Here is a 57671-nt window from a genome sequence, read left to right on the forward strand (position 1 = left end):
ACCAAGAAACCATAGGAGGTTTTGGAGGATTACAACACTGTTTAATACCAAGCCCAAAACATATCTTAATAGATAAAGATGATGATGGAAACATCAAAACACAATTATTTTCAGAACAACAAAAAAGTGAAGACTTACTTAAAATTTTAGGTTATGCAAACTAAAACGTATGCAGGAATTCCAGAAGAATTCTCAAAATTAGAAAAAGCAAAAGTAGTGTTAATACCTGTGCCATATGACGGTACAAGTACTTGGCAAAAAGGAGCAGATAAAGGTCCGAAAGCCTTTTTAGATGCTTCTGAAAACATGGAATTATACGATATAGAAACTGATACAGAAGTGTATCAGCAAGGTGTGTTTTTGGCAGACGCTGTAACAGAGAACAGTAGTCCAGAAGCAATGGTAGATGCTGTGCATCAAGCAACAAAAAGATATATTAAAAAAAATAAGTTTGTAACTATTTTTGGTGGTGAGCACTCGATATCTATTGGGACAATTCGTGCGTTTAACGAGATGTACCCAAACTTAACAGTGTTACAATTAGACGCGCATGCAGATTTACGTAAAGAATACGAAGGATCTAAATGTAATCATGCTTGTGCGGTTTACGAAGCAAGCCAAACAACAAATCTAATTCAAGTAGGGATTAGATCTATGGATGCTATTGAAAAAACAGTAATGGACGAAGAAAAAACGTACTTTGCTCATGAAATGGTAGAAGATAGTACATGGATGGATAGTGCAATTGACCAAATGACAGATAACGTATTTATTACAATAGATTTAGATGTGTTTGATCCTTCAATTATGCCAAGTACAGGTACGCCAGAACCAGGTGGATTATTATGGTACGAAACCCTAGATTTTTTAAGACAAATATTTGAAGAAAAAAATGTAGTAGGATTTGATATTGTAGAGCTTTGTCCAAATAAAGATGAAAAATCTTCAGACTTTTTAGCAGCTAAACTATATTATAAAATGTTAAGCTATAAGTTTTTAGATGAAAATATAGACGACGAATACGATAATAATTACGAAAACAAACAAAAAAATAACAGCACAAAATACAGCGAAGACGATGAGTACTAAAGGACCAATTTCTCAATTTATTCAACATCATTATTTACACTTTAATTCTGCAGCTCTTGTAGATGCAGCAAAAGGATACGAAGCGCAATTAAACAACGGTGCAAAAATGTTAGTGTCTCTTGCTGGTGCAATGAGTACTGCCGAATTAGGTAAAAGCTTTGCAGAGATGATCCGTCAAGACAAGGTTCAAATAATTAGCTGTACAGGTGCAAACCTTGAAGAAGATATTATGAATCTTGTAGCACATTCTCATTACAAACGTGTACCTAATTATCGTGATTTAACACCGCAAGACGAGTGGGATTTATTAGAAAAAGGATTAAACCGAGTAACAGATACTTGTATACCAGAAGAAGAAGCATTTAGAAGACTGCAACAACATATTTATAAAATATGGAAAGATGCAGAAGCAAATGGAGAGCGTTATTTTCCGCATGAATATATGTACAAAATGTTACTTTCTGGTGTGTTAGAAGAGTATTACGAAATAGATTTAAAAGACTCTTGGATGTATGCAGCAGCAGAGAAAAATTTACCAATAGTTGTTCCTGGTTGGGAAGATAGTACTATGGGTAATATTTTTGCAAGCTACGTATTAAAAGGAGAGCTTAAAGCAAGTACAATAAAATCTGGTATAGAGTATATGACCTTTTTAGCAGATTGGTATACAGAAAATTCTCAAAACGGAATTGGCTTCTTCCAAATAGGAGGTGGTATTGCAGGAGATTTTCCTATTTGTGTTGTGCCAATGCTATATCAAGATATGGAGCGAACAGATACGCCATTTTGGAGTTATTTCTGTCAAATAAGCGATTCTACAACTAGTTATGGTTCTTATTCTGGAGCAGTACCAAACGAAAAAATTACTTGGGGAAAACTAGATATTAATACACCAAAGTTTATTGTAGAAAGTGACGCTACAATAGTAGCGCCATTAATCTTTGCATACCTTTTGGATTGGTAAAAATTTCCTATAACTTTAAAATATAAAAATACATACCCGAAAAAGTAAAATTATTCCATGAAAAAGCCTGACAACCTAAAACGTGTTATCGTAGACTTTAAAAAATTAACACCAGAAATCTTAAAGCTTTTAGTAGATAAGTATCCTGATGGATATGACGAGGATCATATTATCGAATTTAGAAATGCTAAAAATGAATTAGTAGAAGCTGTAGAAGTAACAACAGAAGACACTAAATATTTAGTAAAAGTAAGTACCAAGTTAGTACAAACTATGGAAAATTATGACGAAGATGATTACGAAGATTTTGATAGTGATGATCCAGAAGCAGTACAAGATCCAGATATAGAGCCTAGCGAAGAGCAGGACGAAGATTTTTAACAATGTATAAAGTTGTAGCTTATCAAATAGCTAGTAGTATAAACATTAAAGCTTGTAAACAGCAATTGTCTTGGCAATTGCTGTTTCAAGATAGTGACGAGCTATTTTACGAAATTGATCAACATTCATTTGTGTATGTTTTTCAATATGGTATGGTTAGTTTTTTTAATATGTCTGATAGTCAAATAACAGAAGTATTAAATACTTTAAAACCGCATACCAATAATTATTTCTTCGAAAAACTGTCTGAAGCAACAGAGGTTTTAATTAAGCCAAAAACATTAAAAGTCCAGTTTAATCACATAGAATTACCAACTCTTGATCAAGAAATGATAAGATTGGTAATGTTATACGCATCGCAAAGTGTAGCATTAGACAGATATTCTGAAATTACAGAAGAACTGCTTGAGCAAACACATCAACATACATTATATCTAGAGAAAAAAGGAAAACTAGACATTTCAGGACATAAGCTAAAACGCTTCATAGGCAAGACGTTAAATATTAAAAACAAGATTTCTGAAAACTTATATATTTTTGATTCCCCAGAAATAACGTGGGAAAACGAGCAATTAAATAAATTAAATACAGATTTAAAACAGTCTTTTGACCTGCATGCACGTTATCGATTAATACATGAAAGAATCGAAATTATAAAAGAAAACCTAGAGCTTTTTAAAGATATAATGGACCATAGAGAAAGTAGTACTTTAGAGTGGATCATAATCATATTAATCGTAATAGAAGTATTCGATCTTTTTATAGCTAAATTTTGGTAGCCTTATAAGATTTTACAAAGCGTACACAGTTCATCTTACCACACGTAATTACAAGGTATTGTAATACTAAAAGCAATCGGACTTGAGGTGGCAAACTTCCGAGCAAAATAAATAAAACTCAACTTTAATTATTTTTAAAATGAAGACAAAACTTATCGTTTCAGTTTTTGCATTATTTGCTTATTTGTCAACAGCTTTTATAACGCCTTCAACGCAAAAAGCAATAAGCGGTACCTATGAAGGGACAGAAGAATTTAATTATGTGTTTACTGTAGAAGTAAAAGGCGAAAAGCAAACAATGAAATTTCAATATGCTTCAGAAGAAGTATTAGAAAATTATGATTTAGATACAGACGAATATATAGGTGAAGACTTTAAAATTACCTATCAAACATCAATAGAAGTTGTAGAAGACGAAGAAGGTAATGAAGAAGAAATAGAGGTGCTAACTATTACGGACTTGATGTTAAATCAGTAATTGTACAATCTATTTTAAAAAAAAAAGACCGCTATTATATGCGGTCTTTTTTATTTTACTGTTCAACTTCTATAGTGTTATTTAAATGGTCAATGTAGCCAAGTAACTCGTCTTTACCTATATTTTTACTTGAAGACGTTACGAAGTAATTTGGCATGTCTTGCCAAGTTTCAAGAAGTATGTTTTTATAATCTTCTATATGTTTTTCTATAGCTTTTGGTTTAAGTTTGTCTGCTTTGGTAAACACAATAGAAAATGGTATACCGTTTAAGCCTAAGTATTCCATAAACTCTAAATCTATTGGTTGAGGTTTGTGTCTAATGTCTACTAAAACAAAAGCGGTAATTAGTTGTCTTCGCTTTTCAAAATATTCAGTTATAAACTTCTGAAATACTTTTTTTGTACTTTTAGAAACGCGTGCATAACCGTAACCAGGTAAATCAACCAAAAACCAATTATCATTAATTAAAAAATGATTAATTAGTTGAGTTTTTCCTGGTCTTCCAGAGGTTTTAGCTAAACTCTTCCTGTTGGTTAGCATATTAATTAAAGAAGACTTACCGACATTACTACGCCCAATAAAAGCGTATTCTGGAAGCTTATCTTTTGGGCATTTAGCAACGTCAGAGTTGCTCATTACAAATGTAGCAGATTTAATATGCATTAGATTTATTTTTATTTCTGCAAAAAGGATAAATTAAAACTCACGCTTTTTTAACCAAGCGTATAGAATTTCATTAAAAGTTTCTGGATGTTCCATCATTGCAGCATGACCACATTTGTCAATCCAAAATAGCTCTGAATCTGGTAAAAGACTGTTAAATTCGTCTGCAACTTCAGGTGGAGTTACAGTGTCATTTTTTCCCCAAATAATGCAAGTTGGTGTTTGCATTTTTGGTAAATCTTTTGCCATATTATGTCTTATAGCGCTTTTAGCGATAGCTAATGTTTTAATTAGTTTATTTCTGTCATTTACTGTTTCGTAAACTTCATCAACAATTTCTTTAGTTGCAACTTCAGGGTCATAAAACACATCTTGCGCTTTTTTCTTAATAACCTCATAGTCACTACGTTTTGTGTAGCCACTACCCATAGCGCTTTCATAAAGTCCTGAGCTACCAGTTATAACTAGAGCTTTAACTTTGTCAGGATATAATTTTGTATGATATAAACCAATATGTCCACCAAGAGAGTTTCCTAATAAAATAACATCTTCTAGTCCTTTAAAATCTATAAATTCATGTAGATAGTTTGCAAAAGCCTTTACGTTTGTTTTAAGTAAAGACATTGTGTAAACAGGTAATTCTGGAATTATTATTTTATAACCTTTTGTGCTAAAATAGGAGGTTACGGCGTCAAAGTTACTAAGTCCGCCCATAAGTCCATGAAGAATAATAATTGGTTGTCCTGTGCCAACTTCTATGTAATTAAACTTTCCTTCTTTTTTAAGTTTGTGCGTCATTAACAGTTAGTCATTTGCTTAGCAACAAATATAGGTATTTCATTTAAAACAAATCCTAATATAACTTTTTACTTCCAAAAATTAAAGCGCTTAAGATTTGTTTTTCTTTCCCACTTTTTGATAAGTTGTTTGTCTTACTATTTTCAATTATTTACACGCTTTTTAAATGTTAAAAAACCATAACTTATTAACAATGTGGTAAAATGTGGTAAAATGTGGTAAAATTTTCAATATATTTGATTTTTAAATATTAACCCAGTTTCAAACTGTTTTGAACTCATTTATAGGAACATACGAATGTAAAGTAGACGCCAAAGGAAGGCTAATGCTACCTGCTGCTCTAAAAAAGCAGATGGATGGTGTGTTGCAAAATGGGTTTGTGATTAAAAGAGCGGTGTTTCAAGAGTGTTTGGAATTGTATCCAATGACCGAATGGGATGCATTAATGCAGAAAATAAATAAGCTAAATCGATTCAAAAAAAAGAACAACGATTTTATTAGAAGGTTTACTGCTGGAGTGAAAATGGTAGATGTTGATGCAAACGGAAGGTTGTTAATACCAAAAGATTTAGTGGTTTTTGCTTCTATCTCTAAGGATATTGTAATGTCCTCTGCGGTTAATATTATTGAGATTTGGGATAAAACGAAGTATGAAAAAGCTATTGATGACGCAACTGTAGATTTTGCAGATTTAGCTGAAGAGGTAATGGGACAAGATGACGAAGATGGAATATCATAATCCAGTTTTATTAAAAGAAACCGTAGATGGTTTAGCGATTAAAGAAGATGGTGTTTATGTAGATGTCACTTTTGGTGGTGGCGGACACAGTAAAGAGATCTTAAGTCGTTTAGGTGAAAAAGGAAGACTTTACGCTTTTGATCAAGATAAAGACGCTCTTAAAAATAAAATAGACGATAGTCGCTTTACGCTAATCAATGAAAACTTTAGATACATAAAGCGATTTTTAAGGTTTTATGGTGTAAAAGAAGTGGACGGAATCTTAGGTGATTTTGGTGTGTCTTCTCATCAATTTGATGTGGCAGAACGTGGTTTTTCAACACGTTTTGAGGCAGATTTAGATATGAGGATGAATCAAAGTAATCAACTATCAGCCTATCATGTTGTAAATGAATATAGTCAGGAAGACTTACGTGATGTGTTATTACAGTATGGCGAGTTAAGAGCTGCGCCAGCTATGGCAAGAGTAATTGTGGAAACAAGAATGAATGGTGAAATAAAAACATCAGAGCAGTTAAAGTTTGCTTTAAAAAAGTTTTTGTCACCAAAGCATGAAAATAAAATTTTAGCTCAAATCTATCAAGCGGTTAGAATAGAAGTGAATCAAGAAATTGAAGCTTTAAAAGAGTTTTTAATGCAAACACCAGAGGTTTTAAAACCTGGTGGAAGATTAAGTCTAATTTCTTATCACTCTTTAGAAGATAGATTGGTAAAACGTTTTATGCGAAACGGGCTATTTGAAGGCGAGCCAGAACGCGATGTTTTTGGAAGATTTGAAGTGCCTTTTAAAAAAGTAGGGAAATTAATAGTGCCAACAGCACAAGAGATAAAAGCAAACAATAGAGCTAGAAGTGCTAAACTTAGAGTAGCAGAAAAACTATAAAAGTGAAAAAAAGCATCTATAGCATATTAAGAGGAACGTTTTTAGTTAGCGAAGACTCGTTTAAAAACTGGCGCATCATCTTGTTTATTTCTGTGTTGGCAATAATAATGATAGCAAGTTCGCATAGCGCAGATAAAAAAGTGTATGAGATAGCAAGACTTAATAACGAAGTAAAAGAATTGCGATCGGCACTTTACGACGGAAGAACAAGATTAATGCAGTTAAAAATGGAATCTTCTGTTGTAAAAAAAATGAAAGAAAAAGGTTTGGCGCCTTCTGTAATACCGCCAACCAAAATAATTGTAAAACCACAAAATTAAGTTCTCAATCGTGGCAGTTAACGAAAAGAACATATTAAACAGATTGTATTTTGTAGCGGGATGTATGTTCATCTTCGCTATTGCTGTTGTGGTTAAATTGTTAAGTATTCAATTTATTCAAGGCGATAAGTATAAGGCTTTAGTAGAAGAAAGCAATATAAAAGAAGTGTCCATTCCTGCTAACCGTGGTAATGTATACTCTGCAGACGGAAGTCTTTTAGCAACTTCAATTCCAAAATACGATATCAGGTTTGATGCTATTACGCCAACCGATAAGCGATTTAAAGAGAGCTTAACACCTTTAAGTGAAGCGCTTTCAAAATACTCAGGTAAGTCTGTTTCTTATTATAAAAAAGAATTACAGAAAGCACGAGCTAACAAGAATAGATATTATTTGTTAGCAAGAAATATTGGGTATTCAGAATATCTAAAATTTAGAAGCTTTCCATTGCTAGAATTAGGTCCGTATAAAGGTGGTTTAATTGTAGAGCAATATGTTAAACGCGAACATCCTTTAGGTGAAGTTGCGCAACGTACTATTGGTTACGAGCGTGTTGATGACGAAGGAAATATAACAAGAGCAGGAATAGATGGTGCTTTTGGAAGTGATTATTTAAGAGGAACAGACGGAAAGCGTATCAAGCAAAAAATAGGTAAAGGACAATGGAAGCCAATTACGGTTGATAATGAAGTTGAACCAAAAGATGGTTACGATGTCTACACAACTATAGATGTAAATATTCAAGATATTGCACATCACGCACTATTAGAGCAATTAGAAAAATACGAAGCAGAGCACGGAACTGTAGTGGTGATGGAAGTAAAAACAGGTGAAATTAGAGCCATTTCAAACCTAGGAAGAACATCTAAAAACACCTATTACGAAAAAAGAAATTACGCGGTTTACGAAGCGCATGAACCTGGTTCTACATTTAAGCTTATGACGTTAATGGCTGCTTTAGAAGATAAAAAAGTAGATACATCAGATGTAATAGATACCGGAAATGGATACAAAGTGTTTTATGGGCGTGGTATTAAAGATTCTCATGGTTATGGTAAGATTTCTGCAGCAAGAGCTTTTGAAGTGTCATCAAACATAGGTTTAGCTACTATAGTAGATAAAGCATACGCGAAAAATCCAGAGCGCTTTTTAAATATTTTAAGTCAATGGAATTTAGATAAAAAGCTAAATATTTCAATTAAAGGTGAAGGAGAACCAATGATACCAAAACCTGGACATAAAAATTGGAGTAGAAACGCATTGCCGTCATTAGCTTATGGGTATGGTTTAAAAATAACACCGTTGCAAACATTAACATTTTACAATGCTGTTGCTAATAATGGTGTAATGGTTAAGCCAAGATTTATTAGAGAGGTAAGAAATCTAGATGAAAAAATAGAAGTTTTCGAAAAAGAAATAATTAATGAGAAGATTTGCTCTGATCAGACACTTAAAAAAGCAAAAACCATGCTAGAAAATGTTGTAAAGCGTGGTACAGGTACATCTCTGTATTCAGATTATTTCTCTATGGGCGGAAAGACAGGTACGGCTCGTACAGAGTATTGGCATAAGGATTGGTCCAAAAACCCACGATATATTTCGTCTTTTGCAGGGTATTTCCCAGCAGACAACCCTAAATATTCATGTATAGTTATCATTCATAAACCAAGTGTTAAAAAAGGATTTTATGGAGCAGATGTTTCTGGTCCTGTATTTAAAAAAATAGCTCAAAAGATATTTACAGATACACCGATTATTGATGAGGTTGAAACTTTAGAAGTGAAAACTGCTAAAGTAGAAAAAGAGTATAAAACATATTATGATATAGCAAATAGGTATAAAACCATAATGCCTGATGTTAGAGGTTTGCCAATTATGGATGCTGTAGCGTTATTAGAAAATATGGGTTTGAAGGTAAAAGTTGAAGGTGTTGGAGTGGTAGAAAATCAATCCATTAGTAAAGGAACAAAAGTTAAGAAAAATCAAACAATAGTTTTAAAAGCATAGTGATTACATTAAAAGACATATTATACAAGGTAACTTTAGATGCAGTTATTGGTAGTACAAATGTTATGGTGCGTAACATTCATTTTAATTCACGTAGTGTGGCAATTAATGATGTGTTTGTAGCTATTAAAGGAACTGTTGTAGATGGGCATAACTATATAGATGCGGCTATAAGTCAAGGAGCAATTGCTGTAGTTTGTGAGGTGATTCCTGCAATAACAAAAAAAGAAGTAACCTATATTAAAGTAGATGACTCAAGTCGTGCTTTGGCAGTAATGGCATCTAACTTTTATGGTAATCCTTCAGAAAATTTAAAGTTAGTAGGTGTAACAGGTACAAACGGAAAAACAACTATAGCTTCATTATTATACCAATTATTTAAAAAAGCCGGTTTTAAAGTAGGTTTATTATCTACTGTAAAAATCATGGTAGATAATAAAGAGTTTTCTGCAACACATACAACGCCAGACTCATTAACTATCAATGCGTATTTAAAGCAAATGAATGATGAAGGTGTAGAGTTTTGTTTTATGGAAGTCAGCTCACACGGAATCGACCAAAACAGAACATTAGGCTTGAAGTTTGAAGGCGGAATTTTTACTAATCTGTCACACGATCATTTAGATTATCACAATTCTTTTGCAGAATACAGAGATGTTAAAAAACGCTTTTTTGATGAGTTGCCAAACACTGCTTTTGCGCTAACAAACATAGATGATAAAAACGGAAGCATCATGCTTCAAAATACAAAAGCAAAACAGTATAGCTATGCCTTAAAAAGCTATGCAGATTATAAAGCTCAAATTTTAGAAAATCAATTTAACGGATTGCTGCTAAAGCTGAATGATAGCGAAGTTTGGGTACGATTAATCGGCACATTTAACGCTTATAATATTTTGGCAATTTTCGCTTGCGCGGAATTATTAGGTCTTGAAAAAGATGAATTGTTAAGATTTATTAGCGAGTTAGAAAGTGTAAGCGGAAGATTTCAATTTTTAATTTCTGATGAAAAAATTACCGCAATTGTAGATTATGCTCATACACCAGATGCATTGCAAAATGTGTTAGAAACCATAAATGATATTCGTACCAAAAACGAAGAATTAATTACAGTAGTTGGTTGTGGTGGTGATAGGGATAAAACCAAGCGTCCAAAGATGGGGCATATTGCTTCGGCTTTAAGTACAAAGGTGATTTTTACTAGCGATAATCCACGAACAGAAGTGCCAGAAACGATTATTGATGACATTGAAAAAGGCGTAGAAGCTCAAAATTTTAAAAAAACAATGTCAATAGTAGATAGAAAACAAGCCATTAAAACAGCATGTCAATTAGCAAATCCTAATGATATCATTTTAATCGCTGGAAAAGGGCATGAAACTTATCAAGAGGTAAATGGCGTAAGAACAGATTTTGATGATTTCAAAATTGTAAAAGAATTTTTAAAACAGTTACAAAAATAGTGTTTGCTTAATAAAGTTTAAGCTGCAAAAAAATAAATAAAGAATGTTATACTATTTATTCGAATTTTTAGAAGAACAATATCAAATGCCAGGCGCAAGTGTGTTTCAATTTATCACATTTAGAGCCGCTTTAGCTATCATTTTGTCGTTGTTGTTTTCTACTATTTTCGGAAAAAAAATAATCCTTATGCTTCAAAAAAAGCAGGTTGGAGAGTCTGTTAGGGATTTAGGTTTACAGGGACAAATGCAAAAAGCTGGTACACCAACCATGGGAGGAATTATTATCATTTTAGCAACATTAATTCCTGTGTTATTATTAGCAAGATTGGATAATATTTATGTAATCATGTTAATAGTTACAACACTTTGGATGGGCGCAGTTGGTTTTACAGATGATTATATAAAAGTCTTTAAAAAAGATAAGGCAGGCTTAAGCGGAAAGTTTAAAGTAATGGGGCAAGTTGGCTTAGGTTTATTTGTTGGAGCTGTAATGTATTTTCATCCAGGAGTTACTATTAAGCAAGAAAAAATTAATCCACAATTTGAAACTGAAAAAATCACTCAAAATTCACCAAGAGAGTTTAATCCAGAAGAGCAATCGCTTTTAACAACTATACCATTTGTAAAAGACAATGAGTTTGATTACTCAAAATTAATAACATGGCTTGGAGATGATTATGCAAAGTACGCATGGTTAATTTTTATACCAATCGTAATTTTTATAATAACAGCAGTGTCTAACGGTGCAAATCTAACAGATGGTATAGATGGATTAGCAGCAGGAAGTAGTGCAATAATAGTTTTTGCGCTAGCCATTTTCGCTTTTATCTCTGGTAATATTGTCTTTTCAGATTACTTAAATGTCATGTACATACCACGATTGGGCGAGTTGGTAATTTTTACCTCTGCTTTTGTTGGAGCATTGATAGGTTTTTTATGGTACAACACATATCCAGCTCAAGTGTTTATGGGTGATACAGGAAGTTTAACAATTGGTGGCGTCATTGCAGTAATAGCAATCGCTGTTCGTAAAGAATTATTGATTCCTGTGTTATGCGGAATTTTCTTCGCAGAATCTTTATCAGTAATCCTGCAAGTAAGCTGGTTCAAGTATACAAAAAAGAAATATGGCGAAGGTAGACGCATATTTTTAATGTCGCCTTTACATCATCATTATCAAAAGAAAAACTATCACGAAAGTAAAATAGTAACACGATTTTGGATTGTCGGAATTTTTCTAGCAATCATTTCAATAGTTACACTGAAGTTGAGATAGAAAAATGAAACGATTAGTTGTATTAGGAGCAGGAGAAAGCGGTGTAGGAACAGCGCTTTTAGGAAAAGAAAAAGGCTATGAAGTTTTTGTTTCCGATAAGGGAAAAATTAAAGAGAAATATAAAGAAGTTCTTATACATAATGAGATTGAATGGGAAGATCAACAACATACAGAAGCTAAAATTTTAAATGCAGATGTAGTTATGAAAAGTCCAGGAATACCAGATAAAGTGCCAATGGTAAAGGCGCTTATAGAGAAAGGTATTCCCGTAATTTCTGAAATAGAATTTGCTAGCCAGTTTACAAATGCAACAATAGTTGCAATAACTGGTAGTAATGGTAAGACAACGACATCTATGCTAACACATCATGTGTTAAAACAAGAACTTAATGTTGGGTTGGCTGGAAATATTGGCGACAGTTTTGCTAAGCAAGTTTTAGAGCATAATTATCATAATTATGTGCTAGAGATAAGTAGTTTTCAGTTAGATGGTTGTTTCAATTTTAAACCAAAAATTGCAGTAATCACCAATATTGTTCCGGATCATTTAGATCGTTACGATTACAAATTCGAAAACTATATCACATCAAAATTCAGAATAGCTCAAAATCAAACTAAAGACGATTATTTGATTTATGATGCAGATGATGAAGTGATTTCAGAATACCTAAAAAAGCATCCAATTCAATCTACATTATTACCATTTTCACTAACAAAAAAAGTTGAAAATGGAGCGTATTTGGACAATGATAATATAATAATAACAATAAATAACAACAAGATAATTATGCCAGCAAAAAACATTGCCTTAGACGGTAAGCATAACACTAAAAATGCTATGGCGGCTTCAACCGTTTCGCATTTATTAAAAATTAGAAAACAAACTATTCGTGAAAGTTTAGAAAACTTTCAAGGTGTAGAGCATCGATTAGAACAAGTGCTTAAAATTAATAAAGTGCAATACATTAACGACTCTAAAGCAACAAATGTTAATGCTACATATTTTGCTTTAGAAAGTATGGATGCGCCTACAGTTTGGATTGTTGGTGGTGTTGATAAAGGAAATGATTACACTGAGTTGTTTCCGTTTGTAAATGAAAAAGTAAAGGCAATCATTTGTTTAGGTGTTGATAATCAAAAGTTATTACAAAGCTTTGGTAATATGGTTGATGTTATTGTTGAAACTCAGTTTATGAGTGAAGCTGTAAAAATAGCCTACAAAATTGCTGAATCTGGAGATAACGTGTTATTGTCACCAGCTTGTGCAAGTTTTGATTTGTTTGAAAACTATGAAGAAAGAGGTAGACAATTTAAAGAAGCAGTAAGAAACTTGTAAAACAATTAAATATAAATGCAAAAAGCAATACTAAATAATATTAAAGGAGATAAGCTAATTTGGGCTATTGTAGCACTATTGGCTATATTTTCTTTTTTACCTGTGTATAGCGCTGCTAGTAATTTGGCATATGTTGGTGGTAGTGGTAATACATTTGCATTTTTAGTTAAGCATTTTATGCACTTGTTTTTAGGTTTTGCAATAATGTATGGTGTGCATAAATTGCCGTACCGTTACTTTAGAGGTTTATCCATGGTAATGATGCCTTTAGTGTTTGTACTACTAATAGTAACCATTTTACAAGGTACGACCATAGAAGGCGCAAATGCAAGTAGATGGATACGTATTCCGTTTATAAATATGTCTTTTCAGACATCAACATTAGCTTCGGTTGTGTTAATGGTTTACATAGCGAGATATTTATCAAAAATAAAAGATAAAACAATCACCTTTAAAGAGTCTATTTTACCGTTATGGATTCCGTTGTTTATCGTTTTAGCATTGATATTACCATCAAACTTTTCTACAACAGCAATCATCTTTGTAATGTCAATGATGTTATTGTTTTTAGGAGGTTATCCATTACGTTATTTGTTAGCTATGGGCGCAGCAGGTTTAGTAGGATTAACATTTTTTGTTTTAATAGCAAAAGCCTTTCCAGAAGCAATGCCAAACCGTGTTGATACATGGATGAGTAGAATTGAAAATTTTGCAAACGGAGAAGATACAGAAGAAGATTATCAAATTGAAAAAGCTAAAATAGCAATTGCTTCTGGAGGTGTTGTTGGTTTAGGTTCTGGTAAGAGCATTCAGAAGAATTTTTTACCGCAATCTTCATCAGATTTCATCTTCGCAATAATTATAGAAGAATACGGTTTGATTGGAGGATTGTTTTTAATGGTAATGTATCTATGGTTACTTTTTAGAATTGTTATTGTATCACAAAAAGCAGATACCATATTTGGAAAATTAGTTGTGCTTGGTGTTGGATTGCCAATTATATTTCAAGCAATGATTAATATGGCGGTAGCGGTAGAGCTTTTTCCGGTAACAGGACAAACACTACCATTAATTAGTAGCGGAGGAACAAGTATTTGGATGACTTGTATGGCAATAGGAATTATATTAAGTGTTAGCGCAAAACGCGAAGAAATAAAAGAAAAACAATCACAAGATGAAGGTGATAATCCTTTAGAAATTCTTTCAGAAACGATTTAAGGACAGTGAGTAAAAAAGATAAAACATATAAAATCATTCTAAGTGGCGGCGGTACTGGTGGGCACATATACCCAGCAGTAGCAATTGCTAATGAGCTTAAACAGCGTTATCCAGATGCTCAGTTTTTGTTTGTAGGTGCAAAAGACCGTATGGAAATGGAAAAAGTACCTCAAGCAGGATACGATATAAAAGGACTTTGGATTTCAGGTATACAAAGAAAATTAACACTTAAAAACCTTTCATTTCCTTTTAAATTGATTAGTAGTTTATGGAATGCTAAAAAAATTGTAAAGCAATTTAAACCAGATGTCGTTATAGGGACAGGCGGATTTGCTAGTGGACCATTATTACAAGTTGCTGCTTCAAAAGGAATACCTTGTTTAATACAAGAGCAAAACTCTTTTCCTGGTATAACCAATAAATTATTATCTAAAAAAGTAGATAAAATTTGTGTGGCTTACGATAATTTAGAGCGTTTTTTTCCTGCCGATAAAATTATTAAAACAGGTAATCCTGTAAGACAAGACTTATTAGATATTTCTTGCAAAAGAGAAGAAGCTATTAAGTATTTTGATTTAGTTGAAGGTAAAAAGACACTTCTAGTTTTAGGAGGAAGTTTAGGAGCTAAAGCAATAAACGAACTTATAGAACGTGAGCTAGATTATCTGCAAACTTTAAACCTACAAATCATTTGGCAATGCGGTAAGCTGTATTATCAAACATACAAACTGTACGGACATACAAAGCATGTGCAAGTACATCAGTTTATTAATAATATGGACTATGCTTATGCAGCTGCAGATTTTATTATATCACGTGCTGGAGCAGGTTCTGTAAGTGAGTTATGTATCGTTGGTAAACCTGTAGTTTTTGTGCCTTCACCGTACGTGGCAGAAGACCATCAAACTAAAAATGCAGATGCAATAGTTAGTAAAAATGCAGCGATGATGATTGCTCAAGAAGATTTAAAAGTAGACTTTAAAAACAAGTTTGGACAGTTAGTAGCTAACCCAGAAAAGCAAGAACAGTTTAGCAAAAACATTAAAAAATTAGCGTTAACAAACGCAACAAAAGATATAGCAGACGAAGTAGAAAAACTTCTAAATAAATAATGAATTTAAAAAATATACATAACATCTATTTTGTTGGCATCGGTGGTATCGGTATGTCAGCAATAGCACGTTTTTTTAAATCGCAAAATAAAAATGTTGCAGGTTATGATAAGACACAAACGGAAATTACTAATAGTTTAGAAGCTCTTAATATTTCTGTTCATTTTGAAGATGAAATAGGTTGTATAGAAAATTCATTTTTAGATATAGACGAAACTTTAGTAGTTTATACACCTGCAATACCTAAAGATCATAAGCAGTTAAATTATTTTAAATCTAATGGTTTTAAGGTTTTAAAACGCTCAGAAATTTTAGGTATTATAACAGAAAATACTTTCTGTTTAGCAGTTGCAGGTACGCACGGTAAAACAACAACAACAAGTATTTTAGGTCACTTGTTAAAATCTTGTGATGTTAAATTAACAGCGTTTTTAGGAGGAATAAGTGAAAATTATAATTCTAACTTAATCTTAAACGGAGATAAGGTGTCAGTTGTTGAAGCAGATGAATTTGATCGTTCGTTTTTAACTTTAAGTCCAGATATGGCTGCTGTCACTTCAATGGATGCAGATCATTTAGATATTTATGGTGATGCATCACAATTGCAAGAAACATTTAAGGATTTTACTAAAAAAATAAAACCAAACGGAAAGCTATTTGTAAAAAATGGTTTACCAATTCAAGGAATAACTTATGGTATTGAAGATGATTCAGATTATTCCATTCAAAATATAAAAATAGAAAACGGGACGTATGTATTTGATGTGCAAACACCAAATACAACAATTAAAAATATAGAGTTTAACCTACCTGGTAGACATAATTTGTCAAACGCTTTAGTTGCTCTGGCGATGTCTGTAGAATATGGTCTCCCTACCAAACAGCTCGCCAAAGCATTAGCATCTTACAAAGGTGTAAAGCGTAGGTTTAGTTATCATATTAAAACCGATAAAATAGTGTTTATAGATGATTATGCACATCATCCAGAAGAGATAAATGCTGTACACCAAGCGGTAAGAGAGATGTATCCAGAAAAGAAAGTTTTGGCAGTATTTCAGCCACATTTGTTTTCTAGAACACAAGATTTTGCAACACAATTTGCTAAAAGCTTATCACAGTTTGATCAAATTATATTGTTAGACATATATCCCGCAAGAGAGTTGCCAATAGAAGGTGTAACCTCAAGTTGGCTGTTAAGTTTGATAGAAAATAGTAATAAAAAATTAGTTAATAAAGAAGATCTAATATCACAAATAAAGCAAAGTAACGCCGATGTAATTTTAACTATTGGCGCAGGAGATATAGGAGCTCAAGTCTTAAAAATAAAAGAAGCACTTTTGGAAAATGAAAATTAATTGGAATTACATAAAAATGATAGTTCTGCTAATTTTAGTAGTGTTTTTGTATGCGTTTTCTTCAGCAAGAAATTCAAAACGTTTAGTATCTCAACCTAATATTCAATTTATAGGCAATAAAAACCTGTTTATCACCCAAGAAGCTGTTAGTAAATTGTTAATACAAAATCAACAAGGTGTTACAAATGTGCCTAAAGAAACTTTAGATTTGAATGGTTTAGAGTCGACGCTAAATAAAAACCCAATTATCGAGTTTGCAGAAGTTTACGTAAATGTAGAAGGTAAGTTAACAGCAAAGGTTAAACAAAAAACACCTATAGCTAGAGTTTTAGGTAATAATAGTTATTATATAGATAGTAATGGTGGTGTCATGCCGCTTTCAAAAAATTATACAGAACGTGTTCCTTTTGTAACAGGTTTTGTAAAAAAAAGTAATCTAGATATTGTTTATAAAGTAGCAGATTACGTATTAAAGGATGAATTTTTAAAACAAAACGTGATAGAAATTCATCAAAATAAAAATAACAGCATAGACTTAAAATTAAGACAAACCAAATTTGTAGTGCATTTGGGGCAGATAAAACAATTAGAAAAAAAGATAAGTAATCTAAAAGCCTTTTACATAAAAGCTACAAAAGATAAAGTTTTAGATAAATACAGTAAAGTAAACTTGCAATTTGGCAACCAAGTTGTTTGTACAAAAGCATAAGTTATGGAGCAAAACATTGCAGTAGGGTTAGATATAGGAACTACTAAAATAGTAGCCATGATTGGTCGTAAAAACGAATATGGCAAAGTAGAAATTTTGGGTATAGGTAAATCCAAAAGCTTAGGTGTGCATCGTGGTGTTGTCAATAACATCACGCAAACGATACAGTCTATACAGATAGCAATACAAGAGGCAGAAGCTGCAGCAGCTACAAAAATAGAAGGAGTAACAGTAGGTATAGCGGGACAGCATATTAGAAGTTTACAACATAGCGATTATATAACACGTCCAAATAGTGAGACTGTTATAGATGAAGATGATATAGAACGATTAATAAACCAAGTACATAAGTTGGTAATGCTTCCAGGAGAAGAAATAATCCACGTATTACCTCAAGAATATAAAGTTGACGGTCAAGCCGAAATCAAAGAACCAATAGGTATGTATGGAGGTAGATTAGAAGCTAACTTTCATGTAGTAGTAGGTCAAGTATCTTCTATTAGAAACATTGGTCGTTGTGTACAAAGTGCAGATTTAAATTTAGAAGGCATCACTTTAGAACCGTTAGCAAGTGCTAATGCAGTGTTAAGTCAAGAAGAAAAAGAAGCAGGAGTAGCATTAATTGATATAGGAGGAGGAACAACAGATTTAGCAATATTTAGAGATGGAATAATCCGTCACACAGCAGTTATACCTTTTGGAGGAAACGTAATTACAGAAGATATAAAAGAAGGTTGCTCTATTATAGAAAAGCAAGCCGAATTGCTAAAAATAAAATTTGGTAGTGCTTGGCCAGGAGAAAATAAGGATAATGAAATTGTTTCAATACCAGGGTTAAGAGGACGAGAACCAAAAGAAATTACCCTTAAAAACCTATCTAAAATTATCCATGCGCGTGTCGTAGAAATTATTGAGCAAGTATATGTTGAAATAAAAAACTACGGTCACGAAGAACAAAAAAAGAAACTAATTGCAGGTATCGTTTTAACAGGAGGAGGCAGCCAATTAAAACATTTAAAACAGTTAGTAGAATATATTACAGGTATGGATACCAGAATTGGTTATCCAAATGAGCATTTGGCTGGCGATAGCGACGACGTAATAACAAGTCCATTATTTGCAACAGCAGTAGGTTTAGTTATGGATGGTTTAAAACGTCAAGACCGTAAAAAAGCAGAAGCTATTATTGAAGAAGAAATTCAAGCGGTAAAAGAAGAAAACGAAGAAAAGCCTGAAGAAGAACAAATAGAAGTGCCAAAAAAACAACGCAAGTCGTTTTTAGATAAGTTAACAGAAAAAGTAAAAGACTTTTTAGATAACGCAGAATAAGTAAAATGAATATACAGCGAAAGTACAGATTCGCTATTAAATAAGAATTGATCCAGTAAAAATAGAATTTATGAGCAACAACGAATTCGAAAGCATAGCATTTGATTTACCAAAAAATCAATCTAACGTCATTAAAGTAATTGGTGTTGGTGGCGGTGGTAGTAATGCCATTAACCACATGTTTCAGCAAGGAATAAAAGGTGTAGACTTTGTAATTTGTAATACAGATGCACAAGCACTACAAAGTAGCGGTGTACCAAACAAAATTCAGTTAGGTGTTAATTTAACAGAAGGATTAGGTGCAGGAGCAAATCCAAACGTTGGAGAGCAAGCAGCTGTAGAAAGTTTTGAAGACATCCAAATGATGTTAGATACCAATACAAAAATGGTATTTATCACAGCCGGAATGGGCGGAGGAACAGGTACAGGAGCAGCACCAATCATTGCAAAAATGGCTAAAGACTTAGACATTTTAACAGTTGGGATTGTAACAATGCCATTTCAGTTTGAAGGAAAAATGCGTAATGAACAAGCTCAAATAGGTATAGAAAAATTACGTGCAGAAGTAGACTCGTTAGTCGTTATAAATAATAATAAACTAAGAGAAGTTTATGGTAATTTAGGTTTTAAAGCAGGTTTTTCTAAAGCAGACGAGGTTTTAGCAACAGCAGCACGTGGTATAGCAGAAGTTATAACACATCACTATACACAAAACATTGACTTGCGTGATGCAAAAACTGTATTAAGTAATAGTGGTACCGCAATTATGGGATCTGCAGCAGCTTCTGGTCAAAACCGTGCGCACGAAGCCATTTCAAAAGCATTAGATTCGCCATTACTTAACGATAATAAAATCACAGGAGCCAAAAACGTATTGTTGCTTATCGTTTCTGGAGCTCAAGAAATTACTATTGATGAGATTGGAGAAATTAACGACCACATTCAAAATGAAGCAGGTCATGGCGCTAACATTATTATGGGTGTTGGTGAAGACGAAAGCTTAGAAGAGTCTATTGCAGTTACAGTAATTGCAACAGGATTTGATGTAGAACAGCAAAACGAAATTTCTAATACTGAAGCAAAAAAAGTAATTCATGCATTAGAAGACGATCAGAGTATGGAGCAAGATTTAAGCAGAGAACAACCAAATCCTGCTATAATCTTACCAAATATTGAGTTAGAAGAGAAGAAGGAAGCTCCAGTTGTTAAGCATACTTTAGAAATAGAAGAAGAGGAAGAAGAAGCCAAACAGTCATTATCTTCTTTTGAAATGGATCAAGTAAAAAAACAAACTATAGAAGAGCGTGACTTAATACCTACAAGTGAGTTTATAAAAAACTTAGATGTAACTTATTACGAAGTAGATGTTAATTTAGACGAAAATCAAGAATTTAAGATTACCTCTACAGCAAAAAAAGAAGCGCCTAAACCAATAGAAGAAGAGCAAAACAAACAGCAAATTATGCTTAGTTTTGATATGCCTATTTCTGAAAAGGAACCTACATCTGCTCCAGTTACCGAAGAAGACGAAGGTCCAATAGTTATGGATCTATCAGACAATGTAACCGATTTAGAAGTAAATGATTTTGTAGAGGTTATTCCTGTTACTGAAAATACAGAGACAGGAGAAAAACGTTACGCTTTAGATGATTACGAAATAAAAGAATCTGCTATAAATTCAAAACCAGAAGTAAAGCAAGAAGAAATTGTTTTAGAAAAGAAAACAGTTGAGACTGATGCAGAATCAAAAGAAATTCAACCAGATGTAGAAGTAGATCCAATGAATACGCCAATTTCAGAACTACTAAAAAGTAGAGCAGAAGAGCGTAGAAAAAAAATGAAGAACTTTAATTATAAATTTAATACCTCCAAAATTGATGATATAGAGAAAGTACCAGCGTACAAGCGTCAAGGATTAGAGTTAGAAGATAGACAACATTCTTCAGATACAAATATTTCTAGAACTACATTAGGTGTAGATGATAATGATGATATTCAATTAAGAAATAACAATTCATTTTTACACGATAATGTAGATTAAGATTTTTAATTAATTCATTAATTATAACTATAGCCCGAAAAGTTCCCTCAAGCTTTTCGGGTTTTGTTTTTTAATATTAATAGTCACTTTTTAGTATCTTCGTACTCTTAAAAAAACAAATTAAAATGAGCTTATCAGCAAAAGTAATGACAGCCTTAAAAGAGGCTATGAAAAGTAAAGATCAAACCGCTTTAACCGCTTTAAGAGCAGTAAAATCTGCTATTCTTTTGGCACAAACAGAAACAGGATCAAAAGAAGAGTTAACAGAAGAGCAAGAACTTAAATTATTACAAAAACAAGTTAAGCAACGTAAAGATAGCGCAGCTGTTTATATCGATCAAGGTAGAGAAGATTTGGCTGAGCCAGAGTTAGCTGAAGCTAAAGTTATCGAGCAGTTTTTGCCAGAAGCAATGAGTGAAGATGAGGTAGCAAAAATTGTAGAAGATATTATTGCAAAAACTGGTGCAGACGGTATGAAAGATATGGGTAAAGTTATGGGTATGGCAAGTAAAGAATTAGCAGGTAGAGCTGACGGTAAAACCATTTCTAATATTGTTAAAGCTAAATTAGCATAACTAAAAAAAGGCTGCGTAGCTCAATTGGATAGAGCACTGGATTTCGGCTCCAGCGGTTGTAGGTTCGACTCCTGTCGCAGTCACAAATTCATCAAAAAAGAAACCTATTTAGTTAATGTTGTTGCAATTATTACTTCAAACAAAACAACAAGAAGAGTTAGAAAGACAACTAATTTATGAATATATCATACCAATTGGTGTTGTTTTAATTGCAATTTTTATAGTGTATAAACTAGCTAGAGCATTTCAGTTTTTTTATGCTTCACGTTTTAAAAAACCACTGTTTAATCATGTATATTTTAAACTAAAAAAGCTAACACCATTACAACTTTCTATTTTAAAAAACGAATATACTTTCTATAGAAAACTCTCAACAAAACATCAAGTGTTTTTTGAGCATCGTGTAGCTACATTTTTAAAAGAAACTACTTTTATAGGAAAGCAAGAGCTGCAAGTTACAGAACAAATGAAGGTGATTATAGCTGCAACATCTTCACTGCTTAATTTTGGGTTTAGAAACTACAGGATTAAACTTCTTGATAAGGTTTTATTGTATCCTACAGCTTTTTATTCTAAACTTAATGAAAACATGCATAAAGGTGAGTTTAACCCATCTTATAAAGCAATTGTATTGTCTTGGGAAGATGTTTTACACGGTTACTCTATAGACAATGATAATTTTAATGTGGCAATACATGAATTTGTACATGCAATGCATTTGGATTGTTTAAATCAAAAAGGACTTAAAGCAGCTATTTTTATTAATGGGTTTTCTGATATTGCACATTTTATAGAGACAAATGAAGATTATAAAAATCGTCTAATAGAATCTGAATATTTTAGAGATTATGCTTATACCAATCAATTTGAGTTTTTGTCAGTCATTATAGAAACTTTTATTGAAACTCCAGGTGAGTTTAAAAGACAATTTCCTGAGTTGTATAGACTTGTAAAGCGTATGCTTAATTTCAATTTTGCTAATTATTAATTTACTGACTTTTATCATAATTTTTAAGGGTTTTAAATTTTAAATTTATTGTAGAATTTAAAGCCTTAAATGATGAAAAAAAGAACACCAATTTCAGAAATAATGACAAAAAATGTCATCTCGTTAAAAACTAATGATGACTTAGAAAAAGCAGAGAGCTTATTTAAAAAAAACAATATTAGACATATTCCAGTAGTATCAGGAAAAGAGATTGTTGGTATGTTAAGCTATACCGATTTATTACGTATTAGTTTTGCAGACGCAATAGATGATTATGCAGAAGACGTAGATACTGTAGTATATAATATGTTTACAATAGAACAGGTAATGGCTAAGAAATTGATTACAGTTTCTAGTGATACAACCATAAAAGAGGTTGCAGAAATTTTAGCAGAAAAAGAATTTCATGCCTTACCAGTAGTAGATAACGAAATTTTAGTTGGCATAGTAACCACAACTGATTTGATTAAATATCTAATTAATCAGTACTAAAATTTGTTTAAGGGTTAAAAATGATAAAGGCTACCAATTGGTAGCCTTTATCTATTATTTAAGAATTAGCTAAAGCTTTTAAGTCTTTAATTGTTTCTGTTTGGTTGTCGCTTTTAAAGACATAACTACCAGCTACCAATGCATCTGCACCTGCATCTACTAATTGCTTTGCATTTTTATTAGTTACACCACCGTCAATTTCAATCATAACGTTAGCGTTTTTATCTGCTATTAGTTGCTTTAGTTGTTTTACTTTGTTGTAAGTGTTTTCTATAAAGCTTTGTCCTCCAAAACCAGGATTAACACTCATGATTAATACTAAATCAATATCGTTAATAATATCTTCTAAAACATTTATGTTGGTATGAGGATTTAGAGCTACACCAGCTTTCATACCTTCTGCTTTAATAGCTTGAACTGTTCTGTGTAAATGCGTACAAGCTTCATAATGTACCGTTAATATATCACTTCCTAAATCTGCAAATGTTTTAATATATCTATCAGGATCTACAATCATTAAGTGTACATCAATAGTTTTTTTAGCGTGTTTAGATATGGCTTTTAAAACAGGCATTCCGTAAGAAATGTTTGGAACAAAAACACCATCCATTATATCTATATGAAACCAATCGGCTTCACTATTATTAACCATTTCTGTATCTCGTTGAAGGTTGCCAAAATCGGCAGCTAGCATTGAAGGCGCTATGTAACATTTACTCATTAGTGACTAAACTTTAAAAAATTTGTAGTTAAATTGATTATTTCGATAGCTGGAATATACTCTGCTTCTTTAATCCAGTTAAAATACAAATATAGTTTTTTCAAATTAGAATAGTCTTTTACTATTTGAAAATCACCTGAGTTATAATCATCAAATATTCTGTCTTCTATTTGAGTTTCTAGAAGCTTTATTAGATTGTTGTGTCTTTTGTCTATGCTTATTTTATCAAATAGTTCATCTATTATATGAGATTCTCCTTCTATTATCTGAAAAAAATGATTGTCTTTTATTATTAATAGACCAGTTACACCTAGCTTATTGTTTTTTAAACTTACTTTTTTTGTTAAAGTATCTATGGTTTTGCTGTCTAAGTTTTTACCAAAATTACTGATGTAACATATAGTTTTCATTGTTAACAATGTATTTAGGGCTATTACTAATATAATAAAAAAAATGAACCCGAAGTAATCAGCTTCGGGTTCTTTCATCAATCAAAAAACGAACAGTTATGATTAACTGTTTGTTAGGGTAAAAAACGTACTTATTATCCTAAGTAAGTTTTTAATATTTTACTTCTAGACGTATGTTTTAATCTACGTATAGCTTTTTCTTTAATTTGTCTTACACGTTCTCTGGTAAGGTCAAAAGTTTCTCCAATTTCTTCTAATGTCATTGGATGTTGGTTACCTAAACCAAAGTAAAGTCTTATTACATCTGCTTCACGAGGTGTTAACGTTTCTAAAGCGCGTTCAATTTCTGTACGTAAAGATTCGTGTAATAATTCTCTATCTGGGTTTGGTGATTCGCCAGAGTTTAATACATCATATAAGTTAGAATCTTCACCTTCTACTAAAGGTGCATCCATACTTACGTGACGACCAGAGTTTTTCATAGACTCTTTAACATCGTTAATAGTCATGTCTAACTCTTTTGCAATTTCTTCTGCACTTGGTGGACGCTCGTGTGCTTGCTCTAAAAATGCAAAGGTTTTATTAATCTTGTTAATAGAACCAATTTTGTTTAAAGGTAAACGTACGATTCTAGATTGCTCTGCTAACGCTTGTAAAATAGATTGTCTAATCCACCATACAGCATAAGATATAAATTTAAAACCACGAGTTTCGTCAAAACGTTGTGCAGCTTTGATAAGACCTAAGTTCCCTTCGTTAATTAAATCTGGTAATGTTAAACCTTGGTTTTGATATTGTTTAGCAACCGATACAACAAAACGTAAGTTAGCTTTAGTTAATTTTTCTAATGCTACTTGGTCTCCTGCTTTAATACGTTGTGCTAACTCTACCTCTTCATCTGCAGTAATAAGGTCTACCTTACCAATTTCTTGAAGATACTTGTCTAAAGAAGCAGTTTCTCTGTTAGTAACCTGCTTCGTAATTTTAAGTTGTCTCATCTAAAAATAGAGTGATTTATTTAATGTGAATAATTTGCTATCAATAGTTATACGTAAGACAATTACTTTTTGTTACAAAAAAGTTTAATTTTTTTAAAAATTAACTTGTTCTTATGTGTCCGTCACCAAAGACGTAGTATTTATTTGTAACTAATTGCTTTAATCCTAATGGACCACGATGGTGTAACTTATCCGTACTAATGGCAAGCTCTGCACCAACACCCATTTGTCCACCATCTGTAAATCGTGTAGAGGCATTATGGTATACAGCTGCACTATCTACTTGCTGCATAAATTTTTTAGCTAATTCTTTATCTTCTGTTATTATTGCTGCCGAGTGACCTCCAGAATATTTATTTATCATGTCGATAGCGTTATCTTCATTATTAACTTCGGCTAGCATAATTTTCATAGCTAAAAACTCTTCGTACCAAATGTTGTTATCTTTCACTTGGGTTTCATTTGGAAGAATTTCACTTACATTTTCATCTACTAAAATATCGACACCAAGTTTGTGTAACATGGTTTCTAATTCTTGTATTTTCTTTTCGTATTCAGGGATATTCTTATCGATTAATACTTTATCAAGTGCGTTACATCCTGAAATTTTATCTGTTTTAGCATTAACGATTACTTTTACGGCTTTTAACCAATCTGCGTCTTCTGCAACGTATAAAAAGTTGTTACCTCTTCCGCTAATTAATACGGCGCAAGTAGCATTGTCTTTAACAAATTTAATTAAGCGTTCTCCACCACGCGGTACGATTAAATCTATTTTTTCTGGTGGGTTTTTTAAGAAATCTTGAGTTTCTTCTCTTTTTAAATGTAATAATTTAATCCAGTCTTTTGTTAATCCATTCTCTTCTAAAGCTTGATGCCAGCATTTTTCTAAAATAATATTACTATTTACAGCTTCTTTACCACCTTTTAATAAGATTTTATTATTGGCTTTAAAGGCTAAAACAGCAGCTTCTATAGTTACATCTGGTCTAGACTCATAAATGATAAGAATAGTGCCAAATGGCGCTGTTTTATTGGTGACTTTAAGTCCGCTATCTAAAGTTAAATCAGAAATAGTCTGTCCAACAGGATCCTCTTGATCTCTAACTTCTTGTATGGCTTTTATCATACCGTCAACCTTTGCGTTATCAACAACTAAACGGTCGTATAATGCTTGGTCTTCTTTATCAAAAGCGTCTAAATCTTTTTTATTTTCGGCTATAATTTGATGTCGTTCTTTATCAATAATAGTTATCATTGAATCTAGAACTTTATTTTTTATGTTTTTATCTAATAATTTCATTTTCAATTTTTTTTAGTGAATAAATTTTGTTCCTATTTCTTTATCGTCTACAATGTCTACAATTACATTTTCTCTTTTACCATTGGCGATATAAGTCGGAATGTCTTTTTTGGCAGTTCCCTTGGCTATTTTTAATTTTGAAGCCATACCACCACGTCCTTCGCCTTCCTTTTTACCAGAAGCTTTGACGTATTTTTCTACATTTTGATCAACGGTGACTTCTGTAATTTTTTCTGAATCTTCATCATCTGGATGACCGGTATATAATCCGTCTGTATCAGATAAAATTATTAACCTGTCTGCATCTATTAATTCTGCAACTAAACTAGCTAACTCATCATTATCAGAGAACATAGACATACTTAAAGAAACGGCGTCATCCTCATTAGCAATAGGAGTTACACCTTCTGCCAATAAACCTTGATAACAGTTTATCATGTTCTCACGGTGTTTGCCAGCATCAAAATCTCTTTTGGTTGCTAAAACTTGGGCGCATCGCATCCCATAATCATGAAAAATACTATAGTAATGACGCATTAAACGAGGTTGTCCTACAGAAGAATAAATTTGACGTCTTATAGCTTTATCTGTTGCTTTGATTTCGCCTAAGACTTCTTTTCCTGCAATTGCAGAACCAGATGACACTAATACAACGTCTATATCTCTTTCATTTAAAACAGAAATTTGTCGTACTAATTCTCTTAAAACCGGTCCTAAAATTCGGTTATCTTTATTTGTAAGAACGTTGGTTCCTACTTTTACTACAATTTTTTTAATATCGTCGTCCATTTTATTTGTCTTTACCTAATTCTACAGCTCTATCAAATGCAGCATATGCAGCATCTTGTATTAACTGTTTTACATTATTATCCTCCATACTATCTATTGCAGCTTGAGTTGTACCTCCTTTAGAAGCAACTCTGTTTATCCAAGATTTTGGAGATAAATCTGACTGATTAAAAAGTTCTATTGCACCTTCAAAAGTATTGCTTACTAAAATCTTAGAATCGTAATCTGAGAAGCCCATTTTTAATGCAGCTTCTAACATAGATTGCATAAAATAGAATACGTATGCTGGTCCACTACCAGAAATTCCTGTAGAGGCATCGATAAATTTTTCTGTATTAACATGAATAGAAGTACCTGTAGTATCTAAAAGGTTTCTAACCATGATTAACTCTATTTTACTAACAGCGTCAGATTCTGTGTAAGACGTTACACCTTTTCCAACTTTTGCAGGAAGGTTAGGCATTGCTCTTACAACTTTAATAGCGCCTAATTGTTCTTTAATTGTATCTATTGTTACACCAGCCATTAATGACACAATAATTTGTTGGTTGTTAATTTTTGGCTTCATTTCTTTAAATAAATCCTCGCTATGATATGGCTTTACAGCTACAAAAACGATATCTGCTTTTGGTAAACAATCGTCTAAATTATCATAAACATCAAAATGAGGTTCTTTACTTAAAGTTTCGATCTTTTTTGGATCAGTATCAAATATTTTAAGATTATGCTTACCTAAAAGTGGTGAGCTAGCCATACCTTCAGAGTATGTTAATCCCATATTTCCTGCTCCAATAACTAATACTTTCATGTTTTTTAAAGTGTTGGTTTTAAATATTATACACTTATTATTGCACAAGGACTGTACGGAACACCCGAAAAAAAGAATTAATTTTAAAAATTGTTATATGTGAAAATTATTTAAGTAAAGTTTGAAGGTTTCTCAATTATTGAGTAAAATCCTTAGTGTATTTTGAAAAATTAATAAAACTGAAAACTGACATAGTGTCGCAAAAATGAGGTTTTGTCAGTCTAAATTATAGTCTGTGCCAATTAATTATTTTAATATTAACTAGCGTGTTAACCAACCAGGTTTTCTAGCTGTTGCTATTGCATAAGGAGTTATCCAGAACAATGCAAATGTGTACACAATGCTATATGTAAATGCCCAAAACCCTTGTAGTGATTTGTATCTAGTAAAAAAGAACAGTAATGAGAATGATGAAATTATTAAAATACTAAATAGAGTAGTACCTAAAAATAATAAAGGATGAATCATTACAAAAAATAGCATGAATAAGACAAATGGATAACTTAGAAGTAAATTAGAAAATTGACTGATAAATAATAGTCTTGCTCCTAGTTTATTGTTTTTTCTAAAATTAGTAAATACGTATTTAGACATCTCTAAGTTTTCTCTTACATTACTTCTAGACCATCGTATAAACATTTTATATAGTCCAGGATATTCTTCTGGAACATTAGTGTAGGCAATAGCGTTACGTTGAAATAGAACATTTTTTCCTTGTTTTAATATCATATTTGTTAAAGCTCTATCTTCACCAATGTCAGATGGTTTTCCCATAAATTTTTGATTAATCCAATTATCTAAACAGGCTAATACTGCATCTTTTTTATATGCTGCTAGCGCACCAGGTGTACATAATACGGTGTTTAAGTTGCTTTCTGCAGATCTTACAAACTCAAAACTCATTACAAAACTAACATCTAGCATTTTAGGGATAATTCGTTTTTTATTGTTTAGTACTCTAATATTTCCTGCTACAGCAGCACAATTTTCATCTTTAGAAAATGGACTAACAAGGTTGCGCAATGTATCTTTAGTTACAATAGAGTCGCTATCAATTGTCACAAAAACGTCTCCTTTACCTAAATTAAAACCACGATATAGAGCATGCCTTTTTCCTTGGTTTTTTGGTTGCTTGAAAATTTCTAATTCATCTTTAAGCTCTTCTTTAGCTTTCTTAATCCATGACCAAGTATTGTCTAAGCTACCATCATCTATAGCTATTAATTGTAGTTTGTTTTTTGGATAATCACTTTTTGAAATGCTTATTAATGTATCATACACTTGTTTACCTTCGTTATATGCAGGAATGATTACTGTGCATGTTGGTAAACTTTGATCTTTAACAGATGCTATAGGTTTATATTTAAAATAGTTATATGTGGTATATATGAAAAAAAACGCTTTGTATATAAATAATGAAGTAGCAATGATGAGAAAGCTTAGACCCAATAAAGATTCTTTTCTATTATTATTGAATGTCTCTAAGTCTGAATAAAAAATAGAAAGTAAATACAGTCCAAAAGCAATAAATATAAACGAACTTATTAATATCGCTCTATTCTGAGTGATTTCAGTTTTGGTTTTTGGGATTAATAAAAGTTTTTTAATTGATTTAAAAAGTTTGTTTTGGTTAAGTGTTGAGTTGTGCATAAATAAATGATTGTTTATCATATTTACGCCTTAATCTAAAGTGCAGACTTTGGTAAATTAATTTTTAAGAAAACTTTATAAAAAAACCTCGTAAAGAATTACGAGGTTTAATTTTTCAGTTTTTAAAAAAGAATTAGTCTTTTTTGTCATTTCTAGGTTTTCTGTCGTCACGTTTGTTGTTGCGTTCACGATTTCCACCTTTATTGTTATCGCGCTTAGGTCTGTCTTGCCATCCTTCTGGTTTAGGTAAAATAGCTTTACGAGATACTTTTTCTTTTCTTGTTCTTGGATCAATACCAAAGTATTTTACATCAAAAACGTCTCCCATGTTTACAACATCAGATACATTTTCTGTACGTTCCCAAGCTAATTCACTAACGTGTAATAACACTTCGTTTCCTGGTGCTTCTGTATACTCTACAACAGCTCCAAAATCTAACATTTTAATCACTTTTACTTCGTAGATGCTACCAACTTCTGGTTTAAATAACATGGCATCAATACGAGCCAAAACAGCATCTATACCTTCAGAGCCAACTCCTAAGATTTCAACAATACCTTCTTCAGTAACAGGATCTTCATTGATAACAATAGTAGTTTCTGTTTCTTTCTGTAGTTCTTGAATATTCTTTCCGCCAGGACCAATAAGAGCTCCAATAAATTCATTAGGAATACGTCTTGTTACCATTTTTGGAGCATGATCTTTAACATCTGTATTAGGTTCTGCAATAGTATCTGTTAATTTGCTTAAGATGTGTAAACGACCATCACGAGCTTGTTTTAGTGCATTTACTAAAATCTCATATGATAATCCTTTAACCTTTATATCCATTTGGCAAGCAGTAATACCATCTGCGGTACCAGTTACTTTAAAGTCCATATCTCCTAAGTGATCTTCATCACCTAAAATATCAGATAATACAGCGTATTTACCAGATTCTGTATCAGTAATTAATCCCATTGCAATACCAGAAACAGGCTTCTTTAATTTAACACCAGCATCCATAAGTGCCATAGTACCAGCACAAACTGTTGCCATAGAAGAAGAACCGTTAGATTCTAACACTTCTGATACTACACGTACTGTATATGGACAATCTTCTGGTACCATACCTTTTAAAGCACGTTGCGCTAAGTTACCATGTCCAACTTCACGTCTAGAAGTACCTCTAATAGGTCTTGCTTCACCTGTTGAAAATGGAGGGAAGTTATAGTGTAAATAGAAACGCTCTTCACCTTCAAAAGATGGCATGTCTATTTGGTTAGCTTCTCTACTTGTACCTAAAGTAACGGTTGCTAATGCTTGCGTTTCTCCACGAGTAAAGATAGAAGAACCATGTGTTGATGGTAAGTAATCTACCTCACACCAAATTGGTCTAATCTCTGTTGTTTTACGACCATCTAAACGTAATCCTTCGTTTAATGTTAAGTCACGTACAGCAGCTTTTTCAGCTTTGCTGTAATATTTTGAAATTAAATCGCCAAAATCTTCAACTTCTTTTTCAGAGAATGAAGCGATTATTTCTTCTTTAATTTCTGCAAATGCAGCACCACGTTCGTGCTTAGAAGATCCTGCTTTTGCTACAGCATATACTTTATCGTATGCCATATCGTGGATCTTTTTAGCTAAATCTTCGTCTGCTCTTTCTGGTTCGTATTCTCTGGTTTCTTTTTTACCAAATGCTTCAGCTAATTTTGTTTGAGCTTCACACTGTATTTTAATAGCTTCGTGAGCAGCTTTGATAGCTTCTGTCATTTCTTCTTCAGAAATCTCATCCATTTCACCTTCTACCATCATTACAGAATCAGCAGATGCACCAATCATCATGTCGATATCAGATTCTGCTAATTGTGCTAATGTTGGATTGATGATGAATTCTCCATTAATACGTCCTACTCTTACTTCTGAGATTGGAGTTTCAAAAGGAATGTCTGATAATTGTATAGCGGCAGATGCAGCTAAACCAGCCATAGCGTCTGGCATAACTTCTGGGTCATGAGACATTAATTGAATCATTACCTGAGTTTCGCTGTGGTAATCTTTTGGGAATAATGGACGTAAAACACGGTCTACAAGACGCATAGTTAATACTTCTCCGTCGCTTGGTCTTGCTTCTCTTTTAAAGAAACCACCAGGGTAACGACCAGCAGCAGCAAATTTTTCTCTATAATCTACTGTTAACGGTAAGAAGTCTACGTCTGCAGCTTTATAGTTGGAAACAACTGTACATAATAACATACATTTTCCTGATTGCACAACAACAGAACCATGAGCCTGTTTTGCAAGTTTTCCGGTTTCGATAGATATTTCTCTACCGTCCCCAAGGTCAATGACCTCTTTGTAAGTTTTTGGAATCATAAATTTTTTAATTCTAATTAAACAATGGTCGTTGTGTTGTTGTGTAGTTGTTGTGTGACCAATGAAAAACTATAATTAGCTTCTTCAATTCCGATAGTTATACTCGTTCGAAAGCGAGTTATATAATGAAAAAAAGAGGCGCGAAGCCTCTTTTTAATTATTTTCTTAATCCTAATTCTTTCACTATTGCACGATATCTCATGATATCTTTTTTAGTTAAATAGTCTAAAAGCGCACGACGCTTACCTACCATTTTTACAAGAGAACGCTCTGAGTTAAAATCTTTACGATTCTTTTTTAAGTGTTCTGTTAAGTGGTTAATTCTGTAAGTGAATAATGCAATCTGTCCTTCTGCAGAACCAGTATCGTTTGCTCCTTTACCGTGTTTTGCGAAGATTTCTTCTTTTTTTTCTTTTGATAAATACATGCTAATATTATTGTAAATGATTGTTATGTACACGAAAGGTTATCTTTCGAGCGGCAAATATAAGTATTTTTATTAAAACTCTATGTTTAAATGTATAAAACATCTAATTAGATATTTTTTTAATTTTTTTTGAGTTTATAACGAGTTTTTTTGATACTTACCTCTTAATGATGTAATTTTATATCGCTATAAATCAATATATTATGAACTTCGAAATCGAAAAGGTCAAAAACGATCTTTTTGAAAATATCTTTAACCAAGCTAAAGAAGGGATTGCTATTGTTAGTTTAAAGGGAGAATGGGTAAAAGTTAATGCTAGTGTGCTAAATACTTTAGGTTATACTAAAGAAGAGCTTTATAGTATGACTTTTAAAGAGATTACCCATAAAGATGATCTTGATATAGATTTATCTAAGATGAAATCTTTGCTATCAGGGACTATACCTAGCTATTCTATGAAAAAAAGATATTTTCATAAAGATGGTCGTGTAATTTGGGCTAGGCTAAGTGTGTCTTTAGTTAAAGACAATTTAGATAAACCTCAATATTTTATTTCTCAAATATCAGATATAAGTCAAATGATAAAAAATGAGAATAAATTAAAATCAATGCTAGATATCGTAAAGATTCAAAATGAGCGTTTATCTGATTTTACAGAGATTATTACCCACAATTTAAAAACTCATGTATTTAATTTATCTACGCTTGTAGATTTTATTGAAGAGGATATTCCTGAAATAAAGCCTAGAGAAGATTTTAAAATGCTAAAAGACTCGGTCACTAATTTAAATGATACCGTACTTCATTTAACAGAAATATCTAAAATAAAAACAATTAAAGAAAATAAGTTAGATAATCTTAATTTATGCGAATACGTTAGCAAAACTATTTACAACGTAAGTGCTTTAGCTAAAAATATAGATTGTAAAATAGTAAACAAAGTTGAAGCTAATTGTGAAATAAAAGCTATACCAGCATATTTAGATAGTGTTATTCTTAATTTTTTGACAAATGCTATTAAGTATAGATCTAATGAAAGACCATTAGAAGTGACTATTGAAAATGAAATAAAAGGACAATTTAATATTTTAAAAATTAAAGATAATGGCTTAGGTATAGACTTGGATAAGTTTGGAGATAGTTTATTTAAACTTTATAAAACGTTTCATTATAACAAGGATGCAACAGGTGTTGGTTTATTTATAACAAAGAATCACGTAGAGTCTATGGGAGGAAAAATTGAAGTTGAAAGCCAGGTAGATAAAGGAACTACTTTTAAAATTTTCTTTAGAAAAGGATGAAATTAAATATATGATTTATAAAAAAAAGACCTTTGTAAAAAGGTCTTTTTTTTATATTTTAAGCTCTTAACGGCTGATTAGTTATTAAGTCTATGTACTTATTAACTTTGTTTTTTAAATCTTTACGATGTGTAATAAAATCTAAGAAACCATGCTCTAATAAAAACTCTGAGGTTTGGAAGCCTTCTGGTAACTCTTGTCCTGTAGTATCACGTACAACACGTGGTCCAGCAAATCCTATTAAAGCACCTGGTTCTGCAATGTTTATATCTCCTAACATCGCAAAAGAAGCAGTAGTACCTCCAGTTGTTGGATCTGTACATAAAGAGATGTAAGGTAAACCAGCATCTGCAAGTTGTCCTAATTTAGCAGATGTTTTTGCTAATTGCATTAATGATAAAGCAGCTTCCATCATACGTGCACCACCAGATTTGGATATAATCATAAATGGAAGTTTTTTCTTTAATGCATAATCTGCAGCACGAGCAATTTTTTCTCCAACAACACTACCCATTGATCCACCTATAAAAGCAAAATCCATACAAGCAATTACTAAATCTTTTCCTTTAGATTTACCAACAGCGCAACGTACAGCGTCTTTTAAATTTGTTTTCTTTTCAGCAGCTTTTAAACGGTCTGGATACTTTTTTGTGTCTTCAAATTTTAAAGGGTCTTTAGATGTTAGGTTAGCATCTAGCTCTTTAAACTTGTTATCATCAAATAAAATTTCAAAATATTCTTTACTTCCTATTCTTACGTGGTATCCATCTTCTGGGCTTACATAGAAATTTTTCTCTAATTCTTTAGAGTCTACTATTTTACCAGTTGGAGACTTATACCATAAGCCTTTAGGAGTATCTTTTTTTTGTTCTGTAGAGGTTTGTATACCTTTTTCTTTTCTTTTAAACCAAGCCATATTGATTTACGATTTTTATTTACGGTTTTAAAATTATGCTTGAAAAACCGGTTTTGCTATTAGTTAGTTTTTAAGTAATCAAGCGTACAAAATTACAGTATTTATTATTTAATCTCAAAAAATTGAAATGTTTAACTGTTAATTTTAGACTTGTAAACATATAAAAAATCCTGCTTAACTAAATGGTTATAGTATATAAGCAGGATTTATTTGTTTTAAAATTTAACGTTTAAAGTGTATTTACGTTATTTAAATCTTCAAATGCTTGTTTAAGACGACTTACAAATGTTTGTTCTCCTTTACGTAGCCAAACACGTGGATCATAGTGTTTTTTGTTAGGAGAATCTGGTCCATCAGGACTACCAATCTGAGATTTTAAATAATCTGCTTTTTCTCCCATATAATCTCTAACACCAGACATAAATGCATATTGCATATCTGTGTCTATATTCATTTTTATAACACCGTAACCTATAGCTTCTCTAATTTCTTCTAAAGTAGAACCTGATCCACCATGAAATACGAAGTCAATATGGTTGTGTGGTACATTATATTTTTCTGAAATATATTCTTGAGAATTTTTAAGAATTTTTGGAGTTAACTTTACATTTCCTGGTTTATAAACTCCATGTACATTTCCAAATGCAGCAGCAATAGTAAATTGATCACTTACTTTGCTTAACTCTTCATAAGCGTAAGCTACTTCTTCTGGTTGTGTGTATAATTTAGACTCGTCTACATCACTATTGTCTACACCATCTTCTTCACCGCCTGTAATACCAAGTTCTATTTCTAAAGTCATTCCCATCTTGCTCATTCGCTCAAGATAAGTTTTACAGATTTCAATGTTTTCTTCTAAAGGCTCTTCACTTAAATCAATCATATGAGAGCTGTAAAGCGGTTTACCTGTTTCTTTAAAGTGTTGCTCACTAGCGTCTAACAATCCGTCAATCCAAGGTAATAATTTTTTTGCGCAGTGATCTGTATGTAAAATTACAGGAACACCATAAGCGTCTGCCATTTGGTGTACATGTTTTGCACCTGCAATACTACCAGCTATAGCAGCTTTTTGATCTTCGTTACTTAAACCTTTACCGGCGTTAAATTGAGCACCACCATTTGAGAATTGTATAATAACAGGAGCGTTTAATTCTGCTGCAGTTTCTAAAACACCATTAATTGTATTAGATCCAATTACGTTGACAGCAGGTAATGCAAAGCCTTTTTCTTTAGCTAGTTTAAAAATTTCTTGAACTTCTTTTCCGGTTGCAACTCCAGGTTTAATGTTATGAGCCATTTTAATTTAATTTGTTGAATTAGTAATGTTTGTAAAAGTAAGGAAATTAGATGTTATTTTTAAGTTTTTAGGTATAAAACCACGCAAACGTTATCGCAAAATTAAGACTGTTTAGAATGGATAATTTATACCAATATTATAGACTGCGTTAGAGAAGTTATAATCTTTAAACCATCTATTACCTTCTGAATAAGCAGGATTATAGGTTTTAAATCCGATATCGCCACGTAGTACAAAAAAGCCAAAATCGTACCTTAATCCAAAACCAGAACCAACAGCTATGTCTTTTAAAGAGTCAAATCCAGAAAACGTTGCACGGTCATCTTCAATATCATCAAAAACGTTCCAAATGTTTCCTGCATCTACAAATAAAGCGCCGTTTAAATCACCAAATAGGTTAAAACGTTGTTCTGCGCTAAGAGCAATTTTAAAGTTAGCTTCATTAAACTCGTTTGTAGTATTTAAACTTCCTGGTCCTAAGTTATATGCTGTCCAAGCTCTGTTGTCATTAGCGCCACCTGCAAAGAAACTTTTTGAGAAGGGTATGTTGGTCGAATTTCCGTATGGTATTGCAATACCAACAAAACTTCTTACTGCAAAAACATTTTTGTACCCTAGACGCCAATGCTTGATATAATCAAATTCGGTTTTTACGTATTGAGAAAAAGCTACATTAAAAAGCTCATATTTATCATTCTCATTTTTTTCTACACCAATTAAAGAAGATACTGTAGATAAGAAGTTACCTGCTAATTCTAGTTTAAGTCGTAATATAGAAAAATCTTCATCTAAAAGATTATCTCTTCTATCTTTTACGTAATTAAAGTTAGTAGAGAAGATTAAGTTGTCTTCTGTTAATCTTATTTTTCTTTCGGCAATTGCATTAGCTGCTGTTAAATCGTCATTAGATAAGGTGTTGTTATATGTTCCGTTTCTAATTTCATTTAAAAAATTATCTGCTTGTGTGGGTATGCCTAAGGTTTGGTTTGTTGCTATAAAACCACTGTTTTGAGCAATTTCATTTAATGCATCAAAAGAGTTTTGATATACGTTAAAGTAGTTTGCTGTGTTTAGGTTTTTTACAAATTGAATATTAAAAAAATCTAATCTATTTGTAACTTTTTTACTAGGATACCATTGGTAGTTAAATATGCCAGTAAAGGTTTGTCTATCTAAGCCAATATTGGTTTGGCTAGATGCCGAAAGAGAAATTTTTGTACTAGGAAACATAGATTTAGGAATGATCTTTTCGGTATTAATAGGAAAGAAAATCCTTGGAAAACTAAGCTTTAAATTAGCTCCAAGCTCATTAATATCAAAAAATTGATCATTACCATTATTTGCATCTTTTGAAGCACCAATAGAAGCAAATCCAGAAAGCTCTAACGTTTCTGCACCTCTAAACACATTTCTAATTAATAAACTTGGATTAAAAGAAAATCCTACAGTTTGTATGTTGCTTTGAAACGTTTCTGCACTAATACCTAGCTCAAACTTTTTTAATGGTGTTAGATAAATATTTGCGGTTAGCGTAGTGTCTTGATTTTCTAGATATTCAATATTTGGGTATTTAAACGTACGTAGATTGCTTATTAATCTTGATGTTAATGGTCTTGCTTGGTCTTTAAAAATGGTGTTTGGCGAAATAAAAACAGCATTAGTAATAGCTTTAGGTTTGTATCTTAATTTACCAACGCTATATATATTGTAACCGTCATAATTTACAGAGTCTGTTAAAGTTGCATTTCTGTTTTTAAAAGAGCTATTGGTATAGATATTTACATCTTTTATGCTATAAATTTTAAAGGGTTCTCGTCTAGATTCGTCTTCTTCTCTTATCAAGCGGTTATCTATAACTGTTTCTAAAGTCATAGTGCTGTTGCCTCTTAAAGTATCAGATACATAGCGTACGTAATCTTGAGAAAAATGATAAACACCATTGTTGCGCATTAGATTGGTAATACGATCTTCTTCGCTATAAAGATAATTGTCTTTAAACTGTTTGCCTGCTTTTATAAAGCTTTCATTTTTATGTTCTTCATAAATTTTTTTTACTGATGGGGATGCGATTGTTGCATATACTGTATCTAAAATAAAGGGACTTCCTGTTTCTATTTTATAGTCAATCGTTCCTCTTTTATTGTCTTTTCTATTTATTTTATAATCGGTTTTTACATTAAACCAACCGTTAGATTTATAATAGTTTTCGAGATTTTTTGTGGATTTTTTAGTTAACTCTTCATTGATTACTACTGGAGCTTCACCTGTATTTTTAATCCATTTATTAAAATTAGATTTGCTTTCTATAAGTTTATCTAATTGTTTTCTAGAAAGAAGTTTTGACTTACGTTCCATTTTTTCTGGATTGTTGTAATACTTTTCCATTAAAATAGAATCTATATTAGGTCTAGCTATATTATAAATAAATAGGCGTAAAGGCGTTTTTATTAAAGGTATTCGAGTGTTTGGTTTTTGTACAATGGTGTTAGAAATAGTGTCGTTTGCTATTTTTTCTCCATTTATAATTAAATTGTTTTCTGTTAAAAGATGCTGATTTTCGCCAACACGTTTAACCGAATTACAGCTGTTAAATAGCGTAACAATTAATAAAAAAACGATTATTTTTGGTTGAAATGTTTTCAATGATGTTTTAAAAAGCTTAGCAATTTTAATCTAAAGTTGTTTTATTATGTAAAGCAATTTCAAAAATACATTAAATATTGAATAAAGCTTAGGTGTAAATATCTAAACTCCTTTTTTTTCTGTTACTTTATAAAAAATTTAAGATAAAAGTGATTTCTAAAAATCAGATTAAAAATATAACGCGTTTACAGCAAAAAAAATATAGACAGCAAGAAGGTTTATTTATTGCTGAAGGTGTAAAAGTGATTAATGAGTTTTTAAATTCGACATTTAAGTTAGTCGATTTATTTACTACCAAAACTTTTAATGTTGAAAACGAAACACTAATAACCGAAGCAGAACTAAAAAAAATTAGTGCTTTAAAAACACCAAATACTGCTTTGGCGGTTTTTGAAATCCCTAAACTATCCTTAATAGAAAGTAAAGGGTTGATAGTAGCTTTAGATGCTTTAAGAGATCCAGGAAATTTAGGAACTATAATTAGACTTTGCGATTGGTTTGGTGTAAAACAATTATTATGTAGTAAAGAAACTGTAGATTGTTTTAATCCAAAAGTTGTGCAAGCAACCATGGGAAGTTTTACACGTGTTAATGTGTTTTACATAGATTTAAATCATTATTTAGAAGAAACAAAACAGACTGTTTTTGGAGCTTTTATGGATGGTGAAAATGTTTACGCATCTAATTTACCTGCCGACGGTATTTTAGTATTAGGTAATGAAGCCAATGGTATTAGTCAATCTATTGAAAAACACGTAAATCAGCGCATTAGCATACCAAGATTTGGAGATTTGCAAGCAACAGAAAGCTTAAATGTAGCTACAGCAGGAGCTATTTTGTTAAGTGAGTTTAGAAGAAGTAATTAAATTTTTATTGAACTGTAAAATTAATAAAAACTCCGCGAGTTTGCATTTTGTTTATGTTACTTGTCCAAGGACTATTTGGATCTTTATCTCTGATAAGTTCGTCATTTAAAGCAAAGACACCACGTATTGATGGTGTAAACTTAAAACGATCTAAGTAAAAATCTATACCAAACCCAAGCTCATAAAACTGTGCGTTTTTTTTCATTCTAAATTCTCCAGCAGAATTATCGTCAGGATTTTTTTCGTTGCTAGATAAGTTAATAGCTGTAGATATACCAGTTAGGATAAAAGGTTTTATATTATTAATCCTCTTAGTTGAAATTTTTAAAAGTAAAGGGAAATATACATAAGTAGATTTTACTTCTCGTAGTAAATCAGAATCTGACACTTCATCTTCAAAATTATCAAAGTAATTAATAGAGTAGTTTAGGTTACGTTGAGATATTACTAAACCAGGTTCTAAACGTAAGTCAAAATGATCATTAATGCGTAAATTACCAATTAAACCTACATTAAAACCAACACTTCGTTCAGTTTGTATGTCGCCTAAATTGTTGTTATAATCAAATTTAAAGTCTAAATTATTAAATCCTAAATAATAGCCCCAACTTAAAGTAGATTTGTCTACACTTTGTAGGTTTTGTACTTTTTCTTTTGAAAATAATTGGGCATTAGACGTTGTTATGCTTGATACAACAAAAAGTAAAGAAAAAATATATTTCATGTAAATTATTGTTTTGATGCTGTATAGATTGTAGCTACACCAAATGTTTGTGGTTTATCTTCCACATTAATAAACCCAATATTACGTAAAATATTGTTTAAAGCTTCACCATAAGGAAAAACAGAAGCACTTTCGCTTAAATATTTGTAAGCCGTTTTGTCTTTAGAAAATAGTCTGCCAATGCTTGGTAGGATAAATTTAGAATAGGCTTTGTACCCTTGTTTAAAAGGGAATTTAGTAGGCACAGAAGTTTCTAAAATTACAAAAGTACCACCAGGTTTTAATACGCGTAAGATGTCCTTTAAACCATTTTCTAAAGTTTCAAAATTTCTTACCCCAAAAGCAACAGTTATAGCATCAAAAGTGTTGTCTTCAAATGGCATGTTTTCAGAATCGCCAATAATCATTTTAACACGATTGTCTAACTGTTTAGCTTTGACTTTTTCTTTACCTACTTCTAACATTCCTGGACTAATGTCTAATCCAACAATTTCTTCTGCAGAAGTTTCGGCTAAATTTATAGCTAAATCACCTGTACCTGTAGCAATATCTAAAATGGTTTTAGGTTGTTGTTTTTTTACTATTTCAACAACTCTTTTTCGCCATTTAATATCAATTCCAAAAGAAATAACACGGTTTAAACCATCATAATCTTTAGAGATTGTATCAAACATTTTTGTGACTTGTTCTTTCTTGCCTAAGTCACTATCTTTATAAGGATTTACTTTTGTCAAAACTAAAATTTTGGCAAAGATAACGCTTTACATATTCTCTTAAAACTTCAAAAGGATAATTATTTAAGGCTTAAATATTTAAAATATTTATCTTTGTACCCCATATTTTATACAATCTATGAAAATAATTATTGCAGGAGCAGGTGAAGTTGGATTTCATTTAGCAAAATTACTGTCTTACGAGTCTCAAGAAATTACTTTAATTGATACCGATAGAGAAAGCTTAACTTACGCAGATAACCATCTTGATATTAAGGTTATTAAAGGAGATGCAACATCTATTGCCATTTTAAAAGAATCTAGGGTAGAAGCATCAGATTTGTTTATAGGTGTAACCGCTTCAGAAACTACAAATATTACAGCTTGTGTCCTTGCTAAACAATTAGGAACAAAAAGAACAATTGCAAGAATTTCTAATACCGAGTTTATTAAGCATAAAGATGAAGTTGGTTTTACAAGATTTGGAATTGACGAGCTAATTTCTCCAGAAAGTTTAGCAGCATCAGAGATAGAATTACTTTTAAATCAATCGGCGTTTAAAGATAGTTATGAGTTTGAAGACGGTGCATTAACTATGGTGAGTTTAACGTTATCTAGAACAGCTAATTTTGTTGGTAAAACTGTAAAAGAGGCAGGACAATTGTTTTCAGAAATTCATTTTGTACCTATAGCAATACAACGTTTTGGAACACAATACACAATTATTCCTCGTGGTGATACCGAGTTTAGAGAAGGAGATAGCGTAGTGTTTATTACTAGTGAAGGTGGAGATCAAGAATTGTGTAAAATGACAGGTAAAACTAATGCATCAATTAAAGATGTAATGATTCTTGGCGGAAGTAAAATAGGATTTAAAACTAGTAGAGATTTATCTGCAAATGGGTTTAATGTTAAGCTTATAGAAAACAATAAAGATAGTGCTTTTGACCTAGCAGATGAGTTGCCAAAAGTATTAGTGATAAATGGAGACGGACGTAATGTAGAGTTGCTTGAAGAAGAAAATATTAACGATATGGATGCATTTATATCGGTAACTGGTAACTCTGAAACCAATATTATGTCTTGCTTAGTAGCTAAGTCTAAAGGTGTAAGAAAGACAATTGCTTTAGTAGAAAATATGGATTATTTTGAACTATCTCAATCCATAGGAATAGATACACTTATTAACAAAAAACTTCTAGCAGCCAACAACATATTTAGATATATACGTAAAGGAGAAGTAATAGCAATGACAAAACTAAACAACATGAATGCAGAGTTGTTAGAGTTTAAAGTCAAGCCAACATCAAAAATTTGTAATAAATTAATTAAAAATGTAGAGTTTCCTAGATCTGCAATTGTTGGTGGTGTTATTAGAAATGGAGAAGGGTTAATAGCCTTAGGAGGATTTAAAGTAAAAGAAGGAGATTACATTGTTGTTTGTTGTCTGCCAAGATCTATTAAAGAAGTAGAAAAATTATTCTTGTAATTACATGAGAAAGCGACTTCATCTTAACTATAAAATTATATTTTATTTTTTTGGGCTACTATTAGTTTTTAATGGTGGTTTTATGTTATTATCATCTTTGGTAAGTTTGATTTATCAAGATGGAGTAACGTTACAAATTTTTCTTTCAGGAATTGTAACCTTAATTTTTGGTCTCTTTGGAATGTTACATCATCGTAACCATAATAAAGAGATGAATAAACGAGAAGGTTATATTGTAGTAGCTTTTGGTTGGGTTGTAATGTCTCTTTCTGGAGCAATACCCTATGTTGCAACTGGAGCAATACCCAACTTTACTAGCGCTTTTTTTGAAACTATGTCTGGCTTTACTACAACTGGAGCGTCTATTTTAAATGATATAGAAGTCGTGCCAAAAGGTGTTCTGTTTTGGAGAAGCCTAACACATTGGATTGGTGGTATGGGAATTATCGTTTTAGCAGTTGCAATTCTTCCTTTATTAGGAATTGGAGGAATGCAGTTGTTTGCTGCCGAAGCACCAGGACCAAGCGCAGACAAATTACATCCTCGTATTACAGACACAGCTAAAAGATTATGGCTAATTTATTTTGGATATACAGCAGCTGAAACAATTTTGCTTAAAGTTGCAGGAATGAGCTTTTTTGACGCTATTAACCATTCAATGAGTACGCTTTCTACAGGAGGTTTTTCAACTAAAAATGCAAGTGTTGCCTATTGGAATGATAATCCTTTAATTCAATACATCATAATATTATTTATGTTCTTAGCGGGTACTAACTTTGTTTTAAGTTATTATGCGTTTAAAGGAAAAGTGCAAAAGATAATTAAGGATGAGGAGTTTAAGTTGTATTTTAAATTTATAGCAGTTTTTACACTAGTTGCTTCTCTTTTAATTTATTTTAAAGCTGATATTTCATTGTCAAGCATATCTCATCCACAAGTATTAGGAGAAGGAGAAAGTGCTTTTAGACATGCTTTATTTCAGGTGTTAACAGTTGTGACTACTACAGGTTTTATTAGTGCAGATTATTCTTTATGGACACCATTTTTAACAGTTATGTTTTTTGGTTTAATGTTCTTGGGTGGATCTGCAGGTAGTACTTCTGGTGGAGTTAAAGTAGTACGTCATTTAGTAATGATAAAAAACGGTTTCTTAGAATTTAAAAGAACACTGCACCCAAACGCTATTTTGCCTGTTAGATATAACCGTAAATCGGTCTCTGGTATTATTGTATTTAACATCCTTGGGTTTTTTATTCTTTACATGATTTCTTTCATTACAGGTGCATTAGGTTTTTCTATGATGGGATTTGATTTTGAGTCTTCTATAGGTATTGCAGCTTCTAGTTTAGGAAATGTTGGTCCTGCATTAGGTGTTTTTGGACCAGTAAATAATTATGCTGCTTTGCCACCAATTGGACTTTGGTGGTCTAGCTTTTTAATGTTAATAGGTCGTTTAGAATTATTTACTGTACTAATTTTATTTACACCGTTTTTTTGGAGAAATAGGTAGTTACCTTTTCAAGGTAAAATGCCCAGATTTTTCAATTATTTGGTCATTTTTGTCAATTAATGTTGCTTTATACCAATAGTCAGAATTAGGTAATAATGTACCATTATATTTACCATCCCAACCATGTCTAATAGTCTTTAAGCTATAATTATATAATCTTTTACCATATCTGTCATAAATCGTAATCTCTACTTTTTTGTAAAGATTATCATTAATACCATAAACAATCCATTTATCGTTTATTCTGTCATTATTTGGTGTGAAAAATTTTGGGAAAAATATATATGAAAACTGAGTATTAATAGGTCTTTCACAATCATTAATATCTCTTACATAAATATCAATAACACCAGGTGTTATATTTTGAAATACATAATTGTTTCCTTGTCCAACATAAGTTTGGTCGTCTAAAGAAAACTCATATAGACTATTTCCATCAACAGATACGTAAAGTGTTGTGCCATCTACAGATATATTATTAAAACTAACATTAGCAGGCTCTTGTACAGTAAATTCCTTAGAGTAAGAACAGGTTAATCCATTTTCGGTTTTGGTAACTGTAACATTATAATCGCCTGAGGATTGTATTTGAAATAGTCTTTGTGTAGATAATATGTTTCCGCTACTATCAGACCATGTCCATGTGTTATTAGAGCTGTTTCCATCTAATATTGGATTGTCTTGTAAATAGCATAATAGATATGAGTCTTGTATATCTAGGTTTATTGAAGAATTAACTATTAAATCCATAGTAGCTATTCTACCACAACTACCGTTTTCGTCTCTAACTATAATCCAAATAGCTCCACTACTTGATGTGTACTCACTTTCTAACGGATTATTATTTGTTAATGCGTTATTATATGAATCGTAAAAACTAATTTGATCTGTTTCTGAAACGTTTAATAAAGTATTTATTTCATCCATTTTTTCATTAAAATCAAAATAGCCTAAATTATTATTAGTAACATCGTCAGAATCTTCGCAAACTATATAAGGTGAAGTTGTTACAAGTGGTTGAAATTGTGTTTCTATATAAAAACTTTGTATGTTCTCACAGTTTTTATCTGTTGTAATCTTAACAAATATTTCTTGTGGATTAGTTGTGTTTTCAAAAGATTCAGGATTTTCAATTTCATTTGTACCATTTTCAGCATCTTGTATAGATGTGTAAAAATTTAGTTGATAACCATCAGTTATTTCTTCGTTTAATTCATCAATATCAAAACCATAGTGCACTTCGTTTAAATTAAATATAGATGTTTCGTCAAAGTCGTTATCACATTGTAACATCGAGTAAGAATCTTCAAGATTTATAACTGGATAAGCTATAACCTCTTTGTATAAATCAATAACTTTTGATCCAACTGTTATCACTGCTTTAACAATGTAAGTCCCTGCTTCTTGATATTGATGTGATGGGTTTAAACCAGTGCCTGTTGTGCCATCACCAAAATCCCATGTAGCACTTGTAATTGTTGCATAAGCATCTAAAGAAAAGTTAAGAGTGGTATAAAAACAGTCATTTTTTACAATAATTCTATTTCTAAAATATGATGTTACAAAGTTTGGTAATCCTTGCGTTGTTCTTGAGTCTTCAAATATTATTTGAGAAGGATTATATTCTATATTATCAAAATCTTCCGGATTATTTATTACACTTAGATGCTTAAGAGAGTAGGGTTGTCTATCTGCTAAATAATTAGTCATGTAAATTTTAGAGTTACTTGCTAATTGTAGGTTCCCAAAACTTCTTCTGTTGGAAAATTCGATTAAAACTTTATCGTTAAATGGCTGGTTTACGTCAATAAAGTATTTGTGTAAAAAACCATTTCCATTAAAATTACCTGAAAAATATAATATTTTAGAGTCTGCAGAAAACTCAATACCTTCAACATTAACAGGAGTAAAAATATAGCCTGCATTTATAGAGCTTAATTGGTTGATATCATCATTATCCATATTAAAACTATATAGTTTTACGAAAGTAGATGTTCTGATATCTCCCACAGCAATATACTCTCCATTTGGTGAAAATTTAATTGGTCCTAAAGTGTTTTCAAACGGTTCATCTAAAACTATGTAATTGGATAGATAGGCTAAAGAGTCAATAAATGCTCCGTAAGCACCGACAGTAATAACAAAAAAAGCATTATAGTTGTCGTTATTTGGGTTTGTTTTGCCTATTCCAACAGCTTTAACAGAGTTAGTCTCAGGTGAGTAAACAGCAGTGATTCGTTCAGTAGAAGACGTAGTAATTGTAACATTTTTGTCTGTTACAACGCCTAAAGGATTTTGGTTACTAAACACTACTTTAGAAAAAAATATCCCACCGCCACTTGTGCTAATTTTTGTAGTAAGAATAAAGTATATATTGTCATTATTTGGATCTGGAATAATTATACTGGATTGGTTGTTATCTATTTCGGCATTTAGCCCTTCACCATTATCCATTATTTCATGATTCTTATTCCAAACGGTTTGACCATTGGTATAAAACATTAAATTTCCATCTCTATCAGATATACTAGAGCAACCTGCAGGAGTAGACATGCTACTGTCATATTGAATATTTACTTGAGCAAAGTTAAAGTCTAAGCCAGAATATTCCCCAAAATACCAGTTATTAGTCTCGTTTTGAGCATAAAAGGAATAGCTGTAAATGAAAAGTAATACAAATAGGAATTTGTATTTACATTGTAAATATTTCATGAATTTTTTCTTTTTAATAGCAATGAAATACTAAGATAGAAAAAAGAAATTAATTTGATATTGAAAAAAAAGGTTTTGTTTTTATAATTGATTGATATGTAACTTTTTAGGCGAAATAGCTACTTATATATAAAGGGTTTGTTTAATTATAAATGTCAACTATTATGTTTGGTGGTTCATCTTCTTCTGTAATTAAAAACAATAGAAACTTATTAAAAAATAATAAGAGAGAGAAGTTTGTGTATAAAAGAAGTAAGCATAATAAAGTGGAAAAAGAAAAGTTTGATCACTTAATTTTAAACACACAATATTGTCAAAATATTAGAAAAAAAATGAGAAGAGAGCATAGAGTTAGAAGGAAAAAACAAATTGTTTCTCTTTTGTTAATAATGTTTCTTTTAATTTTAATTCTCTATTATTATTCGTAAAAAAAAGCCCTTAAAAAATTAAGGGCTTTATGGTTATATATTATAAAACATTTTTAGCTAACAGCTTCTTTAATTCTCTGTATTGCTTCTTTAATTTGTTCTTGACTTGCAGCATAGCTGATACGGATACAGTCAGGATTACCAAACGCATCACCTGTTACTGTTGCTACTAGAGCTTCTTCTAATAAGAATAAAGAAAAATCCGTAGCGTTATTAATTGTTTTTCCTTTTAACGTTTTTCCGAAAAAATAAGATACATTAGGGAAAACATAAAAAGCGCCTTCTGGTACATTGGTGTTAAAGCCTTCAATGTCACTAAGTAAATCTAAAACTAAGTCGCGACGTACCTTAAACTCGTTTATCATAAATTTGACAGCGCTTGGGTCTGCATTTAATGCAGTAATAACAGCACGTTGAGCAATACAGTTAGCGCCACTAGTAACTTGACCTTGCATTTTATTACATGCACGAGCTATCCAATCTGGAGCGCCAATGTAACCAATACGCCATCCGGTCATAGCAAATGCTTTAGATACGCCGTTTACTGTTATTGTTTTTTCAAACATACCGTCTACACTAGCCATACTTGCATGGGAAGAGTTTGTGTAGTTGATGTGCTCATAAATCTCATCTGAAACTACATAAATATTAGGATGTTTTTTTAAAACTTCAGCTAAACTTTCTAATTCTTCTTTGCTATAGATTGATCCACTTGGGTTACAAGGAGAGCTAAACCAAATCATTTTAGTTTTTGGTGTGATAGCAGCTTCTAATTGAGCTGGAGTCATTTTAAAATCTGTATCAATAGTTGTTGGTACTTCTACTGGTATGCCTCCATTTAGCTTTACAATGTCAGAGTAGCTTACCCAATAAGGACAAGGTAAAATAACTTCGTCACCTTCATTTAACATTACAGCAGCTACATTGGCTAAGCATTGTTTAGCTCCTGTAGAAACAACTATTTGTGGTAATGTGTAAGTAAGATTATTATCACGTTTAAACTTAGTAATTATAGCTTCTTTTAACTCTTGGTAACCGTCTACTGGTGTATAAGAATTATAATTGTCATTAATAGCTTGTATGGCAGCGTCTTTAATAAAATCTGGAGTATTAAAGTCAGGTTCGCCTAAACTAAGTCCAATAATATCTTTGCCTTCTCCTCTTAATTCTCTTGCTTTAGCCGCCATAGCCAAAGTAGCAGAAGTAGACATGTTTAAAATTCGGTTAGAAAGTGGTTGATTCATCTTATGCTTGTATAGTGTTTGGTCTTTGCCCCATTTCTTTTAAAAATTTAAAATGAGCAATAACAGCTTTACGTGTTGTTTTATATTCGTTGTAAGGTAAATTAAACTCTTTAGCGGTGTTTTTTACTATTTCAGAAATTTTACCGTAGTGAACGTGACTAATATTTGGGAATATATGATGTTCAACCTGATGATTTAATCCTCCTGTAAACCAGTTAATAATTTTGCTTTTTGCTCCAAAATTAACTGTAGTTTTTAACTGGTGAATTGCCCAAGTGTTTTTCATTGTGCCATCTTTTTCTGGTAATGGCATTTCAGCCTCATCCATAACGTGCGCTAATTGAAATACAACACTTAAAATCAAACCAGCTGTATAATGCATGATGAAGAAGCCTAAAAGAACCTTCCACCAAGCAAGATCAAAAAATACTAAAGGAATAATAATCCAAATAGCGATATAAACTAATTTTGAAATTACTAGTTTACTCCAATTCCAAACAGGATTAGGGAATTTTCCATAGGCTAATTTACGTTTCATGTAACGTTTCATTTGTTGCCAATCTGTAGTAATTGCCCAATTAATGGTTAATAAACCATATAGTAAGATAGAGTAGTAGTGTTGAAATTTATGGTGTTTTCTCCATTCTGTATGTTCAGAAAAACGTAAAATACGACCTGCTTCTAAGTCTTCATCATGTCCATGAATATTTGTGTAAGTATGATGTAAAACGTTGTGTTGTACTTGCCAGTTGTAAACATTACCGGCTAAAATGTAAATGCTGCTTCCCATTAAACGGTTAACCCATTCTTTATTAGAAAAAGAACCATGGTTACCATCGTGCATCACATTCATACCAACTCCAGCCATACCAATACCCATAACAATAGTTAAAAGTAATTGAGCCCAACCAGGAATGTTTAAGGTCATAATTAAAAAATATGGAGCTAAAAACATAGTAAACATAACTATGGTTTTAAGCCAAATACGCCAGTCTCCTGTACGTTTAATGTTGTTTTCTTTAAAATACTTGTTTACTCTTTTGTTAAGTGTTCTAAAAAAGTTTGCAGAATCTGTTCTTGAAAAAGAAAGTGTTTGCTTTGTCATTGCTATTAATTATTTATTTTATAACGTGTAAGAGCCAAATTTTATTGGCTGTAAAGATATGTAAATATGTAAAAGCAAGCGCAATGTTTTAGTGTTAAATGTCTATTTTTGCCTAAATTTTATACAACCCATGGAACTCATTTTAAAATATTTTCCTGATTTAACAGAGAAACAAATTGCTCAATTTGAAGCTTTAGAAGATTTATATAAAGATTGGAACTTAAAGATAAACGTCGTATCAAGAAAAGATATTGACGAATTGTATTTAAGACACGTTTTACACTCATTAGCTATTGCAAAAGTTATAAATTTTAAAGACGGAAGTTCTTTGATGGATGTAGGTACTGGTGGCGGTTTTCCGGGTATACCGTTGGCTATTTTATTTCCTAATTGTCAATTTCATTTAGTAGATAGTATTAATAAAAAACTAAATGTTGTAAGAGAAGTAATGGCTGGTTTAGAGCTTGAAAATGTAAAAGTAACACATACTAGAGTTGAAGAGATTAATGAAACTTACGATTTTATTATTAGTCGTGCAGTTGCAGCAATGCCAACTTTTGTACATTGGGTAAAGGGTAAGATAGCTAAACCACAGAATAATGATTTGAAAAATGGAATTATTTATTTAAAAGGTGGTGATTTAACTGAAGAATTAAAAGATTATCAAACCACGACTATTTATAATATATCAGACTTTTTTGAAGAAGATTTTTTCGAAACCAAAAAAGTAGTTCATCTACCATTAAAATGGAAATAAATAAATAAAAAAGCCTTTTCATATCGAAAAGGCTTTTTTATTTTGATTTATAAGAATTATAACCCAAATTCAGTTTTTACTTTTTCAACATAGTCAAGTTTTTCCCATGTAAATAATTCAACATCTAATGTTACATTTTCACCATTAGGTTGTTCAAAAGTTTTAGTAACAACTTCGTTTTGTCTTCCCATATGTCCATAAGCTGCAGTTTCGCTGTATATAGGGTTACGTAGTTTTAAACGTTCTTCAATAGCTGCTGGACGCATATCAAATATTTTTGAGACTTTTTCTGCAATTTCTCCGTCGGTCATGTTAAAAGGACAAGTTCCGTAAGTATCAATAAAAATCCCCATTGGTTCTACAACACCAATAGCATAACTTACTTGTACTAAAACCTCGTCACAAACTCCAGCAGCAACAAGATTTTTAGCAATATGTCTAGTTGCGTAAGCAGCACTACGGTCTACTTTACTTGGGTCTTTTCCTGAAAAAGCACCACCACCATGTGCGCCTTTTCCACCATAAGTGTCTACTATAATTTTACGACCTGTTAATCCTGTGTCGCCATGTGGTCCTCCAATTACAAATTTTCCTGTTGGATTGATGTGGTATTTAATGTCGTCATTAAATAGCCCTTTTAATTCTTCAGGTAAAGTTGCAACAACTCTTGGGATTAAAATTTCAATAATATCCTTTTTAATTTTTGCTAGCATGGTAGCTTCATCTGCAAAATCGTCATGTTGTGTAGAGACTACGATAGCATCAATACGTTGAGGTACGTTATCATCACTATACTCGATAGTTACCTGGCTTTTAGAATCTGGTCTTAAGTAAGTAATATCTTTGTTTTCGCGTCTTAAAATTGCTAATTCTTTTAAGATTTTATGAGATAAATCTAATGCAAGTGGCATGTAGTTTTCAGTCTCGCGTGTTGCATAACCAAACATCATACCTTGGTCACCAGCGCCTTGCTCTTCTTTAGTAGCACGGTCTACACCACGACTAATGTCGTCACTTTGCTCATGTATTGCACTAAAAACACCGCAAGAGTTGCCGTCAAACATATATTCTCCTTTGGTGTAACCAATTTTATTTATAGTATCTCTTGCAATTTTTTGAACGTCTAAATAAGTGTTAGACTTAACCTCTCCAGCTAAAACCACTTGACCAGTCGTAACCAACGTTTCGCAAGCAACTTTGCTTTCTTTGTCAAATGCTAAAAAATTATCAATTAAAGCATCACTAATTTGATCTGCTACTTTATCTGGATGTCCTTCAGATACACTTTCTGATGTAAATAAATACGCCATTTTAAATTTAATTTATAGGTAAGATTTGACACGTGCGTCTCAAGGAAGTATTACTGCCTTTAGCATTTTTTATGGAGGTTGCAATCAGTCAAATCTTTCCTCTGTTTTTTTGAGCGACAAATGTACTAAAATAAAATAATTTAAAAACTGGTAAGACGTTAAAATTATTATAACAATAACTTCAAATACAAGAAGAAAAAAAAATATTAATTACGAAAAGGTTTTCTCTAATTTAATCTTAAAAAACGGGTTATACTTTGTTAAGTTTAAGAAGCTTCATTAACTTTAAGCTTAATAAAAAAAATAAAAGATAAATATGCCTTTACAGCCAAAATTAACTCGTTTTAATCAAAATGTTTTGTCAAAATACCAAATCTACAATAGTATTTTTATGACTCTGCCTTTTGATACAATTACAAAAACTGGTGTCTTATTACCGTTGTTTCATGAAACGTGTCAGAAAGGTTTTAAAGATGGGCAAAATCCAACTGAAATTGTAGAAACCTTCTTTGAAAAATACCAAGCAAGACGAAGTGAAGAAAGCCGAATAAATCTTATGTTTAGGTTTATTCAATATATAGAAAGACAAGTTGTTTTGTTTGATGCTATTGAAGATGCTGCATTTCCTGTAGTAAATAATATGGATGGTATTGGTACGTTAAGAAGTTTAAAAGAATCTACTAGAGCAAGTGGAAAATTAGACGAGCTACGTGAATATTTAGAAGAATTTAAAGTGCGAATAGTACTTACTGCACATCCAACTCAATTTTATCCAGGTTCTGTTCTGGCGATTATTACAGATTTAACAGAAGCAATAAAAGATAATGATTTATTAAGGATTAACGAATTATTAGCCCAATTAGGGAAAACACCTTTCTTTAAAGATAAAAAGCCTACACCATACGATGAGGCTGTAAGTTTAATTTGGTATTTAGAAAACGTGTTTTACTATTCTTTTGGTAAAATATTCGATTACATTCAAAGTAATATTTTTGAAGGACAAGAAGTAAATAACGATATCATTAATGTTGGCTTTTGGCCAGGAGGAGATAGAGATGGTAATCCATTTGTTACACCAGAAATTACTCTGAAAGTAGCAAATAAATTAAGAGAAGCAATAATAAAAAACTACTATAGGGATATAAGACAATTAAAAAGAAAGTTAACCTTTGAAGGTGTAGAAGATAGAGTTTTAAAATTAGAGTCGCAACTATACAGTATTGTGCTTCAACAAGAATCAGATTTAACACTTCAAAACTTTACTGAAGAATTAGAAGCTATAAAAAAAGTAATTATAGAAAAACATCAATCACTTTACGTAGATGAATTAACAAGTCTACTTAATAAAGTGAAATTGTTTGGTTTTCATTTTTCAAATTTAGATATCCGTCAAGATAGTCGTGCACATGCTAAGGTGTTTAACACTATGGTTGATACTTTAATTGAAAACGGTAGTGATATTTTTCCTAAAAATTATCACGATTTAAGTGAAAAAGAACAAGTGCAATTACTTTCTAAAGTAAAAGGAAAAGTGGATTTATCGTTAATAAAAGATGAAGAAGCTTTAAAAGCACTTAAGACTATTGAGGTCATAAAAACCATCCAAGAAAATAATGGAGAGCGCGCAGCAAACCGTTACATAATTAGTAACAACCAAACCACATTAAATGTGATGCAGTTATTTGCAATGCTTAAACTAGTAGCGTTTCATGATAAACTAACTGTAGATATTGGTCCGTTGTTTGAAACCATTACAGATTTAGAAAACGCACATTTGGTAATGGAAGAGTTGTATACAAATCCAGAATATAGTGCACATTTAAAATCTAGAGGTAACAAACAAACCATCATGTTAGGTTTTAGTGATGGTACAAAAGATGGTGGTTACCTAATGGCTAATTGGGCAATATATAAAGCTAAAGAACGCCTAACTGAAGTATCAAGAAAATATGATGTAACTGTAATTTTCTTTGATGGACGTGGCGGACCGCCAGCACGTGGAGGAGGAAAAACACACAACTTTTACGCGTCTTTGGGACCAACTATTGAGGATAAAGAAGTGCAGTTAACCATTCAAGGACAGACAATAAGTTCTAATTTTGGGACATTAGAATCTTCACAATATAACTTAGAACAATTAATAAGTTCTGGACTTTACAATAGTTTAAGTGATACAGATTTAAGAATGGTACCAGAAAATAGAGAAGTAATGGATAATTTAGCAAAACTAAGTTACGAAGCTTATTCTAACTTTAAACAACATGAAAAATTTATTCCTTATTTAGAGCACATGAGTACTTTAAAATATTATGCTAAAACAAATATTGGTAGTCGTCCGTCAAAAAGAGGGAAATCTGAAGGTTTAGTTTTTGAGGATTTAAGAGCAATACCTTTTGTTGGGTCTTGGAGTCAGTTAAAGCAAAACGTGCCTGGATTTTTTGGTGTAGGAACAGCGCTTAAATATTATGAGGATGCAGGCGAATTTGATAAAGTGCAAGCGTTATTTAAATCATCAAATTTCTTTAGAACATTAATAGAAAACAGTATGATGTCCTTATCAAAATCGTTTTTTGATTTGACTAAATATATGAGTGAAGATCCTGAATATGGTGAGTTTTGGAATATTATCTATAAAGAGTTTGAAACCTCTAAACGTCTAATTTTAAAGCTAACTGGTTATAAAGAATTAATGCAGGAAGAGCCAGCAGGAAAAGCTTCAATAAATGTTAGGGAATCTATAGTGTTACCTTTATTAACTATACAACAATATGCCTTGAAGAAAATTCAAGAACTGCAAAAAGATGGCGTGACAGAAGGTAAAGAGTTAGAAGTGTATCAAAAAATGGTAACACGCTCTTTATTTGGTAATATTAACGCTAGTCGTAATTCAGCTTAAAATTTATAATAAATTAACTTCCAAAAAGGCACTTTTTAAAGTGTCTTTTTTTGTTTCTTTATCTATTAAAATTGGAAAAGCCTCAAAGCTTATACAACTTTGAGGCTTGACACTAACTAACAAACTAAATAAAAATAGTTACTTAAAACCACTTTAAATTTTAATATTCTAATGTTCGTTTAATCTAAAATCTGGATACGCACTCATACCGTGTTCGTATTCATCTAATCCATTAATTTCTTCATCTTCAGAGACTCTGATGCCTGTTAATTTTTTCAGTGTAAATAATATTATAAATGAGGTGACTAAACAGAAAACAGCATAAGCAGCAACACCTATTAATTGGTTTAAAAATTGATCAAAACCAGCAAGATTTCCAAATATACCTACAGCTAATGTTCCCCAAATACCACATATTAAATGTACAGCAATAGCGCCAACAGGATCATCAAGTCTAATTTTATCAACTAATGCTACAGCGCCTACAATCAATCCGCCAGCAACAACTCCAATTAAGATAGCATCTGTTGGTGACATTTGATCAGCTCCAGCGGTAATACCTACTAAACCACCTAAAATTCCATTTAAAAACATCGTTAAATCATAGTTTTTATAAGCTAACGTTGAAATTAAAAAAGAAGAAACGCCTCCACCTGCAGCAGCTAAAGAAGTAGTCACTAAAGTAAGTGACGTTGCTGTTGGATCTGCAGATAAAACTGATCCGCCATTAAACCCAAACCAGCCTAGCCATAAGATTAACACACCAGCAGTAGCTAATGGTAAATTATGGCCAAGAATTACAAAGGACTTTCCGTCTTTAAATTTTCCAATACGTGCGCCAAGTAACCAAACAGCAACTAAAGCTGCCCAACCACCAACGGAGTGTACTAATGTTGAGCCAGCAAAGTCATAAAAACCTAGTTGGTCTAGCCAACCTTCTCCCCATTTCCAAGAGCCAGCAATTGGGTAAACTAAACCTACGTATATAATTGTAAAAATCATAAATGGTCCAATTTTAATGCGTTCGGCAACTGCTCCAGAAACTATAGTTGCAGCTGTTGCAGCAAACATTCCTTGAAATAAAAAGTCAGTCCAATATGTGTATCCTGCGTTATAATTAAGGTCTAATGTGCCTTCAGTGGTTACAGGTGAATTTAACCCAAAACCAGAGAAACCAAAAAAGCCTGAAGCGCCTTCTTCAAATCCTGGATACATTAGATTAAATCCAACTAAACAATATAATAGTAATCCTACGCAGATAATAAATATGTTTTTAAATAATATGTTAATGGTATTTTTTTGTCTTGTCAATCCTATTTCTAATAGAGAAAAGCCAAGATGCATAAAAAAAACTAAGGCTGTACAGATCATCATCCATACATTATTTGTGGTTAATAATTCCATTTTGTTTTTAGTTAGTTTAAAGTGTTTCCTCCTTTTTCTCCTGTTCTTATTCGATAAACTTCTTCAATATTTGAAACAAAGATTTTCCCATCTCCAACTTCACCTGTTTTTCCTGCTTCAATTATAGTTTGTACAGTAACGTCTAAAAATTCATCATTAACAACAATTGACAAGTAGCGACGTTGTATGTCACTTGTGCTGTATGATACACCTCTGTAAACATGTCCTATCTTTTCGTTACCCAAACCAGTAACATCCCAATAGGAAAAAAAATTTACTCCAACTTCATGAAGTGCTTTTTTTACAGCAGAAAACTTAGACTTTCTAATTATTGCTTCTACTTTTTTCATTTGTTTAGTTTTTTTTTTGTTAGTTGTTGTGTTAAAGCTAATAAAAAAGATGTTTAGCCCTATAAAATTAAGGGGTAATGTTTTAATTTTTGATAAATTGATATTTTTAACCCTTAAAAGTTAAGGGTGAAATATTTATATTTAAAAATATTATTAAATTCTTAATTGGTATTTTGAGTAAATCTCAACGAATAGATGTTTTTGTTGAATTTATTTTTGATTTTCTTCTTTTGCGAAAAGGTTTTCGTAACAAATCGTCTTTTTTGCTGAAAATTATCATTAGTTATTTCTTATTTTTTAGCGGTTCATTTTGATAATATCTTATAAAAAATTAATGTCATTATTAAATATGGAAAAATGATTTCACTTCTTTCATATTAGGATGTATCACAGTATCTTAGGGTGAATACAACTAACAAACTCTTTAAAATTTTTGCATTATGTTAAAGCAACAAGGACTTTATTTTCCAGAATTTGAGCATGACAATTGTGGAGCAGGATTTATTTGCAGTCTTAAAGGAAATAAATCTAATAACATCATACATAAAGCATTAGAAATTCTTGAGAAATTAGAACATCGTGGTGCTGTAAGTAGTGACGGAAAAACAGGCGATGGTGCAGGTATTTTAATAGATATTCCGCATGATTTTTTTGTGAAAAACTGCAGTTTTATTTTGCCAAAACCTGGTGAGTATGCTGTAAGTAATATGTTCTTGCCTCAAAAGGAAAATCAACGCAATTTCTGTATTGATATTTTCACAAAATATGTTGAAGAACAAGAGTTAGAAATTTTAGGATGGAGAGATGTGCCTGTAGACACTTCGGTTTTAGGTAAAATTGCTGCAGAAACAGAGCCTTTTGTAAAACAAGTCTTTGTAGGTAAATCCGATAAAAAACAATCAGATTTTGATTTCAATTTAAAACTTTTTACAGCAAGAAAACAAGCAGAACATGCTATTAGAAATTCAAAGTTATCTGAAAGTTCAAGGTTTTATTTGCCTAGTCTTTCAACCAAAACCATAATATACAAAGGACTATTAATTCCTGAAGATATAAAGCTGTATTATACAGATTTACAAGATCCAACCTTAGTCACGCGTTTGGCGTTGGTGCATCAGCGTTTTTCAACTAACACATTTCCTACTTGGGATTTGGCACAACCTTTTAGATATATGTGTCATAATGGTGAAATTAATACACTTCGCGGAAATGTATCACGCATACTTTCTCGTCAAGAATTAATGGAAAGTGATTGGTTTGGAGAAGATATAAAAAGTATTTTCCCAATTGTAATACCAGGAAAATCAGATTCTGCTTCTATGGATATGGTTGTTGAATTATTATTAATGACAGGAAGAACGTTACCAGAAGTTATGATGATGTTAGTGCCCGAAGCTTGGGAGAAAAACTCAGAAATGTCTGAAGCTAAAAAGGCGTTTTACGAGTATAATTCTTGTATTATGGAACCTTGGGACGGACCAGCATCAATACCGTTTACAGATGGTAATTATATCGGTGCTGTCTTGGATAGAAATGGTTTACGA

51 protein-coding genes and 1 tRNA gene (2 of these 52 only partly in view) are annotated in these 57671 nt (G+C 31.8%); 30 read left to right on the forward strand and 22 right to left on the reverse strand.

Features of this window, described 5'->3' with window-relative positions:
* The 6 genes from ACEQT4_RS06260 to ACEQT4_RS06285 form a co-directional block, all read left to right on the forward strand.
* Window positions 1-164, forward strand: the final stretch of a protein-coding gene (locus ACEQT4_RS06260) for an arginine decarboxylase (RefSeq protein ID WP_027881010.1). 1234 nt of this gene lie to the left of the window's left edge; 164 of the gene's 1398 nt are visible here — the last part of the coding sequence; its start codon lies beyond the left edge, outside the window; its stop codon occupies window positions 162-164.
* Window positions 154-1089, forward strand: a complete 936-nt coding sequence (gene speB, locus ACEQT4_RS06265; protein ID WP_370226588.1) for an agmatinase — start codon at window positions 154-156, stop codon at window positions 1087-1089. Before ACEQT4_RS06260 ends, speB begins: the two co-directional genes overlap by 11 nt.
* Window positions 1079-2053, forward strand: a complete 975-nt coding sequence (locus tag ACEQT4_RS06270; RefSeq protein WP_027881012.1) for a deoxyhypusine synthase family protein — start codon at window positions 1079-1081, stop codon at window positions 2051-2053. The genes speB and ACEQT4_RS06270 overlap by 11 nt, the downstream gene beginning before the upstream one ends.
* Window positions 2054-2110: 57 nt before the next feature.
* Window positions 2111-2434 (forward strand): hypothetical protein, encoded by a 324-nt coding sequence (locus tag ACEQT4_RS06275; protein ID WP_027881013.1) that lies wholly within the window; start codon window positions 2111-2113, stop codon window positions 2432-2434.
* A gap of 2 nt (window positions 2435-2436) precedes the next feature.
* Window positions 2437-3213 carry an RMD1 family protein gene (locus tag ACEQT4_RS06280; RefSeq protein WP_106680002.1) on the forward strand — a complete coding sequence of 259 codons (777 nt, stop codon included), beginning with the start codon at window positions 2437-2439 and terminating at the stop codon, window positions 3211-3213.
* 139 nt (window positions 3214-3352) lie between these two features.
* On the forward strand, window positions 3353-3691 hold the full coding sequence (locus ACEQT4_RS06285) for a hypothetical protein (RefSeq protein ID WP_370226590.1): 339 nt from the start codon (window positions 3353-3355) through the stop codon (window positions 3689-3691).
* Between the two features lie 55 nt (window positions 3692-3746).
* Here ACEQT4_RS06285 and yihA read toward each other — a convergent pair whose 3' ends face one another.
* Window positions 3747-4355 carry a ribosome biogenesis GTP-binding protein YihA/YsxC gene (gene yihA, locus ACEQT4_RS06290; RefSeq protein WP_370226591.1) on the reverse strand — a complete coding sequence of 203 codons (609 nt, stop codon included), beginning with the start codon at window positions 4353-4355 and terminating at the stop codon, window positions 3747-3749.
* A gap of 33 nt (window positions 4356-4388) precedes the next feature.
* The gene (locus ACEQT4_RS06295) at window positions 4389-5153 is read right to left on the reverse strand and encodes an alpha/beta fold hydrolase (RefSeq protein ID WP_027881017.1); all 765 of its coding nucleotides are present in this window, start codon (window positions 5151-5153) and stop codon (window positions 4389-4391) included.
* A gap of 271 nt (window positions 5154-5424) precedes the next feature.
* On the opposite strand from ACEQT4_RS06295, the gene mraZ reads away from it, so the two are divergent.
* The 17 genes from mraZ (at window position 5425) to ACEQT4_RS06380 (ending at window position 22997) form a co-directional block, all read left to right on the forward strand.
* Complete coding sequence (gene mraZ, locus ACEQT4_RS06300; RefSeq protein ID WP_027881018.1) at window positions 5425-5892, forward strand: division/cell wall cluster transcriptional repressor MraZ; 468 nt, start codon at window positions 5425-5427, stop codon at window positions 5890-5892.
* A complete protein-coding gene (rsmH, locus tag ACEQT4_RS06305; protein ID WP_370226592.1) occupies window positions 5879-6775 on the forward strand; it encodes a 16S rRNA (cytosine(1402)-N(4))-methyltransferase RsmH in 897 nt (298 codons plus the stop codon). Before mraZ ends, rsmH begins: the two co-directional genes overlap by 14 nt.
* 2 nt (window positions 6776-6777) lie before the next feature.
* The gene (locus tag ACEQT4_RS06310) at window positions 6778-7095 is read left to right on the forward strand and encodes an FtsL-like putative cell division protein (protein WP_336129546.1); all 318 of its coding nucleotides are present in this window, start codon (window positions 6778-6780) and stop codon (window positions 7093-7095) included.
* Window positions 7096-7159: 64 nt separating this feature from the next.
* A complete protein-coding gene (locus tag ACEQT4_RS06315) occupies window positions 7160-9103 on the forward strand; it encodes a penicillin-binding protein (protein WP_370226710.1) in 1944 nt (647 codons plus the stop codon).
* On the forward strand, window positions 9103-10566 hold the full coding sequence (locus ACEQT4_RS06320; protein ID WP_370226593.1) for a UDP-N-acetylmuramoyl-L-alanyl-D-glutamate--2,6-diaminopimelate ligase: 1464 nt from the start codon (window positions 9103-9105) through the stop codon (window positions 10564-10566). The genes ACEQT4_RS06315 and ACEQT4_RS06320 overlap by 1 nt, the downstream gene beginning before the upstream one ends.
* Before the next feature lie 43 nt (window positions 10567-10609).
* A complete protein-coding gene (mraY, locus tag ACEQT4_RS06325) occupies window positions 10610-11842 on the forward strand; it encodes a phospho-N-acetylmuramoyl-pentapeptide-transferase (RefSeq protein WP_027881023.1) in 1233 nt (410 codons plus the stop codon).
* Window positions 11843-11846: 4 nt separating this feature from the next.
* The gene (murD, locus tag ACEQT4_RS06330; protein ID WP_370226595.1) at window positions 11847-13178 is read left to right on the forward strand and encodes a UDP-N-acetylmuramoyl-L-alanine--D-glutamate ligase; all 1332 of its coding nucleotides are present in this window, start codon (window positions 11847-11849) and stop codon (window positions 13176-13178) included.
* 15 nt (window positions 13179-13193) lie between these two features.
* A complete protein-coding gene (locus tag ACEQT4_RS06335; RefSeq protein ID WP_370226596.1) occupies window positions 13194-14396 on the forward strand; it encodes an FtsW/RodA/SpoVE family cell cycle protein in 1203 nt (400 codons plus the stop codon).
* 5 nt (window positions 14397-14401) lie between these two features.
* Complete coding sequence (murG, locus tag ACEQT4_RS06340; RefSeq protein WP_370226597.1) at window positions 14402-15508, forward strand: undecaprenyldiphospho-muramoylpentapeptide beta-N-acetylglucosaminyltransferase; 1107 nt, start codon at window positions 14402-14404, stop codon at window positions 15506-15508.
* On the forward strand, window positions 15508-16863 hold the full coding sequence (murC, locus tag ACEQT4_RS06345) for a UDP-N-acetylmuramate--L-alanine ligase (RefSeq protein WP_370226598.1): 1356 nt from the start codon (window positions 15508-15510) through the stop codon (window positions 16861-16863). The genes murG and murC overlap by 1 nt, the downstream gene beginning before the upstream one ends.
* Before the next feature lie 16 nt (window positions 16864-16879).
* Window positions 16880-17572, forward strand: coding sequence for a cell division protein FtsQ/DivIB (locus tag ACEQT4_RS06350; RefSeq protein ID WP_317044634.1), 693 nt, complete (start codon window positions 16880-16882; stop codon window positions 17570-17572).
* 3 nt (window positions 17573-17575) lie between these two features.
* Window positions 17576-18901: a cell division protein FtsA gene (ftsA, locus tag ACEQT4_RS06355; protein WP_027881029.1), complete on the forward strand. Its 1326-nt coding sequence runs from the start codon at window positions 17576-17578 to the stop codon at window positions 18899-18901.
* Between the two features lie 70 nt (window positions 18902-18971).
* Window positions 18972-20942, forward strand: coding sequence for a cell division protein FtsZ (gene ftsZ, locus ACEQT4_RS06360; protein ID WP_370226599.1), 1971 nt, complete (start codon window positions 18972-18974; stop codon window positions 20940-20942).
* 125 nt (window positions 20943-21067) lie between these two features.
* Window positions 21068-21517 carry a GatB/YqeY domain-containing protein gene (locus tag ACEQT4_RS06365; protein WP_370226600.1) on the forward strand — a complete coding sequence of 150 codons (450 nt, stop codon included), beginning with the start codon at window positions 21068-21070 and terminating at the stop codon, window positions 21515-21517.
* 9 nt (window positions 21518-21526) lie between these two features.
* Window positions 21527-21600 (forward strand) — tRNA-Arg (locus ACEQT4_RS06370).
* 32 nt (window positions 21601-21632) lie between these two features.
* Complete coding sequence (locus ACEQT4_RS06375; RefSeq protein ID WP_370226602.1) at window positions 21633-22505, forward strand: zinc-dependent peptidase; 873 nt, start codon at window positions 21633-21635, stop codon at window positions 22503-22505.
* Window positions 22506-22577: 72 nt separating this feature from the next.
* Complete coding sequence (locus ACEQT4_RS06380; RefSeq protein ID WP_223077453.1) at window positions 22578-22997, forward strand: CBS domain-containing protein; 420 nt, start codon at window positions 22578-22580, stop codon at window positions 22995-22997.
* Window positions 22998-23055: 58 nt separating this feature from the next.
* Here the strand turns inward: ACEQT4_RS06380 and rpe are convergent, their stop codons facing one another.
* The 9 genes from rpe to rpsO form a co-directional block, all read right to left on the reverse strand.
* Window positions 23056-23718, reverse strand: coding sequence for a ribulose-phosphate 3-epimerase (gene rpe, locus ACEQT4_RS06385; protein ID WP_370226603.1), 663 nt, complete (start codon window positions 23716-23718; stop codon window positions 23056-23058).
* Window positions 23718-24128 (reverse strand): BLUF domain-containing protein, encoded by a 411-nt coding sequence (locus ACEQT4_RS06390; protein WP_370226604.1) that lies wholly within the window; start codon window positions 24126-24128, stop codon window positions 23718-23720. The genes rpe and ACEQT4_RS06390 overlap by 1 nt, the downstream gene beginning before the upstream one ends.
* 134 nt (window positions 24129-24262) lie before the next feature.
* The gene (locus tag ACEQT4_RS06395) at window positions 24263-25126 is read right to left on the reverse strand and encodes an RNA polymerase sigma factor RpoD/SigA (protein ID WP_013869172.1); all 864 of its coding nucleotides are present in this window, start codon (window positions 25124-25126) and stop codon (window positions 24263-24265) included.
* 100 nt (window positions 25127-25226) lie between these two features.
* Window positions 25227-26429 carry a glutamate-5-semialdehyde dehydrogenase gene (locus ACEQT4_RS06400; protein WP_370226606.1) on the reverse strand — a complete coding sequence of 401 codons (1203 nt, stop codon included), beginning with the start codon at window positions 26427-26429 and terminating at the stop codon, window positions 25227-25229.
* Between the two features lie 12 nt (window positions 26430-26441).
* Window positions 26442-27218, reverse strand: a complete 777-nt coding sequence (gene proB / locus ACEQT4_RS06405) for a glutamate 5-kinase (RefSeq protein ID WP_223077450.1) — start codon at window positions 27216-27218, stop codon at window positions 26442-26444.
* 1 nt (window position 27219) lies between these two features.
* Entirely contained in the window at window positions 27220-28053 is an 834-nt protein-coding gene (proC, locus tag ACEQT4_RS06410; RefSeq protein ID WP_255593140.1) for a pyrroline-5-carboxylate reductase, read from the reverse strand.
* Between the two features lie 234 nt (window positions 28054-28287).
* A complete protein-coding gene (locus ACEQT4_RS06415; RefSeq protein WP_372521212.1) occupies window positions 28288-29697 on the reverse strand; it encodes a glycosyltransferase family 2 protein in 1410 nt (469 codons plus the stop codon).
* 112 nt (window positions 29698-29809) lie between these two features.
* On the reverse strand, window positions 29810-32035 hold the full coding sequence (locus tag ACEQT4_RS06420; RefSeq protein ID WP_370226608.1) for a polyribonucleotide nucleotidyltransferase: 2226 nt from the start codon (window positions 32033-32035) through the stop codon (window positions 29810-29812).
* Window positions 32036-32192: 157 nt separating this feature from the next.
* On the reverse strand, window positions 32193-32462 hold the full coding sequence (rpsO, locus tag ACEQT4_RS06425; protein ID WP_027881040.1) for a 30S ribosomal protein S15: 270 nt from the start codon (window positions 32460-32462) through the stop codon (window positions 32193-32195).
* A gap of 203 nt (window positions 32463-32665) precedes the next feature.
* Between rpsO and ACEQT4_RS06430 the strand changes: the two genes are divergently transcribed.
* A complete protein-coding gene (locus ACEQT4_RS06430; protein ID WP_370226610.1) occupies window positions 32666-33763 on the forward strand; it encodes a PAS domain S-box protein in 1098 nt (365 codons plus the stop codon).
* A 58-nt stretch (window positions 33764-33821) separates the two neighbouring features.
* On the opposite strand, the gene accD is transcribed toward ACEQT4_RS06430, so the two are convergent.
* The 3 genes from accD to ACEQT4_RS06445 form a co-directional block, all read right to left on the reverse strand.
* Window positions 33822-34679, reverse strand: a complete 858-nt coding sequence (gene accD, locus ACEQT4_RS06435) for an acetyl-CoA carboxylase, carboxyltransferase subunit beta (protein ID WP_027881042.1) — start codon at window positions 34677-34679, stop codon at window positions 33822-33824.
* A gap of 229 nt (window positions 34680-34908) precedes the next feature.
* The gene (fbaA, locus tag ACEQT4_RS06440; protein ID WP_027881043.1) at window positions 34909-35976 is read right to left on the reverse strand and encodes a class II fructose-bisphosphate aldolase; all 1068 of its coding nucleotides are present in this window, start codon (window positions 35974-35976) and stop codon (window positions 34909-34911) included.
* Window positions 35977-36087: 111 nt separating this feature from the next.
* Window positions 36088-38619 (reverse strand): BamA/TamA family outer membrane protein, encoded by a 2532-nt coding sequence (locus ACEQT4_RS06445; protein WP_370226612.1) that lies wholly within the window; start codon window positions 38617-38619, stop codon window positions 36088-36090.
* Window positions 38620-38768: 149 nt separating this feature from the next.
* On the opposite strand from ACEQT4_RS06445, the gene ACEQT4_RS06450 reads away from it, so the two are divergent.
* Entirely contained in the window at window positions 38769-39485 is a 717-nt protein-coding gene (locus tag ACEQT4_RS06450) for a TrmH family RNA methyltransferase (RefSeq protein WP_370226613.1), read from the forward strand.
* 4 nt (window positions 39486-39489) lie between these two features.
* Here the strand turns inward: ACEQT4_RS06450 and ACEQT4_RS06455 are convergent, their stop codons facing one another.
* Together ACEQT4_RS06455 and ubiE are read right to left on the reverse strand one after the other, a co-directional pair.
* Window positions 39490-40209 carry a porin family protein gene (locus ACEQT4_RS06455; RefSeq protein WP_027881046.1) on the reverse strand — a complete coding sequence of 240 codons (720 nt, stop codon included), beginning with the start codon at window positions 40207-40209 and terminating at the stop codon, window positions 39490-39492.
* A 5-nt stretch (window positions 40210-40214) separates the two neighbouring features.
* On the reverse strand, window positions 40215-40943 hold the full coding sequence (gene ubiE, locus ACEQT4_RS06460; RefSeq protein WP_370226615.1) for a bifunctional demethylmenaquinone methyltransferase/2-methoxy-6-polyprenyl-1,4-benzoquinol methylase UbiE: 729 nt from the start codon (window positions 40941-40943) through the stop codon (window positions 40215-40217).
* A gap of 118 nt (window positions 40944-41061) precedes the next feature.
* Here ubiE and trkA point away from each other — a divergent pair, with 118 nt between their 5' ends.
* Window positions 41062-42411, forward strand: coding sequence for a Trk system potassium transporter TrkA (gene trkA / locus ACEQT4_RS06465; protein ID WP_027881048.1), 1350 nt, complete (start codon window positions 41062-41064; stop codon window positions 42409-42411).
* Window positions 42412-42415: 4 nt separating this feature from the next.
* Window positions 42416-43921 (forward strand): TrkH family potassium uptake protein, encoded by a 1506-nt coding sequence (locus tag ACEQT4_RS06470; RefSeq protein ID WP_370226616.1) that lies wholly within the window; start codon window positions 42416-42418, stop codon window positions 43919-43921.
* Here the strand turns inward: ACEQT4_RS06470 and ACEQT4_RS06475 are convergent, their stop codons facing one another.
* From ACEQT4_RS06475 to ACEQT4_RS06485, 3 genes are all read right to left on the reverse strand, one after another.
* Window positions 43922-46633 (reverse strand): T9SS type B sorting domain-containing protein, encoded by a 2712-nt coding sequence (locus tag ACEQT4_RS06475; RefSeq protein ID WP_370226617.1) that lies wholly within the window; start codon window positions 46631-46633, stop codon window positions 43922-43924. It lies immediately after the preceding gene.
* A gap of 481 nt (window positions 46634-47114) precedes the next feature.
* Window positions 47115-48305, reverse strand: a complete 1191-nt coding sequence (locus ACEQT4_RS06480) for a pyridoxal phosphate-dependent aminotransferase (RefSeq protein ID WP_370226619.1) — start codon at window positions 48303-48305, stop codon at window positions 47115-47117.
* A gap of 1 nt (window position 48306) precedes the next feature.
* Window positions 48307-49410 carry an acyl-CoA desaturase gene (locus tag ACEQT4_RS06485; protein WP_027881053.1) on the reverse strand — a complete coding sequence of 368 codons (1104 nt, stop codon included), beginning with the start codon at window positions 49408-49410 and terminating at the stop codon, window positions 48307-48309.
* Between the two features lie 130 nt (window positions 49411-49540).
* On the opposite strand from ACEQT4_RS06485, the gene rsmG reads away from it, so the two are divergent.
* Window positions 49541-50167, forward strand: coding sequence for a 16S rRNA (guanine(527)-N(7))-methyltransferase RsmG (gene rsmG / locus ACEQT4_RS06490; protein ID WP_027881054.1), 627 nt, complete (start codon window positions 49541-49543; stop codon window positions 50165-50167).
* Between the two features lie 56 nt (window positions 50168-50223).
* Here rsmG and metK read toward each other — a convergent pair whose 3' ends face one another.
* Window positions 50224-51477, reverse strand: coding sequence for a methionine adenosyltransferase (gene metK, locus ACEQT4_RS06495; RefSeq protein ID WP_370226620.1), 1254 nt, complete (start codon window positions 51475-51477; stop codon window positions 50224-50226).
* Window positions 51478-51793: 316 nt separating this feature from the next.
* Here metK and ACEQT4_RS06500 point away from each other — a divergent pair, with 316 nt between their 5' ends.
* Complete coding sequence (locus ACEQT4_RS06500; RefSeq protein ID WP_370226621.1) at window positions 51794-54373, forward strand: phosphoenolpyruvate carboxylase; 2580 nt, start codon at window positions 51794-51796, stop codon at window positions 54371-54373.
* Between the two features lie 168 nt (window positions 54374-54541).
* Here the strand turns inward: ACEQT4_RS06500 and ACEQT4_RS06505 are convergent, their stop codons facing one another.
* Window positions 54542-55777 (reverse strand): ammonium transporter, encoded by a 1236-nt coding sequence (locus tag ACEQT4_RS06505; RefSeq protein WP_370226622.1) that lies wholly within the window; start codon window positions 55775-55777, stop codon window positions 54542-54544.
* A gap of 11 nt (window positions 55778-55788) precedes the next feature.
* Window positions 55789-56127 carry a P-II family nitrogen regulator gene (locus tag ACEQT4_RS06510; RefSeq protein ID WP_370226623.1) on the reverse strand — a complete coding sequence of 113 codons (339 nt, stop codon included), beginning with the start codon at window positions 56125-56127 and terminating at the stop codon, window positions 55789-55791.
* Between the two features lie 440 nt (window positions 56128-56567).
* On the opposite strand from ACEQT4_RS06510, the gene gltB reads away from it, so the two are divergent.
* On the forward strand, window positions 56568-57671 hold the 5' end (the start) of the coding sequence (gene gltB, locus ACEQT4_RS06515) for a glutamate synthase large subunit (protein ID WP_370226625.1). It continues 3402 nt past the right edge of the window; 1104 of the gene's 4506 nt are visible here — the first part of the coding sequence; it begins with the start codon at window positions 56568-56570; its stop codon lies beyond the right edge, outside the window.

Source organism: Mesoflavibacter sp. (genome assembly GCF_964226795.1).
In the GTDB taxonomy this organism is placed as follows: domain Bacteria; phylum Bacteroidota; class Bacteroidia; order Flavobacteriales; family Flavobacteriaceae; genus Mesoflavibacter; species Mesoflavibacter zeaxanthinifaciens.

Coding starts and splice junctions, on each gene's coding strand:
- ACEQT4_RS06315 (WP_370226710.1), top strand. CDS start 7,160: ATGTTCATCTTCGCTATTGCTGTTGTGGTTAAATTGTTAAGTATTCAA.
- ACEQT4_RS06510 (WP_370226623.1), bottom strand. CDS start 56,127: ATGAAAAAAGTAGAAGCAATAATTAGAAAGTCTAAGTTTTCTGCTGTA.
- mraY (WP_027881023.1), top strand. CDS start 10,610: ATGTTATACTATTTATTCGAATTTTTAGAAGAACAATATCAAATGCCA.
- accD (WP_027881042.1), bottom strand. CDS start 34,679: ATGGCTTGGTTTAAAAGAAAAGAAAAAGGTATACAAACCTCTACAGAA.
- yihA (WP_370226591.1), bottom strand. CDS start 4,355: ATGCATATTAAATCTGCTACATTTGTAATGAGCAACTCTGACGTTGCT.
- ACEQT4_RS06480 (WP_370226619.1), bottom strand. CDS start 48,305: ATGAATCAACCACTTTCTAACCGAATTTTAAACATGTCTACTTCTGCT.
- ACEQT4_RS06455 (WP_027881046.1), bottom strand. CDS start 40,209: ATGAAATATATTTTTTCTTTACTTTTTGTTGTATCAAGCATAACAACG.
- ACEQT4_RS06475 (WP_370226617.1), bottom strand. CDS start 46,633: ATGAAATATTTACAATGTAAATACAAATTCCTATTTGTATTACTTTTC.
- ACEQT4_RS06395 (WP_013869172.1), bottom strand. CDS start 25,126: ATGAGACAACTTAAAATTACGAAGCAGGTTACTAACAGAGAAACTGCT.
- ACEQT4_RS06335 (WP_370226596.1), top strand. CDS start 13,194: ATGCAAAAAGCAATACTAAATAATATTAAAGGAGATAAGCTAATTTGG.
- ACEQT4_RS06415 (WP_372521212.1), bottom strand. CDS start 29,697: ATGATAAACAATCATTTATTTATGCACAACTCAACACTTAACCAAAAC.
- ACEQT4_RS06295 (WP_027881017.1), bottom strand. CDS start 5,153: ATGACGCACAAACTTAAAAAAGAAGGAAAGTTTAATTACATAGAAGTT.
- ACEQT4_RS06470 (WP_370226616.1), top strand. CDS start 42,416: ATGAGAAAGCGACTTCATCTTAACTATAAAATTATATTTTATTTTTTT.
- ACEQT4_RS06390 (WP_370226604.1), bottom strand. CDS start 24,128: ATGAAAACTATATGTTACATCAGTAATTTTGGTAAAAACTTAGACAGC.
- ftsZ (WP_370226599.1), top strand. CDS start 18,972: ATGAGCAACAACGAATTCGAAAGCATAGCATTTGATTTACCAAAAAAT.
- ACEQT4_RS06375 (WP_370226602.1), top strand. CDS start 21,633: ATGTTGTTGCAATTATTACTTCAAACAAAACAACAAGAAGAGTTAGAA.
- ACEQT4_RS06505 (WP_370226622.1), bottom strand. CDS start 55,777: ATGGAATTATTAACCACAAATAATGTATGGATGATGATCTGTACAGCC.
- ACEQT4_RS06365 (WP_370226600.1), top strand. CDS start 21,068: ATGAGCTTATCAGCAAAAGTAATGACAGCCTTAAAAGAGGCTATGAAA.
- rpe (WP_370226603.1), bottom strand. CDS start 23,718: ATGAGTAAATGTTACATAGCGCCTTCAATGCTAGCTGCCGATTTTGGC.
- ACEQT4_RS06275 (WP_027881013.1), top strand. CDS start 2,111: ATGAAAAAGCCTGACAACCTAAAACGTGTTATCGTAGACTTTAAAAAA.
- murC (WP_370226598.1), top strand. CDS start 15,508: ATGAATTTAAAAAATATACATAACATCTATTTTGTTGGCATCGGTGGT.
- ACEQT4_RS06485 (WP_027881053.1), bottom strand. CDS start 49,410: ATGACAAAGCAAACACTTTCTTTTTCAAGAACAGATTCTGCAAACTTT.
- ACEQT4_RS06350 (WP_317044634.1), top strand. CDS start 16,880: ATGATAGTTCTGCTAATTTTAGTAGTGTTTTTGTATGCGTTTTCTTCA.
- speB (WP_370226588.1), top strand. CDS start 154: ATGCAAACTAAAACGTATGCAGGAATTCCAGAAGAATTCTCAAAATTA.
- metK (WP_370226620.1), bottom strand. CDS start 51,477: ATGGCGTATTTATTTACATCAGAAAGTGTATCTGAAGGACATCCAGAT.
- ACEQT4_RS06380 (WP_223077453.1), top strand. CDS start 22,578: ATGAAAAAAAGAACACCAATTTCAGAAATAATGACAAAAAATGTCATC.
- rsmH (WP_370226592.1), top strand. CDS start 5,879: ATGGAATATCATAATCCAGTTTTATTAAAAGAAACCGTAGATGGTTTA.
- murD (WP_370226595.1), top strand. CDS start 11,847: ATGAAACGATTAGTTGTATTAGGAGCAGGAGAAAGCGGTGTAGGAACA.
- proB (WP_223077450.1), bottom strand. CDS start 27,218: ATGGACGACGATATTAAAAAAATTGTAGTAAAAGTAGGAACCAACGTT.
- rsmG (WP_027881054.1), top strand. CDS start 49,541: ATGGAACTCATTTTAAAATATTTTCCTGATTTAACAGAGAAACAAATT.
- ACEQT4_RS06285 (WP_370226590.1), top strand. CDS start 3,353: ATGAAGACAAAACTTATCGTTTCAGTTTTTGCATTATTTGCTTATTTG.
- ACEQT4_RS06400 (WP_370226606.1), bottom strand. CDS start 26,429: ATGAAATTATTAGATAAAAACATAAAAAATAAAGTTCTAGATTCAATG.
- ACEQT4_RS06500 (WP_370226621.1), top strand. CDS start 51,794: ATGCCTTTACAGCCAAAATTAACTCGTTTTAATCAAAATGTTTTGTCA.
- ACEQT4_RS06270 (WP_027881012.1), top strand. CDS start 1,079: ATGAGTACTAAAGGACCAATTTCTCAATTTATTCAACATCATTATTTA.
- ftsA (WP_027881029.1), top strand. CDS start 17,576: ATGGAGCAAAACATTGCAGTAGGGTTAGATATAGGAACTACTAAAATA.
- trkA (WP_027881048.1), top strand. CDS start 41,062: ATGAAAATAATTATTGCAGGAGCAGGTGAAGTTGGATTTCATTTAGCA.
- rpsO (WP_027881040.1), bottom strand. CDS start 32,462: ATGTATTTATCAAAAGAAAAAAAAGAAGAAATCTTCGCAAAACACGGT.
- ACEQT4_RS06280 (WP_106680002.1), top strand. CDS start 2,437: ATGTATAAAGTTGTAGCTTATCAAATAGCTAGTAGTATAAACATTAAA.
- ACEQT4_RS06420 (WP_370226608.1), bottom strand. CDS start 32,035: ATGATTCCAAAAACTTACAAAGAGGTCATTGACCTTGGGGACGGTAGA.
- ACEQT4_RS06430 (WP_370226610.1), top strand. CDS start 32,666: ATGAACTTCGAAATCGAAAAGGTCAAAAACGATCTTTTTGAAAATATC.
- fbaA (WP_027881043.1), bottom strand. CDS start 35,976: ATGGCTCATAACATTAAACCTGGAGTTGCAACCGGAAAAGAAGTTCAA.